The organism is Leptospira sarikeiensis (assembly GCF_004769615.1).
Lineage (GTDB): Bacteria > Spirochaetota > Leptospiria > Leptospirales > Leptospiraceae > Leptospira_B > Leptospira_B sarikeiensis.
On record NZ_RQGF01000009.1, the window covers coordinates 1 to 57,671 of the forward strand.

52 protein-coding genes (1 of these 52 running past the window's edge) are annotated in these 57,671 nt (G+C 41.3%); 19 read left to right on the forward strand and 33 right to left on the reverse strand.

Annotation, left to right across the window (positions count from 1 at the left end; genetic code table 11):
• Positions 1-77: 77 nt before the first annotated feature.
• A complete protein-coding gene (locus EHQ64_RS03105) occupies positions 78-941 on the reverse strand; it encodes a flagellar hook-basal body protein (protein WP_135648050.1) in 864 nt (287 codons plus the stop codon).
• Between the two features lie 714 nt (positions 942-1,655).
• On the opposite strand from EHQ64_RS03105, the gene EHQ64_RS03110 reads away from it, so the two are divergent.
• The 6 genes from EHQ64_RS03110 to EHQ64_RS03135 all read left to right on the forward strand — a co-directional run bounded on the left by EHQ64_RS03110 (position 1,656) and on the right by EHQ64_RS03135 (position 7,333).
• Complete coding sequence (locus tag EHQ64_RS03110; RefSeq protein ID WP_135648051.1) at positions 1,656-2,906, forward strand: ATP-grasp domain-containing protein; 1,251 nt, start codon at positions 1,656-1,658, stop codon at positions 2,904-2,906.
• Entirely contained in the window at positions 2,893-3,528 is a 636-nt protein-coding gene (locus EHQ64_RS03115; RefSeq protein WP_135648052.1) for a class I SAM-dependent methyltransferase, read from the forward strand. Before EHQ64_RS03110 ends, EHQ64_RS03115 begins: the two co-directional genes overlap by 14 nt.
• On the forward strand, positions 3,504-4,391 hold the full coding sequence (locus EHQ64_RS03120) for a class I SAM-dependent methyltransferase (protein WP_210410806.1): 888 nt from the start codon (positions 3,504-3,506) through the stop codon (positions 4,389-4,391). Before EHQ64_RS03115 ends, EHQ64_RS03120 begins: the two co-directional genes overlap by 25 nt.
• Entirely contained in the window at positions 4,388-6,640 is a 2,253-nt protein-coding gene (locus EHQ64_RS03125) for a YhjD/YihY/BrkB family envelope integrity protein (RefSeq protein WP_135648054.1), read from the forward strand. Before EHQ64_RS03120 ends, EHQ64_RS03125 begins: the two co-directional genes overlap by 4 nt.
• Before the next feature lie 9 nt (positions 6,641-6,649).
• Positions 6,650-6,859, forward strand: a complete 210-nt coding sequence (locus EHQ64_RS03130; protein WP_246048563.1) for a superinfection immunity protein — start codon at positions 6,650-6,652, stop codon at positions 6,857-6,859.
• A 72-nt stretch (positions 6,860-6,931) separates the two neighbouring features.
• Positions 6,932-7,333 carry a VOC family protein gene (locus EHQ64_RS03135; protein WP_135648055.1) on the forward strand — a complete coding sequence of 134 codons (402 nt, stop codon included), beginning with the start codon at positions 6,932-6,934 and terminating at the stop codon, positions 7,331-7,333.
• A 17-nt stretch (positions 7,334-7,350) separates the two neighbouring features.
• Here EHQ64_RS03135 and EHQ64_RS03140 read toward each other — a convergent pair whose 3' ends face one another.
• The 8 genes from EHQ64_RS03140 to EHQ64_RS03175 all read right to left on the reverse strand — a co-directional run bounded on the left by EHQ64_RS03140 (position 7,351) and on the right by EHQ64_RS03175 (position 15,407).
• Positions 7,351-8,307 (reverse strand): sensor histidine kinase, encoded by a 957-nt coding sequence (locus EHQ64_RS03140; protein WP_135648056.1) that lies wholly within the window; start codon positions 8,305-8,307, stop codon positions 7,351-7,353.
• 1 nt (position 8,308) lies between these two features.
• The gene (locus tag EHQ64_RS03145; RefSeq protein ID WP_135648057.1) at positions 8,309-8,578 is read right to left on the reverse strand and encodes a hypothetical protein; all 270 of its coding nucleotides are present in this window, start codon (positions 8,576-8,578) and stop codon (positions 8,309-8,311) included.
• Between the two features lie 138 nt (positions 8,579-8,716).
• Positions 8,717-9,121, reverse strand: coding sequence for a DUF2721 domain-containing protein (locus tag EHQ64_RS03150; protein ID WP_135648058.1), 405 nt, complete (start codon positions 9,119-9,121; stop codon positions 8,717-8,719).
• 52 nt (positions 9,122-9,173) lie between these two features.
• Positions 9,174-10,916: a sulfatase family protein gene (locus tag EHQ64_RS03155; protein WP_135648059.1), complete on the reverse strand. Its 1,743-nt coding sequence runs from the start codon at positions 10,914-10,916 to the stop codon at positions 9,174-9,176.
• Between the two features lie 12 nt (positions 10,917-10,928).
• A complete protein-coding gene (locus tag EHQ64_RS03160) occupies positions 10,929-11,744 on the reverse strand; it encodes an SDR family oxidoreductase (RefSeq protein WP_135648060.1) in 816 nt (271 codons plus the stop codon).
• Between the two features lies 1 nt (position 11,745).
• Positions 11,746-12,693, reverse strand: coding sequence for a fumarylacetoacetate hydrolase family protein (locus tag EHQ64_RS03165; protein ID WP_135648061.1), 948 nt, complete (start codon positions 12,691-12,693; stop codon positions 11,746-11,748).
• Between the two features lie 9 nt (positions 12,694-12,702).
• Positions 12,703-13,806 (reverse strand): VOC family protein, encoded by a 1,104-nt coding sequence (locus EHQ64_RS03170; protein WP_135648062.1) that lies wholly within the window; start codon positions 13,804-13,806, stop codon positions 12,703-12,705.
• Complete coding sequence (locus EHQ64_RS03175) at positions 13,803-15,407, reverse strand: FAD-dependent monooxygenase (RefSeq protein ID WP_135648063.1); 1,605 nt, start codon at positions 15,405-15,407, stop codon at positions 13,803-13,805. The genes EHQ64_RS03170 and EHQ64_RS03175 overlap by 4 nt, the downstream gene beginning before the upstream one ends.
• A gap of 184 nt (positions 15,408-15,591) precedes the next feature.
• Between EHQ64_RS03175 and EHQ64_RS03180 the strand changes: the two genes are divergently transcribed.
• Positions 15,592-16,173 (forward strand): TetR/AcrR family transcriptional regulator, encoded by a 582-nt coding sequence (locus tag EHQ64_RS03180; RefSeq protein WP_135648064.1) that lies wholly within the window; start codon positions 15,592-15,594, stop codon positions 16,171-16,173.
• Here the strand turns inward: EHQ64_RS03180 and EHQ64_RS03185 are convergent.
• From EHQ64_RS03185 to EHQ64_RS03210, 6 genes are all read right to left on the reverse strand, one after another.
• Positions 16,170-16,643 carry a rod-binding protein gene (locus EHQ64_RS03185; protein WP_135648065.1) on the reverse strand — a complete coding sequence of 158 codons (474 nt, stop codon included), beginning with the start codon at positions 16,641-16,643 and terminating at the stop codon, positions 16,170-16,172. The two genes, EHQ64_RS03180 and EHQ64_RS03185, sit on opposite strands and share 4 nt — an antisense overlap.
• Positions 16,640-17,704, reverse strand: a complete 1,065-nt coding sequence (locus EHQ64_RS03190; RefSeq protein WP_135648066.1) for a flagellar basal body P-ring protein FlgI — start codon at positions 17,702-17,704, stop codon at positions 16,640-16,642. Before EHQ64_RS03190 ends, EHQ64_RS03185 begins: the two co-directional genes overlap by 4 nt.
• Positions 17,701-18,366, reverse strand: a complete 666-nt coding sequence (locus tag EHQ64_RS03195; RefSeq protein ID WP_135648067.1) for a flagellar basal body L-ring protein FlgH — start codon at positions 18,364-18,366, stop codon at positions 17,701-17,703. The genes EHQ64_RS03190 and EHQ64_RS03195 overlap by 4 nt, the downstream gene beginning before the upstream one ends.
• A 1-nt stretch (position 18,367) precedes the next feature.
• Positions 18,368-19,276, reverse strand: a complete 909-nt coding sequence (gene flgA / locus EHQ64_RS03200; protein WP_135648068.1) for a flagellar basal body P-ring formation chaperone FlgA — start codon at positions 19,274-19,276, stop codon at positions 18,368-18,370.
• A 5-nt stretch (positions 19,277-19,281) separates the two neighbouring features.
• Positions 19,282-20,079: a flagellar basal-body rod protein FlgG gene (gene flgG / locus EHQ64_RS03205; protein WP_135648069.1), complete on the reverse strand. Its 798-nt coding sequence runs from the start codon at positions 20,077-20,079 to the stop codon at positions 19,282-19,284.
• 450 nt (positions 20,080-20,529) lie between these two features.
• Positions 20,530-21,681 carry a DNA methyltransferase gene (locus tag EHQ64_RS03210; RefSeq protein WP_210410807.1) on the reverse strand — a complete coding sequence of 384 codons (1,152 nt, stop codon included), beginning with the start codon at positions 21,679-21,681 and terminating at the stop codon, positions 20,530-20,532.
• 198 nt (positions 21,682-21,879) lie between these two features.
• Here EHQ64_RS03210 and EHQ64_RS03215 point away from each other — a divergent pair, with 198 nt between their 5' ends.
• From EHQ64_RS03215 to EHQ64_RS03225, 3 genes are all read left to right on the forward strand, one after another.
• Positions 21,880-22,392 carry a hypothetical protein gene (locus EHQ64_RS03215; RefSeq protein WP_135648070.1) on the forward strand — a complete coding sequence of 171 codons (513 nt, stop codon included), beginning with the start codon at positions 21,880-21,882 and terminating at the stop codon, positions 22,390-22,392.
• Positions 22,389-23,249, forward strand: coding sequence for a penicillin-binding transpeptidase domain-containing protein (locus EHQ64_RS03220; RefSeq protein WP_135648071.1), 861 nt, complete (start codon positions 22,389-22,391; stop codon positions 23,247-23,249). Before EHQ64_RS03215 ends, EHQ64_RS03220 begins: the two co-directional genes overlap by 4 nt.
• Positions 23,250-23,326: 77 nt before the next feature.
• Positions 23,327-25,486: a cation:proton antiporter domain-containing protein gene (locus EHQ64_RS03225; RefSeq protein WP_135648072.1), complete on the forward strand. Its 2,160-nt coding sequence runs from the start codon at positions 23,327-23,329 to the stop codon at positions 25,484-25,486.
• Positions 25,487-25,488: 2 nt separating this feature from the next.
• On the opposite strand, the gene EHQ64_RS03230 is transcribed toward EHQ64_RS03225, so the two are convergent.
• The 7 genes from EHQ64_RS03230 to EHQ64_RS03260 form a co-directional block, all read right to left on the reverse strand.
• Positions 25,489-26,160, reverse strand: coding sequence for a response regulator (locus tag EHQ64_RS03230; RefSeq protein WP_135648231.1), 672 nt, complete (start codon positions 26,158-26,160; stop codon positions 25,489-25,491).
• A 10-nt stretch (positions 26,161-26,170) separates the two neighbouring features.
• Positions 26,171-28,840 (reverse strand): sensor histidine kinase, encoded by a 2,670-nt coding sequence (locus tag EHQ64_RS03235; protein ID WP_135648073.1) that lies wholly within the window; start codon positions 28,838-28,840, stop codon positions 26,171-26,173.
• Positions 28,837-29,430, reverse strand: a complete 594-nt coding sequence (locus tag EHQ64_RS03240) for a potassium-transporting ATPase subunit C (RefSeq protein WP_135648074.1) — start codon at positions 29,428-29,430, stop codon at positions 28,837-28,839. Before EHQ64_RS03240 ends, EHQ64_RS03235 begins: the two co-directional genes overlap by 4 nt.
• On the reverse strand, positions 29,427-31,517 hold the full coding sequence (gene kdpB / locus EHQ64_RS03245; protein WP_135648075.1) for a potassium-transporting ATPase subunit KdpB: 2,091 nt from the start codon (positions 31,515-31,517) through the stop codon (positions 29,427-29,429). The genes EHQ64_RS03240 and kdpB overlap by 4 nt, the downstream gene beginning before the upstream one ends.
• Positions 31,518-31,530: 13 nt before the next feature.
• On the reverse strand, positions 31,531-33,210 hold the full coding sequence (gene kdpA, locus EHQ64_RS03250) for a potassium-transporting ATPase subunit KdpA (protein ID WP_135648076.1): 1,680 nt from the start codon (positions 33,208-33,210) through the stop codon (positions 31,531-31,533).
• A gap of 9 nt (positions 33,211-33,219) precedes the next feature.
• On the reverse strand, positions 33,220-33,303 hold the full coding sequence (locus EHQ64_RS20510; RefSeq protein WP_135648232.1) for a potassium-transporting ATPase subunit F: 84 nt from the start codon (positions 33,301-33,303) through the stop codon (positions 33,220-33,222).
• Between the two features lie 375 nt (positions 33,304-33,678).
• Entirely contained in the window at positions 33,679-34,392 is a 714-nt protein-coding gene (locus tag EHQ64_RS03260; RefSeq protein WP_135648077.1) for a nitroreductase, read from the reverse strand.
• 106 nt (positions 34,393-34,498) lie between these two features.
• Here EHQ64_RS03260 and EHQ64_RS03265 point away from each other — a divergent pair, with 106 nt between their 5' ends.
• Positions 34,499-35,092, forward strand: coding sequence for a TetR/AcrR family transcriptional regulator (locus EHQ64_RS03265; RefSeq protein WP_135648078.1), 594 nt, complete (start codon positions 34,499-34,501; stop codon positions 35,090-35,092).
• Between the two features lie 42 nt (positions 35,093-35,134).
• On the opposite strand, the gene EHQ64_RS03270 is transcribed toward EHQ64_RS03265, so the two are convergent.
• From EHQ64_RS03270 to EHQ64_RS03285, 4 genes are all read right to left on the reverse strand, one after another.
• Positions 35,135-35,671 carry an LIC20153 family lipoprotein gene (locus tag EHQ64_RS03270; RefSeq protein ID WP_135648079.1) on the reverse strand — a complete coding sequence of 179 codons (537 nt, stop codon included), beginning with the start codon at positions 35,669-35,671 and terminating at the stop codon, positions 35,135-35,137.
• A 158-nt stretch (positions 35,672-35,829) separates the two neighbouring features.
• Positions 35,830-36,873 (reverse strand): arsenosugar biosynthesis radical SAM (seleno)protein ArsS, encoded by a 1,044-nt coding sequence (gene arsS / locus EHQ64_RS03275; RefSeq protein WP_135648080.1) that lies wholly within the window; start codon positions 36,871-36,873, stop codon positions 35,830-35,832.
• A 13-nt stretch (positions 36,874-36,886) separates the two neighbouring features.
• The gene (locus EHQ64_RS03280; RefSeq protein WP_135648081.1) at positions 36,887-37,228 is read right to left on the reverse strand and encodes an arsenosugar biosynthesis-associated peroxidase-like protein; all 342 of its coding nucleotides are present in this window, start codon (positions 37,226-37,228) and stop codon (positions 36,887-36,889) included.
• 121 nt (positions 37,229-37,349) lie between these two features.
• Positions 37,350-37,835, reverse strand: coding sequence for a DUF4395 domain-containing protein (locus tag EHQ64_RS03285; protein WP_135648082.1), 486 nt, complete (start codon positions 37,833-37,835; stop codon positions 37,350-37,352).
• Positions 37,836-37,978: 143 nt separating this feature from the next.
• Between EHQ64_RS03285 and EHQ64_RS03290 the strand changes: the two genes are divergently transcribed.
• From EHQ64_RS03290 to EHQ64_RS03305, 4 genes are all read left to right on the forward strand, one after another.
• Positions 37,979-39,286 carry a hypothetical protein gene (locus tag EHQ64_RS03290; protein ID WP_246048566.1) on the forward strand — a complete coding sequence of 436 codons (1,308 nt, stop codon included), beginning with the start codon at positions 37,979-37,981 and terminating at the stop codon, positions 39,284-39,286.
• A 105-nt stretch (positions 39,287-39,391) separates the two neighbouring features.
• Complete coding sequence (locus EHQ64_RS03295; RefSeq protein WP_135648084.1) at positions 39,392-40,699, forward strand: adenylate/guanylate cyclase domain-containing protein; 1,308 nt, start codon at positions 39,392-39,394, stop codon at positions 40,697-40,699.
• The gene (locus EHQ64_RS03300; protein WP_135648085.1) at positions 40,696-41,424 is read left to right on the forward strand and encodes a class I SAM-dependent methyltransferase; all 729 of its coding nucleotides are present in this window, start codon (positions 40,696-40,698) and stop codon (positions 41,422-41,424) included. The genes EHQ64_RS03295 and EHQ64_RS03300 overlap by 4 nt, the downstream gene beginning before the upstream one ends.
• A 126-nt stretch (positions 41,425-41,550) precedes the next feature.
• On the forward strand, positions 41,551-44,841 hold the full coding sequence (locus EHQ64_RS03305) for an efflux RND transporter permease subunit (RefSeq protein WP_135648086.1): 3,291 nt from the start codon (positions 41,551-41,553) through the stop codon (positions 44,839-44,841).
• 6 nt (positions 44,842-44,847) lie between these two features.
• Here EHQ64_RS03305 and EHQ64_RS03310 read toward each other — a convergent pair whose 3' ends face one another.
• Together EHQ64_RS03310 and EHQ64_RS03315 are read right to left on the reverse strand one after the other, a co-directional pair.
• Complete coding sequence (locus EHQ64_RS03310; RefSeq protein WP_135648087.1) at positions 44,848-45,447, reverse strand: TetR/AcrR family transcriptional regulator; 600 nt, start codon at positions 45,445-45,447, stop codon at positions 44,848-44,850.
• A gap of 3 nt (positions 45,448-45,450) precedes the next feature.
• Positions 45,451-46,440: an aldo/keto reductase gene (locus tag EHQ64_RS03315; protein WP_135648088.1), complete on the reverse strand. Its 990-nt coding sequence runs from the start codon at positions 46,438-46,440 to the stop codon at positions 45,451-45,453.
• 152 nt (positions 46,441-46,592) lie between these two features.
• Here EHQ64_RS03315 and EHQ64_RS03320 point away from each other — a divergent pair, with 152 nt between their 5' ends.
• Entirely contained in the window at positions 46,593-48,167 is a 1,575-nt protein-coding gene (locus tag EHQ64_RS03320; protein ID WP_135648089.1) for an FAD-dependent thymidylate synthase, read from the forward strand.
• Positions 48,168-48,176: 9 nt separating this feature from the next.
• Here EHQ64_RS03320 and EHQ64_RS03325 read toward each other — a convergent pair whose 3' ends face one another.
• Positions 48,177-49,469 (reverse strand): PQQ-dependent sugar dehydrogenase, encoded by a 1,293-nt coding sequence (locus EHQ64_RS03325; protein ID WP_246048568.1) that lies wholly within the window; start codon positions 49,467-49,469, stop codon positions 48,177-48,179.
• A 103-nt stretch (positions 49,470-49,572) separates the two neighbouring features.
• Here EHQ64_RS03325 and EHQ64_RS03330 point away from each other — a divergent pair, with 103 nt between their 5' ends.
• Positions 49,573-50,751: a M20 metallopeptidase family protein gene (locus tag EHQ64_RS03330; RefSeq protein WP_135648090.1), complete on the forward strand. Its 1,179-nt coding sequence runs from the start codon at positions 49,573-49,575 to the stop codon at positions 50,749-50,751.
• Here EHQ64_RS03330 and EHQ64_RS03335 read toward each other — a convergent pair.
• The 4 genes from EHQ64_RS03335 to EHQ64_RS03350 form a co-directional block, all read right to left on the reverse strand.
• On the reverse strand, positions 50,748-51,209 hold the full coding sequence (locus EHQ64_RS03335; RefSeq protein ID WP_246048570.1) for a hypothetical protein: 462 nt from the start codon (positions 51,207-51,209) through the stop codon (positions 50,748-50,750). The two genes, EHQ64_RS03330 and EHQ64_RS03335, sit on opposite strands and share 4 nt — an antisense overlap.
• Before the next feature lie 133 nt (positions 51,210-51,342).
• Positions 51,343-52,632, reverse strand: coding sequence for an aminopeptidase P N-terminal domain-containing protein (locus EHQ64_RS03340; RefSeq protein ID WP_135648091.1), 1,290 nt, complete (start codon positions 52,630-52,632; stop codon positions 51,343-51,345).
• Position 52,633: 1 nt separating this feature from the next.
• Positions 52,634-53,656 (reverse strand): glycosyltransferase family 9 protein, encoded by a 1,023-nt coding sequence (locus tag EHQ64_RS03345; RefSeq protein WP_135648092.1) that lies wholly within the window; start codon positions 53,654-53,656, stop codon positions 52,634-52,636.
• Complete coding sequence (locus EHQ64_RS03350; protein WP_135648093.1) at positions 53,656-54,780, reverse strand: thiolase family protein; 1,125 nt, start codon at positions 54,778-54,780, stop codon at positions 53,656-53,658. Before EHQ64_RS03350 ends, EHQ64_RS03345 begins: the two co-directional genes overlap by 1 nt.
• A 130-nt stretch (positions 54,781-54,910) precedes the next feature.
• Between EHQ64_RS03350 and bfr the strand changes: the two genes are divergently transcribed.
• Positions 54,911-55,378, forward strand: a complete 468-nt coding sequence (gene bfr / locus EHQ64_RS03355; protein WP_135648094.1) for a bacterioferritin — start codon at positions 54,911-54,913, stop codon at positions 55,376-55,378.
• A gap of 1,155 nt (positions 55,379-56,533) precedes the next feature.
• Positions 56,534-57,671: the 5' portion of a THUMP domain-containing class I SAM-dependent RNA methyltransferase gene (locus EHQ64_RS20515; RefSeq protein ID WP_135648235.1), read on the forward strand. Its footprint extends 29 nt past the window's final position; 1,138 of the gene's 1,167 nt are visible here — the first part of the coding sequence; it begins with the start codon at positions 56,534-56,536; its stop codon lies beyond the right edge, outside the window.

Sequence of the window (57,671 nt, forward strand, 5' to 3'; positions counted from 1 at the left end):
TTGGACTCGATGTGTTGGCGCCAATTTCTACTCATGCGCCGCAAGCGGCGCCTGTGAGGATTGGTGCGAAGGGATTTCTACCTTAATACATCACTCAGGAGCTTCCCGAGCATCTGATCTTGGGTCTGAACAGTTTTCTGATTCGCCTCATAAGAACGGTTGACCTCGATCATTTCCACCATCTCGGTCACTACGCTTACATTAGAAGCTTCTAAATAACCTTGCAGAACGGAAGGTTCTTCTTGTAATAAAAACGGTCTTGGTTCACCGGACTCTTGAGTGTCGTTATAGAATGAATCCCCTTCTTTGTCTAAGTGACGAGGGTTTTCTACAGTGCGGATCTTAATACGATCCAGAAGAACAGGAGTTTCGTATCTATTCTTATCAGCACCAACAGAATTACGAGGATCGTTCCCGATCTCACCGTTGATCCAAACTTCACCGTTTTCTTTGATCAAAAAATTTCCTCTGGCAACTTTGATGAGACCATTCTCTCCCATCAAAGGAAAACCTTGAGGAGTCACCAAGTAACCGTCTGTGTTCAAAACGAATGCACCCGATCTGGAAAGTCTTTCTCCACGATTGGTCAATACGCTAAAAAATGCAGGATGTTCTGTGCCGGGTCTATCTTGTAACATCAGATCGAAAGGATTATCGGTCTTCTTCACCGCACCTTGTTCGAATCTCGTATAAATTTCATTCACCTCGGCACCTAATCCAAGTTTGCCGACAACCGGTGCAGTATCAAAAGAACCCATCGGAACCTTCCCGACTCCGTCTTCGTTGAATCTATGAATTAAAAGTTCCGGAAAAGTTTTAAAAAGAGTCGTGTCCCTTTTGAAAGCGGTCTTATCCACGTTCGCCAAATTATTCGAGATCACATCCATACGAGTTTGTTGGACGATCATCCCATTTGAGCCAGTGTACATTCCTCTAAGCATTCTAAACTTCCCCCGCTTCCTTATAAGGATCGGTGTTTTTAAAAAATCCCATTACAGTTTCTAAGACATAATCTAAAAAAATAAGAAGAGTTCTTCCTACATTTTGGCCGCCTCCCGCCAAAAGGCGGGACCGGGCTGCTACTGGTTCGGCTTTCGCCTCATCCCACCTTCGGTGGGACAAGCCCTTCGCATCCCTGGCGGGTTCTAATCGAAGGATCTTTACGAAAATAGAAGCTCCCACCGGAATCCAGAATCCACATTCCGAATTTTGAACCCGAGAACTATGCTTGATTATGTGAAAATTTTCTGATATAGGTGCCGAAGGCAATCCTCCCACGGGCCCACCTCCTCCACCCAAACTAGGGCGGGGGCCGTTTTGTAAAATTTGTGTTCGGTGGAGGGTCCAGTTTGTCAATGATAAGGGCTGACTCGTTTGATCTTGCGATCACCGACTCGCTTATGCGGTCGTATTCTCGCTCGCTATTGATCGCTGCGAATGGGCGGGGGCCGTTTTGTAAAATTTGTGTGGAACGCGGAATCCATATTCAGCGATGCTCGACTTGAGCAAGATTATTCTTATCTGGCTCTCTTTCAAAAGGGGCCCATAGAGAAAAAGAAAACAGCCCCGCTTGTAGGAGTTCCTACAGCCCGTATTTTGTCTCATTTCTAAAAAACCTTTGACATCTCTCCCTCTGAGAGCTATTTATCCGGGTAATGAAGAAAACAGGGTATTTTCTCTCCTTAGGAGCCGGTAAGAACCAGGTACCCTTGATCTCTGCTGCAAAGGCACTCGGATTAGAAGTAGCAGCAGTAGATAAAAACGATAAGGCCCCCGGATTTGCACTCGCAAGTCTTCGGATCATAGAGTCCACCTTCGAATACAGAAGGATCCTTAGAGCGGTTGCCGAAAATCCATTGCCTACTCCAATCATTGGGATCGGGACTAGATCTTTCGGAAAGGCAACTTATAGCACAGCCTATCTTGCAGAAAAATTAAAACTTAAATATGCAAGCACCGAATCGGTTCTGAAATTTTCTGATAAACATATATTAAAAGAAACCTTGGCCCCAAAAGGGATCCGAGTTCCAAAAGAGATCCCACATTCGGAGATCAAAGCAAAGACAAAATCTTTTCCTTATCCTTGGATCGTAAAACCGAGCCAAGGAAGCGGTAAATCCGGGATCCAACTCGTAGAATCTGATTCGGATCTAAAATCGATCTCTAATATAAGTTCTCCTAAAAAACCGAGTAAATCCAAAACTTCCGAAAATTCTCCTCACCAAGAAACCTGGATCTTAGAAGAATATATTCCGGGTCCTGAATATACTGTGCTCGGTCTCGTAGACCAAAACGATTTTCATTTAGTGAATATTTCCTTAAAGGAAACTTCTTCTTTTCCTCCTTTTTTGGAAGCGGCTCATAGACTTCCATTTCCAAAAACAGAATTGGAAGGAGAGATCAAGATGTTATGCCGTGCAATCGCAAAGGCAACAGGCCTAAAAAATTGTCCTTTCGTAGCAGAATTCCGCTTAGACCAAAATGGGGAATTAGTGCTTATAGAAGCCGCTCCGGAAGTAGGCGGAGAATATCTCGCGGATGTTTTGGTGCCTGGTTATTCCGGTTACGATTATTTTACCAATTTGGTAAAACTTTTGGTCGGAGAGCCGATCACCCCTCCTCCATCTAGTTTAGAAATTCCTAAAAAACTAAAATCTCAAGTACGTTTCGATATCCCTCCCAGAGGGATCTCTGTTTTAAAATCTTGGGAGAATTTTCCATCACAGTATGGAGAGACCCTGCTTCTTAATGAAAATTTGAAAGAACTAGGTTCCAAATTGGATACTTCTCTTGGAAATGAAACTAGGACCAGAGTGATCTGTTTAAAAACCAAAGGTTCTCATTCCGAAGAAGAATGGAATGGAACAGTCAGAAATCGTTTGAAGGCGGATTATGAAGCCCGCTGATCATCCTTCCAAAGAAGCTTGGGAAACTCATTACACTAGACCTAAAGCAAAACTTTCTTATCCGGACGAAAACTTAGTCAGAATGTTATCCAGGATCTCCCCTTCTTCTTCAAATCCAAAAGCATTAGACTTCGGGACCGGTTCCGGAAGACATTGTATCTTACTAAAAGATTTCGGTTATGAAGTATCCGCTGCGGACTACAGTGAGAATTCAATACAAAACGTAAAAGATTCTTATCCTTGGGCAAAAACATTTCTTCTAAACTCCCCTCCCTATCCTTTTTCGGATGATGATTTCGACCTCATAGTAAGTTGGGGAGTTCTACATTATAATTCTCCGGATCTCGCCAAATCGATGTTAGATGATACCTTCCGTATTTTAAAAAAAGGAGGTTATCTCGCAGCTTCTGTTAGAGCGGAAGGAGATACTCACTTAAAAGCGGAAAAAGGAAAGATCGGAACTACAGATCTAGCCGGTGGTTCTACTTGGTTTTATTCCAAAGAAAATATTCAAGATCTACTTCAAAACTTTTCTTCTTTCGAACTAGGTTATACTGAAAGAACTCCTTTGGGCAAATTGGATGAGAGGATCTGCCATTGGATCTTTCTAGCGAAAAAGTAATCCAATCGGAATGCCCTCTCGAAGGAAATTGCAAATGGGAGTCCCTATATACTTCCGATTTTGGGGATTTCAATCTTCCTATCCAAGTTTGTAAAACCTGCGGATTCCAAGCACAGTTCCCAAGACCGGAGCCTGAATCTTTATACACCGAAGAATATTATACAGGGAATCAAAACTTTACTTACAAAGACGAAAGAATTACCGAAAAATTCGATCGTTATGTTTGGTTCTCTCGTTTGAAAAATATTTCCAAATTTAGATCCGACGGAAATTTCCTGGATATAGGTTGTTCTTTTGGAGGTCTTCTTCAATGCGCGAAAGAAAAAGGTTATGTTCCGTATGGCGTGGAAATTTCTCCTTATTCGGCTAAACAAGCGGAAACGAGAGGATTCAAGGTCTGGCAGGGTCAATTTTTGGACGCGGATATTCCTGAAAATTTTTTCGACGTGATCACACTCATTGAAGTGATAGAACATTTAGAGAATCCTAAAAAAGTATTCGATAAACTTTCAAAAGTCCTTAAACCGGGCGGATTACTTCTCATTCAAACTGCAAATTTTGATGCGTGGCAGGCAATAAACTCAGGAAACAAATACCATTATTATCTTCCAGGGCATGTGTATTATTATTCTGCAAATTTACTTCGTAAAATTCTTGCCAGACGAGGCTTTGAAAGACAAATTACCTACCTCGGAGTGGACTTCCCACTTCTTGCAAAACTTTTGAAGTCCAGAGGTAGTTTTTCCTCTTGGAAAGATTATTTGAAATGGTTCCGAATAGGATTCTATCATTTCAAAAGTAAACTTTCCAAAAAAGGAAAACCTCTTACGTCTTCTATGGTACATTACGCGATTAAGAAATGAATTCTCATCCGAATACAAAGTATAGTAAAGTTTTCGATTATATTCCGGACGCAAGTTTTGGGAGAAAGATCAATTTTAGCATTCGAGTTCTTGCAGCTTCCGCATATAGATTTGTCAAAGACGAATGTCTGATCAAGGCTTCCGGGATTTCTTATACCACAATCGTGTCTTTAATCCCAATGCTCGTGGTTGCACTTTCTCTTCTCACGATCACCTCCGGATTGGACAATCGAAAAGAAGAAATATTCGATAAAATTAATGCGTTTTTCTTGAGCAATAATATCAACCTGGATATCAATCCTTACTTGGATACTTTAGGAGAATTGATAGACGCAGCAAGACAGATCGGAGCGATCGGATTCATTTTACTCGTATTCTCCGCCACCACTGTCCTAAGAGCATTGGAAAACTCCTTCAATTCTATCTGGAGGATCGAGGAAAAAAGATCTCTTCTACAAGAATTCGTTTTTTATTTTTTCGTTCTCTCCATCGGTCCCTTGCTCTTGGTGATCGGGGACAATCTTGCTAAAAAAGTAACCGATGTATTTCGCCCTCCTCATTATCTAAGTATGGATAAGGATCCGGAAAATCGTATTTGGATCTCTGGGGAAAATGGAACTCTTCTTCGGTTAGATGCGGGTTTAAAGCAGGATTATTATTTGGATGAAAAGGATATAGATCTGAAAAATATTCGATGCCTGGATTCGTTCGGTGTTCGAATGGATTTCTGTGAAAAGCCGGATATCTCCCAAGAAAACTTCGTAAGAGTTCTAGTAAAGGATTCAAAAATTTACGCGCTTTCGGCAAAAGGCCTTCTTCTTTCCAAACCTGTGGACGGTTCAGTTTGGAATGCAATCTATTTCGACAATTCAAACTTTAAAGATTTCGAATATATTAACGAAGGTAATTTTTACCTCATATTCTCCAACGGAGAACTTTTACATTTCTTTACACAAGGAAGAAGTTATAAACCTGTTTTCCCAAATGTACTCAGGATCAGAGCAAACCGAGTCTATTTCCCGGAACCCTATCTAGGTTATATCGCAGATGAGGACGGTCATGTTTGGAAAAGCGAAGACGGCGGCTATAATTGGAACTCTACTAAAATCACAGGTCACGGGCTTAAAGATATCCATAGGACCAAACCTGGAGAACTTTTCGTAACTGGAGAAAGAGGTTCCGTTTTCAAAACGGAAGATGGAGGTTACTCCTGGAAAAACCTCAGCCATAAACGTTATACCTTTAGTAAAGTATGGTCGGTAGAAAACGAAGAGTCTGCAGATATATTCTTATTGGATGCCCTTGGAAATATCCTAGTTTCCATTGATGAGGGAGAACATTGGAATACTTTCTATGTCCCAGCCAGGGGAAAAGTATTTGCATCCGTATTACTCGACAGAAGTGAAAATGGAAGATTCCGCCTTTTGAATATAGGCGAATACAGAAAGATTAGTCTTTCAGAATATAAGGATGTAAAATACGAGACTTTGATACTCCAAGGAGGAGAGTCAGTATTCTCGCCTTATAATATTTTAAAATTCTTCTTCCCTTTGATCGGGATCTGGCTTTTCTTTTTAGCTCTTTTCACACTGATCCCCAATACCAGAGTTCCAATTCGAGCATCTGCATGGGGAGCAGGTTTCACGAGCGTGATCTTTCTTGCATTTTTATACGGATTCAAGGTGTATATCACTTCCTTTTCCGAAACCACTATGATCGTTTATAAGGCATTGGCTTCGATTCCTATCTTCTTGATCGGGATCTACTCCCTATCTCTAATCGTACTCTTCGGGGCAGAAGTGACTGCATGCGTTCAATTTCCTGAGAGATACTACGCACCTTTCCAATTAATAGAAGAACATCACACTTCTTATAGTTACGAATTCAGAAAATTGATTGGGGTTCTAAAAGCGGTCTATTCAGTGCAAAAAGAAAATAAAGTAGCTCCGAGAAACAAGGACCTCGCTTTACGATCAGGACTACACGCAGAAGAAATCCCGCGGTTAACTAAAACATTATCCGAAGTTGGCCTACTTGTGGAAACAAATGAAGGTGGAGCTTGGCTTCCGGTTGTTTCTGGAGAAGATTTGAGCTTAGGAGATTTTTACCGCAGGATCCCTGAACCACTTTTAAGGGAAGACGCTTCTTTCAAAGTATATCCCGAAAAAGTGAAAGAGAAGATGGAGAAAGCAGAAAATTCCCTACAGAAAGATCTAGACTCCATCCATTTCAGAGACTTGATTGAATAGGGACAAAACATGGTATTAGCGCTTATTGCAAATCTTGGTATATTCGAATTGATCTTTATTCTTTTTCTATTAGGGATCTATTTCATTCCCTCCATAATTGCTTGGGTCAAAAAGAACAATTTCACTCTTGTAATTCTGATCAATGTATTTGCAGGCTGGACTGGGATCGGATGGATCGCCGCATTTGTTCTCTCCGTCGTAAAAATAAAATCTAAGTAAATTTCTTTCGAAAAGTACTTGAGAATCCTTTAATTAGAATGAAAATCCTTCGGAACTAAAAGTAGGGATGTTATGGTAAAACAACTTTTCGTAAACCTAGGAATAAAAGATTTAAATAAGACTGTCGACTTTTTTACAAAGTTAGGTTTTACATTTAACAAGGATTTTACGGACGAGACAGCCACTTGTATGATCATTTCAGAAAATATTTTCGCGATGCTCATCACGGAAGCAAAATTTAAAGAATTCGCTCCGAACCCACCTTCCGACCCTAAAAAGAATACGGAGGTTTTGCTCGCGTTGTCCGTAGAAAATAGAAGCCAAGTGGATGAGATGGTTCAAAAAGCCGTTTCTGCAGGTGGAAATACTTTTAACGAAGCTCAGGATCACGGTTTTATGTATGCTCATAGCTTCCAGGACTTGGATGGCCATGTTTGGGAAGTTTTTGCGATGGAAGGAACTCCTCCGAAATAATTAACCCCTGATCGTCCTTAAGGAAGAGAAAATATAAGACCTTGTTTTCCTTCTTTAGGGATGATAATTCGGATACTTGTCCCCTGTTTAGAATCGACCCTTACATTTCCTCGGATCTGTAAAACCAAACTTTCTACCAATTTCATTCCAATCCCTACATTTTCCTGCAACACTGCGGGCTCCGCTAAACCTTTTCCAGAATCAGAAACACTCAATATTATATTTTTATCATCTTGTTCCAAACGAACTGAAACTTCTCCGGCCTCACCTTCAAAAAAAGCATGTTTTAGTGCATTCGTTACAAGCTCATTCAATATCAATCCCAATGGCATTGCGCGGTCAGGGTCCAATTTAATATCCTTATCCATCTCGGCTTTTACAGAAATCTTACTCGAATCTGTTTTATAAGTAACTTCTAAATTTTGGATCACAGATTTTAAAATAGAATCCGCACATATCTGTAACAAATTACTGGAATCATAGATCATCTGATGGATCTTCGCGATTGATTGGATTCGATTCTGAGCTATACGTAAAGCTTCCGAAATATTTTCAGTCCCTCTTCCGGAACCTTGCATAGAAAGAAGCCCTGAAACGATCTGCAAATTATTGTTCACTCTATGATGGATCTCTGTGAGTAAAAATGCCTTCTCTCTTAATTCGTCTTGTATCCTTTTTTGGTCCTTCTCTCTTTTTGTCTGTTCTTTATGCATCGAATCTACGTACAAGAAGATCAATAGGAACATTACAAAAAGATCTTTTGCAAAACCTTCGTAATCGTCCAATATATCACTGATCCCGGAATGTTCCAGAAAATTGGAAACGCATACGAAAAAACAAGTAATCAAAGCCGCAGAGGCAAAAAATCCAGGACCGACTAAAACATGTTTTCTTAAAATACTTTTGATCAATAGAACTAGGGCCGCTATATACAAAAAGAAGGTGATTACGTTTAGACCTGCGATCGGATTCATCTCAAACTTCCCTACGATCCGCAAAGTATATCTTAATGCCTGACAGAAAGAATATACCGGAAACTAAAAAGCTCGCGTGTTCCAAAAAATTCAGAGCGTCCGGCCAGAAAAAACCTTCCAACACGGTGAACAAGCTACTGAACCAAACACAGACGAATCCGAAGAATAAAAATTTATACTTAGGAATGAGACCGATCCGATACAAAGCAAATATCGTAACAAGACCGATCGTATCAAAAATGAGATTTAGGATTTCGCTAATTTGGATCATGAAAACCGAAAAAGGATTGTGTATCACCAAAGCGGCGAAGTCAATTCAGTTTTCAATAAACCTCAGCTCGGAAAACATTTCCTTCTGTAACGGATAACGGATGAAAAAGCCGCAAACCCTAAGCGAACGGCTAAAATTTTAACGGGGCGAATCCCAAGGAAATACGGCATGTATTTCTAACTCTAAGGCCCTCACAGAAAGTCGGATCTCCAACAAAGAATATACTAAAGAAGTCAGCATAGCAAATAAAGAAAGCCCGAAACAGATCCAAGCTCCTATATTCCAAACCGCGATAAATAAGATCGATGCTGTACAGAATGTCATACTTAAGATCCCGAATGTTTGAGAGAATCGGATATGTGAAATTCGTGTTACAAGATTTCGGACTTGGGCCTCGATATTCGGATCCTCTGATTCCCTATATTTATCCAACAATTGTCTAGTAAGTGAACTCAATCCTAAAAACCGATTTGTAAATGCAAGCATGAGAAGTGATATCGCCGGGAAAAGTATCCCGGGAGCATTATAACTCAAAGTGTCCATAACTTCCAATCGTTAGGTGACCTCCCAATTAATCAAATAGATTCAACTATAATTAGGATCCTTGGCGGGTCCATAAGAAGTCAGGGCCCGGCATCATTTGAGCCTCATCTTCTCCTACTTCCTTTTTAAACAAGGAGTTCGCCTTCTTAGCCATTTCCCATACCAATCCTTTGTTTTCCTGCAAATTCGCAAGATTCCTTTTTTCCAACGGATCCTTCTGAGTATCATATAATTCTAAATCATGATTTTCGAATAATTCCTGCTCCGTTTTCGGAAGTGAATGATCTAGAGGGCGGAAATACCTGGCAAATTTATATCTTCCATCGAATATTCCTCTCATCGAATGCCTTTCTTTCATCCCTTTCATGACAGGTAGATTTATAAGTTTCCAGGCCCTCTGAAAACCTTTTTCTTGAAATGCTTTTGCTATCAGCTCCGCGGTTTCGGCAGAACCGAACACCCGACTATCCCATTGATATAACGCAGAATCTCGTCCAGTTGAATATATATCTTTTCTATTTGTCGGAGTCATTGCCGGACTTAGATCTACCCCTTTCAAATCAGGGAATTGTTCTAACCTCTCCTTAGAAGAAAGGCCTGCAAAACCGAGTAAGGTAGGAACAATATCAATTTGGCTGGCTAAAGCATTCGTATCATTTCCAGATTTGATATCGGGATGATAAATAGCAAAAGGAACAGAGGCACTTTCTCTATAGATAGTATTTCCTTTTCCTCTTAATCCATGAGCACCCGAAAGTTCTCCATGATCCGAGCTGAACACCACTATAGTATTATCCCATAAACCTTTATTGTCCAATACATCTAAAACAGTTCCGATATGAGAATCGACATCCCTCAAACAATTCAAATAGTAGTTTTCGTGATTTTTCCACCCTTCAATATCGTCTAACGGTATTCGACCCAAAGTCACATCCATAACATCTTTAAAGATTTTATGTGCCTTCGGTTTATCAAAATCCCCTTTTTCTCCAAAATTTTCAGGCAAAGGTAATCCCAGTTTTTCTGAATATAAAAAATGGTTCGGGGCCTTAGAAATGCTCTCTCCGATCATAGGATTATAAACATAGGTTTCTAATTGACGCTTGCTTGCCAAAAAGAACATGATATCGTGCGGATTCAGGAAATTGACAGCGGCGAACCAAGGTCTTTTCGAATATTTTCTTTTCTCAAGAAACTTTGATGCGGCAAAGGCTGTTTTATAATCTTTTTTATGACCTCCCTGAACACCTTCTATTTCAGAATCTTGATCTGTAATTTCAAAACCGTAACTACGAAACAAGGAGCTCATCTTGTCTTTTCCCATGGGCCTGTCCCAAGGAAGATGTGTTAGGTGCCATTTTCCGAAATACGCGGTTTCATAACCTAGATCCTGAAGCATAGTTCCGATCGTAGGAACATGAGAATAGAGATCGTGGGCGAATGGGATAGGAACATTTTCGTAAACCCCATTATATTGATAATGAAGTCCCGTATAAATATTTCCCCTCGCCATTGAACAAAGACCGGATACGTTTTGCATGCCGGAAAAGCGCGTAGCTTTTTCGTACAATCTTTCTCGATGAGAAAGTTTTAATCCGGAAGGAAGTAATGAGGGATGCCTCTCCTGGTCAGTCAAAATGAAAAGTATATTGGGCTGCTTCGATTTTCTTTTTGCAAATTGTCCACGGATCCTTTTGGAAAAAAGATCGTTTTTCCAGGTATATCCTAAACCGATTCCAGATAAGCCTAACAATCCGGCAGAAATCAAAAATGATTTGCGACTCATCTTCTTCATAATCGTTTCTCCTTAAGTGACTTTTGTCTTTGCTATGAAACTCGCAAAAATGTTCGGGAAATATTTGTGTAGGAAGATCCCGAATTTTTCCTTCGGGCCAGCGATGATCACTTCGTTTTTTTCGGATACGATCGCATTCAGGATTTCGGTCGCACATTCATTCGGATCAATTCCGTTCTGTATAGCTTCATCCATTTTTCCATGCTTAGATCCGTTTCCAGAGAGGGCGTTTTCCGATATTTTGGTTTTCACGAATCCCGGATAAACGAGTAATACTTTCAAATTATCATGATGATTTTCTGCTCTAAGTGATTCATAAAATCCCGTTAATGCGAATTTAGTCGCGGAATAACCGGATCTAAGAGGAACTCCGAATTTTCCTGCAACACTTGAGATAGAAACCACCCAACCTTTTTTGTTCTCTCTAAAATGAGGAAGTAAGGCTAGAGTTAATCCAATATTTCCTAAAAAGTTCACTTTCAAAATAGATTCATATGCAGACATGGAAGTTTCATGCGCTAATGAACGTTGACTAATCCCTCCATTATTGATGAGAACATCAACTTTTCCGAATTTAGTGATCACTTGCTCAGGTAAATTTTCCAAAGAATGATAGTTTTCCAAATCTAACGGAAGAACGAGAGAATTTTCTTCCGTCCATCCGGCCTCATCGCGAACTCGAGCCAATTCATCGATCCTTCTTGCAGATAAAACCAAATTAGCACCGGAACCTTTTAACTCGCCGACTAATGACTCTCCTATTCCAGAAGAAGCCCCAGTAATCCAAACAGTTTTCCCTTCAAAGAAAGATCCAAATTTTGTATCCATCTCAGGATCCCTGTTCCACTCTAAGTATTTGGTCTCCCAAATCGATCCTTCTATCTGCGCTACGAATAAAGGAACGTATAGTATCTCCAGGTTGAAGGTATTCGGATCGTTTCAATTGGCCTTTTACGAATAATTCCCATTTCTTTTTTTCAGGCAGAAGAGCGGCAATTTTCTGTAAAAGTTTTCCTGGCGCCCTCAATGCACAACCTGAAGGAGTTCCTGTAAGAAGAACATCACCAGGTTCTATATTACAAAAATGAGATAATTCTTTTATACTTTCCTCAGGATTAAAAACCAGATTAGCCGCAGTATCATGCTGTCTTACTCGATCGTTCACAAGAAGGGTTAGTTCCAGATTTTTCCATAATTGAAAATCTCCCGGCTCTAAAACGGAAAGTACCGGACCCGCAGGTAGAAATGTTCGGTAGGATTTTCCTTTGTACCATTGTAATTGTGGAAGTTGTATATCCCTTGCTGATATATCGTTGGCCATAAAGAAGGCCGCGACGTATTCCGAAACTTCTCCCGAGTTTTTGCTCCAAGGCTCTCGGATCGATTTTCCGAAAACAAGGCCCAATTCGATCTCATAGTCCAATAACTGGACTTGTTTCGGACGGATCACTTTTCCAAGTGGAGAAGTCAAAGAAGCATCCGATTTACTGAAGAATAAATTATAATTTTTTTCATCAGGGTCCAATCCGGATTCGATCAAATGTTGTCTGTAATTTGCACCTTGACAAACCACTTGGCAAGGTGTAGTGATCGGAGAAAGGATCTCCAATTCTTCCGGAGAATAAAATTTTGGACCTGCAGACGGATTGTTCTTAAAAAATTCCAGAAACTCTCTCGTATTTAATTCTCCAGCTTCTAGAGGAAAAACTTTTCCTTGTTTCCATTCTCCCCAATTGATACTGTCATTCTTTTTGAAACGTATAAAATTTTTTGCCATAAGATTTCCTTAATATTTAATCCAAGTTCTAGGAGAAATATCCGCGACCTTCTTCAATTCCATCAGAACACGTATAGAGATCTGCCTTCCGGAAAGGATCCCTTTCCATAATTCCAGCAATTTTCGAAGAGAAAGTTTTGTGTCTAAAAAATCTTTAGGCATATCTTCTCCCCATTGATATAGGCTTTTTCGATTTATCAAATGGATCCCAGTAGGGACCGAGTTATCGAATTTATCTCCGTCGGCATAGTGTTCCACTAACATACCGGAAGGGTCTCTATGATAATCGAAAATTTGACTCCCGAGTAAATGCCTTCCGATCCCCCAACTAGAGCGATGCCCTTTTTCTAAAAGCCATTCTCTTCCCTTTGCAACTTCGTCCAGATCATCCAATTCGAAGGCGCAATGTTCCAAACTATCAGTGACCCCGGAAGCGATTACTATGGAATGATGATCCGATAGAGTCTCTCCTCGATCGAATCTTAAAAATACGATTACAGGCTCCTTGGATCCCGGAAGGATCTGAATATCGGAAGGGATCATTCCGAAAGTATCACAGTACCAAGAAGCATTCTTTAGAAATTCCTGTTTAAAGAAAACTGCATGTCCTAGTCGAATAATTTTTGCAGGCCTAGATTCATAAGACCTTGGAAGATTGGCTCTTGAGGACTCTCCAGGATAATTCCAAAGTTCTTTAGATGGATCGACTTGATTTTTGTTCTTTTCTTCCGAAACATACATTATATCTACTGGAAGCCCGGAAGGATCTATTAGAGTCACGCATGGAATGGAATTGATACGCCCTTCTCTCAGAAATTCTGCATTAGGAAGCGCCTTCAACCTTTCGAAATCATCTAAAGAATTTACATAAATTCCTAAACCGATTAAAAAGTCCCTGTCGGCCTTTTCCAAGGACCAACAGGGTAGATCGGAGCTATTTCCACGAAACAAGATCCGGTCTTCTTTTTTCTCCATTAGATCTAATCCGAAATCTTGATAGTATTCGGTGGCAGATCCCAAATTTTTCCTACCTAATCTTATATAAGCGATGTCTGCAGCCTTGCTTAGAGGATGATCGGATCGAACAGGACAAGCTGACTGAATTTGTTTCATGGCGATTTTCCTTGGTGAATATCCAGATATTTTAAGATCATATCGTTAGCTTCTTCCATGCAGAATGCGGCAGCAATGATCCGATCCGGGCGAACGATGACGAAACGATCCACTCCGCCGAAATAACGTGAAAAAGAAGAAGTGATATCTTCCGCGTCAGAGGGATAATATTCCGCCAATTGTTGCTGGCTTGTCAGAAAACAATACTTTCCACCTATCGATTCCCATCTTTCTTTTGATCCCGAATTCATTACGGATAATGGATGTTTACCGTAACCTATAAGGATTGTATCATTTCCCAAAAGAAGATCCGAAAACACGATTTGCCCTTCCGGCAATTTTACAGGAAATTGAGGAAACGAAGATCCTGGCAAAACATCAGATTTTCGTAATTTTCCTTTTTTTAGAAATAGACCTTTTTTGAATGAATTATCTGGTTTGATCCTCAGATCGGAGAGATAAGGACGCAAAGGAGAATAGTATAAAATTTTAAAGATAAGATCCCGGACGAGCGCGGTCGCCTTGTTCCGGGTCATAATGATGGACCCCAAAAACACAGCCAATCGTATCATCTTTTTTGCATGTGATTTCCTTTCTAAATGATAGCTGGAAAGAATTTTATGAGAAGCAGTACCCTTTAGAACAGCAGAGATCTTCCATCCTAAATTAAATGCGTCCCTCATTCCACTTACAAGTCCTTGGCCTGCAAAAGGAGGAGTGAGATGAGCTGCGTCCCCTAAAAGATAAACTCTTCCCTTTCCCATACAGTCCGCAGTCTTGGCTTGGAATCTGTATACAGCAGTTCTTTCCACATTCATCGAGGAAACATCACCCCAAGGTTTCATGAGTTCCGCTACCTTTCCTGGCTTCTCCATTTCTTCCTTGGTTTCGCCTTTCTTTAGTAGGAACTCCCACCGTTGTGAACCGTTCGGTCCAGGAACATGAGCGACCGGCCTTTTAGGATCACATAAAAATTCAACAGTGTCCCAGACCTTCCCAAGGTTTGCTACATCCAAGATCAACCAGTCTTCTTTGTACGAAGATCCTTGTAGTTTCCAGCCTTGTTTAGTTCTCACGGAACTATGAGCTCCGTCACAACCTAGTAAAAATCCGGTATTGATCCTATATTCTACATCTTTACATTTTACCCTGACCGCGATTTCGGGATCATATTCCTTATGATCCAAATAGATACATTCTGACCAAAGACTTACCTGATCAAATCTCTCTAACCCCTTTCTTAGTATTCTTTCCAAAGAAGGTTGATAAATAGAAACAAGCCTAGGATGTCCATCGAGAGAACCGGACGAATTGATCTTCGCGAGGGGCCCTCCCAGGGGAGAAATCATTTCTACTCCAGAGATCGCAGGCATAGTACGAGCTGCTTCTTCTTCTAAACCAATAGCCTGTAAAATTCTTAATGCATCCTGATCCAAAGAAATTGCTCTCGGGATCTCTAAAATCCCGGGGTTTTGATCGATCACAAGAGTCGGAATTTCGTACATACCAAGCAGATTCGCCGTAAGAATTCCTACGGGCCCCGCCCCCACAATCACCACATTCGGCCTTTCCGTTTGAGAAAAATATGAGATATCTCTCATTTTTTAGTAATTCCTCATAAATGAGGACTAGATCAAATTCAAAAAGAAAGGTCAATTACATTTTTGAGAGATCTCTCAAAAATGTAATTGCGGAAAGATAGATAGACTCGTATATATTCAAGGAATGCCCTCAGTCCCCAAAAAGAAACTACTCCCAAAACGGGAAAGAACCCGCGCACAGATCATGAAAGCGGCGCTACGTCTATTCGCTCAAAAGGACGCGGCAGAAACTTCTATTGCGGAAGTAAGTGCAGAAGCGGAAGTCGCAAACGGAACCTTCTATAATTATTTCAAAACGAAGGAAGAATTACTAGAAGCCTCCTCTCTTGCGTTGATCGAAGGTCTCGCTGAAGAAGTGGAAACAGGTATGAAAGACCTAAAGGATCCTGCAGAAAGAATGGCACTCGCAGGGATCCTATTCTTCAAAAAAGCCAGAAAAGATTTCGATTGGGCTTGGGCTTTGATCCGAATCGCGGCAGTCGCTCCCAGAATGAGCGATTTATTATTAAGTTATCCGAGAAACGATCTAAAGAACGGGATTAAATCCGGAAAATTCCAAATCGAATCGGAGGAATCCGCTCTGGGTTTGTTTGTAGGAGCATTACATTATGGGATTCGTAATATTCTGGAAGACCGTGCAAAAGATATTACCCATGACCGGGAAATGATGACTCTTGTATTAAAAAGTTTCGGAGTAAGTCCTCAGGCTGCAAAAAACATTTCCGCAAAAGGATTTGTTAGAGCCTGGGAGAAGAACGAAAATTAAACTTTGGAGTTTAATTTGGAAATAGGTGGCAGATTCGAAGATAAAGATTGATAGATCTGTTCTGCAAGTCCCAAAGAAGAATTCGCGGAAAGGTTCTTAGAATACTCATCATACAACATATCTTCGAAAATTTCTTCAGCATAACCTCCGTCTATTAAGCCGGATTTATGAACTGTGGATTTCATTTCTTTCAACATCATCTTAACGAAGATAGATTCGAATTCAACCGATGCATCGTATAATTTTTTACGATACGGATCAGTGTTAATTTCTTCTTTGATATTATGAGGCATCTTCACTTCGGAAGAAGAAACTTTACCCGATAAAGTTTCGTTAAATTCTTCTCTTAGAGCTTCCGGAAAACTTTGGCCTGGCTTTACATTTTTTTCTTCTCTTAAAAGCCTTTGCACTTCCGGTCTTTCGGTTAAGTTCAACCTGTTCTGGTAGTCTTGGATCTTGTCTATCATTATTGGATCTCCAACTCTGCGTGTAATGCACCTGCAGCCTTTAACGCTTCCAAAATCGCAATGATATCTCTTGTAGAAGCTCCTACTTTATTTAGAGCTTCTACAACATCGGAGACTTGGGTTGCTTCTTCTATCACGAAGGATTCTTTTGTAGGAGGTTTCTCCCAAGTAAGACGTGTATTTCTTCTGTTCTTATCAGTAACGGAGAGACTTAAGCCCGATCTCGCAACTGCAACCTCGTCTATCGCGATATTTCCGCCCATCACGATGACCCCGGATCTTTCGTTGATCACAACTTTTGCCTTAGAACTGGACTCTACTGTAATGTTCTCCAGATCAGAAAGAAGATTTAAAAGTCCCGGAGACTTTGCAGAAAATCCAGCACCAACTTCTATCACAATCTCGGAAGGAGTTAATGCTTGGATGGAATCCGCTTTTAATCCGAATTTTTCCGGAACGGTTTCCTTGATACGATTCACTACATTATTCATCAGAGAGAAGTCTTGGCTATTCAAACGGATAACTACTCTTTGGCTGGAAAAAAAATCTTCCTTAAGTTCGGATTCTACAAGTGCTCCCGCATGAACGATACCGACTGTTTTTTTAGAAGCTCTTCCAAGTCCTGTACTAGTCTCCTTTCCGCCAAAGGAGATCACTCCGCTCGCAACAGCATAGATCTTATCATTCGCAGTTTTTAAAGGAGATTGTAAAAGGACCCCGCCTTCTAAAGATTTTGCATCTCCGATAGAAGACACGGTTACGTCCAGCCTGTCCCCTTTTCTTGCGTAGGAAGGAATATTAGCAGTAATTAATACAGATGCGATATTCTTAGTTTGTTCCGGTTTCAGATTCGCCTCTACTCCCAGGTTTTTGAGGTAATTTTTCATACTCTCAGTAGTCATAGGAGTTTTAGAATCCCCCGTTCCAGGAAGACCGACAACGATACCGTAACCGGTAATTTGATTATCTCGGATCCCTTCTATCTTAGCCAGATCCTTTAAACGAACTTCCGCACCGAAGATCGAAGTGGAGAATATTAGAAAAAGTAAAATCGCTTTTTTCATCTGGATTCTCCCAAAAGACGATTCAGTTGTTCCAGAATATATCTTTGTTTTTCTTCTTCCGAAAGTTCCGCTTTAACGGTTACTGTTCCATCCGGATTATTGACGGTTTTCAAAACGATCGGAGGTTGTAAATTTTTAGGTTCTATTCTTCCTGTAAATTGGATCTGCAAGTCAGCGATCCTGTCGGCATCTACAGAATTATCTCTCAAAATAAATTCAGGAGCAAGTCTTCCGGTTAAAATTACCTGAGAAGGCTCTCCATTATAAGTGGAAGATCTTTGTCCTTGTAAGGTCAAAAGACCTGTGTTAGGATCCACAGCAGTCACAACCGCAGTCAGATTACCTTTCAACTTACCGATAGATTTGATCTTTCCTTTATTCTTGTGAACGATCGTACGATCCGTAGTGTAAGCGGGATTGTCCGGGATCACTTTTTTATCCGGAACAGCTTTGATCGTGATATTCTCGTCTGCGGTAGATTCGATCTCGAAATCTGCAGTGAACCCTTCTTTCAATTTTACGAATATAGCGGTCCCCACTCTCAAATTTTGGCTTCTAGAATAAGGATTTTTATCCTGCCATTGAGAAAGTTCCTGGGAGAAAACGGCGATCATACCGGATAAAATTACAAATAGAAGTATTCGACTTAGATTTCGGATCATATCAATTCTCTAAAAGTACGGTTCCTTTTTCCACAACCCTAGCGGAAATTTTTCCTTCTTTTGAATGGGAAGAAACGTCCACAATTTCACCTATATTACCGGAACTTAATGCTTTCGTCTTGGACTTTATCATCAAATTCCCTTTGGTATATACTAAGTTCACGTCACCGCCCCTTTGTACATCGAAAAGGAATCTAAACTGTTTTTTGCGAAGAAGTTCTCCTGCCTGCATATCTCTAAGAGCGGTAGAGCCAAGGTCCTTTTCGGAAAGTCCGTCGGTAAAAGATTCTTCCATATAAACAGTTCTTTCTTCCAGATCTTCAGAGACTAACTTTTGTCCCTTATGGATCTCTCTTTTAGCAAAAAGAGCGCTCATTCTTCTTTCTAATTTGAACTTGATCCTTTGAGTATGGACCTTTCTATTCTCGAAATAAAAATCTAAAGACGCAACGATCTGTCCCGGATGGATCACTTGAGGAAGACCGGCCCATTTTAGATCCACACCTTGACTTGGGATCCATCTATCCCCGTTTAAGTAGGAAATTTTAAAATCCCCTTCCTTATCTTGAGGGAGTTTAGAAACTTCTTTTTTTAAACTGTCTTCCAGATCTTCCGGATCCAATTCGGAATTTAAAGGAAGGATCAAAGTCTCTTTTCCGGAAACAGGAACCCCTGGTAGGACTTCCTTCAAACTTTCAGGGCGAACTATAACAGGATTTTGTAAATTACGAATTACGATCTTATCTTGAACCCCGTCAGGGAGTTTTGCGATCTCGGACAATAAAACTTCCTTTTTCTGGGTCAGAAGTTTTCCGCGTAAATAAACCGCTTCCATACCTTCTACTTTTTCCGAACCGGAAACAAAAAGTCCGGCAAGAAGAAAGAATAAGATAAAAAAGCGGAAATTCATACTAATTAACGTTTCAGACCGATCGCAGTAGATAACATGTTGTCTGAAGTTTGGATAGCCTTGGAATTGGATTCGTATGCCCTTTGAGCAACGATCATATTCACCATCTCTTCCACGATTTTCACGTTAGACATCTCCAAGAAGCCCTGAAGAACATTTCCGAAACCTTCCATACCTGGAGTCCCTGGAATTTCAGGGCCGGAAGCAACAGTCTCTTGGAATAAGTTTTTACCGATCGCTTGCAAACCCGCAGGGTTCACAAAACGATAAAGTTCCACCTGACCGATCGCTGTAGGACGAATATCCGCACCAATCTTAACAGTTACTTCTCCCTGCTCGGAGATCATGAGTGTATTCAAAATTGCACCTTCAGGAAGGATCAAAGGAGGCTCCAACAAATAGCCGTTAGATGTTACCACTTGTTGGTTGGAATCGATCTTATAAGAACCGTCTCTGGTAAAAGCGAAACTACCATCAGGCATTTGGATCTTGAAAAATCCCATTTCGCTTGTGATCGCAAGATCCAATTTATTTCCAGTCGCTTGGAAGGAACCGATCTCGAATAATTTCTGGGAAGCAGCCGCCCTCACCCCGTGACCCACGTTCACACCGGTAGGGATCTCGCTCACTGAAGTAGCAGGAGTTCCTGCCAAAACCATATGTTGGTATACCAAATCCTCAAAATCCGCCCTGTTCTTTTTAAAACCGGTGGTATTCACGTTTGCCAAGTTGTTGGAAATCGTATCGATATGAAATTGCTGCGCGATCATTCCTGTCGCAGCGGTCCAAAGAGAACGCATCATTTGAGTTTATACCTCTGATCTCTTTACCTATCGGACATTCTAAAAATTTCCTCAGGGTATTTCGGCTTTTTTGAGACAAAATCCCGGTTTTTCGGCAGTGCGGTTCTCGGAAAAGTTTTCTAAAATTCCTGGATCAAATCTGAAAAACCCGAGACCAGGCTGCTACGGGTTTTTGAGCGACCCATAGGGAGCGAAAAACCCGTAGGGTTGCTGAATACAATGATGCAAAATCTTTGTCGGACACCATTATTTTAATTAGCACAGAAGCGAGCTCGCCTCATCCCGCCTCCGGCGGGACAAGCCCTTCGCATCCTTACCGCGTGAAGGAACTCCTACAATCAACTGTTGATAATTATTTCGCACAGAGCATACGGAGATCACAGAGCATAATTATTGAAGAGTTTACTTCTCAGTGAACCCTGTGTGCTCTGTGTGAAACTTTCGTATTTTTTACTTAAGATTACGGAATACTACACAACGATTGGAATTGGTTCCTTTTTCGTTATTGGAGACGTTCCAACAATTTGCAAGTTTTGTGAATTTCTGGTCATTGATGTACGTGTTTTCCCAGACAAGGCCGGTAGATTCCGCGCATTTGATCACATATTCGTCCAGGTTGAATACAGTTTTCCCTTTACGAACTTCTCCGACTTCCATCACAACTGTCCCGCCAGGTTTTACGACTCTAGAAAGTTCCGACAAGGTTCCTTGGATAAATTCACACCAACCCGCTAGTGTTGCGAAGATGCTAGGTTTTTGGTCCTTCTCTAGTTCAATATCTAAGAACCAATATCTAAGCCAGTTGTCCTCTTCGTAATTTACCTTATCCAGAAAAGGAGGACTGGTCACGACAAGATCCACGGAATCATCTTCCAAACCGAATAAATCCAAGGAAGAATGATTTGTGTAACGATTTCTGGAGGAAAACTCATGATAAAAAGGAGTGAGAGATTCTTTCAGATCTCTCTTCATCTTTTGCAAGATCCTAGGTTTGATCTCTCTGTAGTCCGGAACAACTCCCCTTTTTTCATTATTCTTCCTTTGAGCGGAAGGAGGAATGGAGATCTGAGGAAAACTATAAACTGAAAAAAAGCCGTTGCTATGTCCATGAAGCCTGGACAGAGCGGTTAGTCCCAAATATCTGAGTTCAGGAGAGTCTGAACCTATCAGGATCTTTTTCAGATTCTTGATCTCTTTTAAAGTATCTTTATGATAAAAATGTAAAAGGCCTTCGTCTTCTTTTTCCTCCTTGATCTTGGAGTTTAGATCCAAAGAATCCAAAGTTTTTTCCAATCTCTCCATAGAAGGAACGGTTTGTCTAGCCCCCGCTAAATATAAGGACATTGGACTGATATCATTATGGATCGCGGCATAACCTTCTAGGTTTGCCTGAACCGCGGTTGTTCCTCTTCCTCCGAACGGATCGAAAACGATTCCTTTTCTATGATCCAAATATTTCCCGATAAAAAAAGCGGGAAGCTCCGGTTTGAAGGAGGCTCTATAGCTGACCACGTAGTGGATCGGATGCGATTGTCTTTGTTTGGAAGTCCAAAATTCTCCGGTGAGTATCTTTCTTTCTTTTTTTCGAACTGCGCCGCTCATCCGTTCCGCCTTTTCTTTTTTCTTATTTTCGGAAGAAGCGCGGATTTTCAGTTTTGCTTTTTAAAAACTTGTTCGCTACGTCTGTGACATAAGGAAGGAATCGGGGAAGTGGAATTAGAAATACTTGTCTCCTAAAGAAATCTAAAAAACCTAGCTTACAGATCTAGAAATCTCGAAACAGAAAGAGCTTAAGAAAAAATGTCTGAACCTAAAACAGTCGCTTCCCTATATTCCGAATTCCTGGAGGAAAAAAAATTGAATCGTAGATTCGAACTCTCAGGGTATTATATAGGTTACGGGGCGTATGTGATCAGCTTAGGGATCGTATTCGGATTCAAGAATGAAAATCCGCTATTCGCGGCTATGTTCTTTTTCGGTTTATTTACTAGGGCTTCCAGCCTGATGATCGGGAGAGTATTCTTAGTACCTAAAGTTTTCTTAGGTCTATTATCTTCCGAAATCTCCGAAAGGGATTCTTCTTGGGAGACGATCCAAACCCATAAAGAGGAAATTTTAGGACGTTTAGGACGCAATATTTTCGGATGGAACGACTCAAGCCAACTATACTCCATGAACGAGAAAGAGCTAGCGGAGTTCGTCCAAAAAAATACCTCCATCAATTGGAGAAAGATCGGAAGGATCTTCCTTTTCTTCTATATCCCTATTGCAATTTTCGTAAGTTATCTCACGGTCTACGCCTGGTTTACATGAAGGCAATATTCAGTTTTTCTTGTTTAGTAGTATTCATTTCTTGTTCCGTTAAAACCGGAACGGATTCTCCTAGGCTCTCCAAAGAAGAACTAAATCTTTCGGATCGGAAAGTTTGTTTACTCCTTGCCGAATTGGAAGAAGGCACCTTATTAAAGGTAGGAGAAGAAAATTGCAAACTCACCTCTCCTTCCATGTACGTATTTCAACCTGTTCTCGCTTTGGCGGCCTTAGAATTAGGGACCCTAAAAGATCCTCATGGAAAATTCCCTTGGGACAAAACGAAATTCCCCTACCTAAGATGGCAAAAGGAACAGGACCTAAAAGCTTCCTTAGAAAGTTCCACAGTCTGGTATTTCCAGAAGATCTGGACGGATACCGGGAATACTAAACTAAAACCTTGGTTACAATCTGTAGGACTTCCTACAAACATCCCTTTAGACACTACTAGGACTTTCTGGATGGATGGAGGATATGTACTAACTGCGGAAGAGTTTTATCTATTCCTATGGAAAGTATTTAATGGAGAATTGGATATCCGCAGAAAAAATCTAAACTCTATACTCAAAGGTTTGGAAAGAATTCCGGGAGAGATCAAAAATCCTACAGGGACCCATACTTTAGATATTAGTTATGGCCCCTACTCTTCTTTCTATTCAGATTCAGGGACCGGTTATGGAGGAGGAAGAACTGTTTCTTGGTATTGGTTTTTCTGGAAGATCAAAAATAAGTCGTATCTATTCCTTTCTAGAGTCGAAAGCGAGTCGGAATCTCTCTCCCAAATAGAAGCGGCAAAATTTGGAACGGATTATCTACGAGAAAAAGGGATCTGGGAAAAATATTTCTCAGGATCGAATTAAGGATTCTTCTTTTCTACATTTCTTCATTTTTATAATATGGGAATAACTACGAAACACCGAGGTCTCTAGTTCTAAGAATGAAACGAAACGCGGTTTTCTATATAACATTATTGTTACTATCCTTTGGCGCCTTCATCCTTGTAGCAAAACAGGGTAAATTTTTAGAGGCGGATAAGATCGACTCCGCAACGGTTGCTGCCCAAACTGCGGTCGAGAACCTGGATGATCCGATCGAAACTTGGAAAAAAGCCGGGTCCAAACTCTGGAAGGGCTTTCACGAACCTTTACCTCTTCTATTACTACAGATCGCAGTAGTGATCATAGCCACAAGGATCGTGGGAAAGCTTGCAGTATTCGCAAGACAACCCTTCGTGATCGGAGAGATCCTGGCAGGTATTCTATTAGGACCTTCCTTATTCGGTTTATTATTTCCGGAACAATACCAATTCTTATTTCCAAAAGCTTCTTTAAGTTCCTTACAACTATTAAGCCAAATCGGTTTAGTATTTTTTATGTTCGTAGTCGGGATGGAGTTGGATCTAAAAGTCCTTAGAAACCAAGCAGACTCTGCGATCTTGATCTCTCACGCAAGTATTCTACTTCCTTTTCTATTGGGAGCGATACTTGCTCTTTCAATCTATGAAACATTAGCTCCTCCTAATATAACTTTCCTTTCTTTCTCATTATTTATGGGGATTGGTATGAGTATCACTGCCTTTCCTGTGCTTGCAAGGATCGTTCAAGAAAGAGGATTAACAAAAACTAAATTAGGAGGACTCGCACTTACATGTGCAGCCTCGGACGATTTAACTGCTTGGTGCCTCTTGGCAGTAGTGATCGCATTAGTGCAAGCAGGAGGACTTCTTCCTGCATTACTCACCATTATACTTGCATTAGTATATGTGTTGTTCATGTGGAAGGTTGTACAACCTGCAATGCATAGAGCAGGACGGATCTTCACAAATAGGGAAGCTTTCACCAAAATGGCGGTCGCACTATTTTTGCTCTTCCCGATCGCTTCCGCATGGATCACAGAATCCATAGGGATCCATGCATTATTCGGAGCGTTTTTAGCGGGAGTGGTAATGCCGGACAAACCGAAATTACGCACTCTACTCGCTGAAAAGGTAGAAGATGTAAGTACCGCCGTATTTCTCCCATTATTCTTTGCGTTAACCGGAATACGTACACAAATCGGACTCTTAAACCAAGGAAATCTTTGGTGGGATTTTGCCCTGGTATTATTCGTCGCGATCGCAGGTAAGTTTGCAGGAAGTTCCATTGCAGCAAAAGCTTCCGGAAATAGCTGGAAGGATTCTCTTTCCTTAGGTGCTCTTATGAATACGAGAGGACTAATGGAATTGATCGTGCTAAATATAGGTTACGATATCGGAGTATTGTCTTCCCAGATCTTCTCCATGATGGTGTTAATGGCATTGGTCACTACCTACATGACTGGCCCAACCCTAAATCTAATAGAAAGGGTCTTTGCTGTCAGAAAGGATTTAAAGGAAGAAGGTATACTACTCGCATTCGCATTACATTCTAGAGGGATAGATCTATTAAGACTCGCCTCCGGATTATTCCCGAATGGAACCAAAAATAAAGCGGTTACTGCGCTTCACCTTACTCCTGATTCCTGGATCTCGGGTAAAACTGCCCAAAAATATGAAAAAACGAGCTTCGAACCTCTATTCAAACTTTCTAAAGAACTTGGGATCAAACTAAACACATTATACAAGCCGTCTGATAATGTTACCAGAGATATATTAAAGACAATACAATCAGGAAATTATAATGTATTTCTGACCGGAGGAGCAAGGTCTCTATTTAGCGACGATGTGCTTGGAGGAAAAATCCGAACTCTTCTCTCCGAATCCGAAACGAACGCGGGGATCTTAGTCGCGGAAAAATTGGGAGAACTCAAACGTTTCACCTTAGCGGTTTACTCAGACAGAGACATGAGACTTCTGAACTTCACATTGTCTTTGGCAAAAAACATCGGAGCTAAACTTTCTCTTTGGGATCCTAAAGGAAGAGTTCCTCATCTCAGCCAAAAAGATAGAAATCTTTTAAAGAAAGAAAAGATCACTATCTTAAAGGGAGAGAATCCGCAAGTATTATCCGAAGCGGATCTTATCGTTTGCGGATTAGAAACCTGGGAAGAAGAAACAGAGTTTCGAAATTGGGAACTTGCAGATGGTTCAGGATTATTCTTAGTCCGATATAAAGGATAAGATCAATCTATAGATCTTAGAAAATATCCGACTCCGGGTTCTGTGATGAGTATCTCAGGATTTGTAGGGTCGGATTCTATTTTTTTGCGGATCTGATTCACATACACTCTCAAATATCCTGCTTCCGCCATTTGATTTGGGCCCCATAACTCTTTTAAAATTTGTGTTTGAGTTACTATCTTTCCGGGATAGGTAGCAAGTAATTTTAAAAAGGAATATTCTGTAGGAGTCAATCGGACCTCTTTTCCGTCTTTAGTTACCTTTCTTGTACCAAAATCCAATTCCAAGGAACCGATCCGAACTTTTACATCCGTTTTTTCAGGTGAAGAATGTCTTAATAGAACTCGAATTCTTGCGAGTAATTCTCCTACACCAAAAGGTTTGGAAAGATAATCATCCGCACCAGAATCCAATAATAAGATCTTATCCTTCTCTGAGTCACGAACACTCAAAACTAAAACCGGAACTTTAGAACCTGACTCTCTGATCCTCTGTAGGAACTCCTCCCCTCCCTTTTCTGGTAAACCGAGATCCAGAACGATCGCGTCCGGGCGAGCCATATAAACTTTTGATAATGCATCATCCACAGAGACCGCTTCTTCTACCTTATAACCTTCTTTTTCGAAAGCAACTCTCAGAAGTCTTCGGATTTGGATCTCATCGTCCACAATCATCAACACAGGACTAGACAATCGAATCCTCCAAAGGTGGGAAAGTAAGCACTGGAATTCGGATCAAAAACCTTGCTCCACCTTCTTGTCTATTTTCCGCCCAAATTTTTCCTCCCTGAGCCTCTACAAGTCCTCTGCAAATGGAAAGTCCGAGCCCTGTCCCATGTTCCGAACTAGAACCTTTGGTAAATTTTTCGAAAATTTTCTCTTCTTGTCCTTTTAGGATCCCTATTCCGTCATCTTCTACCGTTAAGAGTAAATGATCCTTAGGAACACTGGCTCGAATGATTATATTACATTTTTTCCCCGCATGCATAAATGCATTCTGCAAAAGATGCACAAGCACTTGGATCATCAATCTTCTATCCATTCTAACTAATGGAAGATTTTCATCCATTTTAGATCCCAGAGAATGTTCTCCTTTTTCATATTCAGAAATCCGAATGGTTTCATTCACAAGATCCGCCGGATCTTCCCATTGTAGATCCAATTTCAATCTGCCAGTCTCTAACCTCGACATATCAAGTAGATCGCTTACGAGACGATCCAATTTCTTATAAGCAATCCTTACTTCCGAATATAGATCCGACTTTTCCTTTTCGGAAAGACCCGTCTCTAACAAATCCAAGGAACCGCGAATTACAGTAAGAGGAGTGCGAAAATCATGGCTTACCGAATTGAATAACGCAGAATAAAACTTTTCAGACTCTTCTGCTAATTTCGCATTTGCACGTATCCCCAAAAGTTGGATCCTTTCGATCGCGAGAGAGATTTGGTTCAAAATGGAAAAGAGAAGATTTTCTTCTTCTAATTCTAAACTTGTTCGAGTATCTAAATTTAATCCGACAACTCCGAAACAACCGCCTTGAGTCAATAAAGGTAGGTATAAACCGATAGAAAGGGGGACCGTATCCGTATCTTTCCCGGACGGTTTTCTGTTTTGGAATGTCCAGGCAGCCAAGGCAAACTCCTTAGAGTCCGGAATAAAATCACTTTTAGGATGGGGAGATCGATTCAATAAGGAGTCCGAGTCTGTTAATAATAATAGTACTTGGCAATGAAAAGTCTCTCGTATCGTTTCCACAGCGACTGAAGCGATCTCGTCCAATGAATGTATCTTGGATAAAGAAATAGAAAGCCGATATAAACCGGATAGCGCCTCTTCTCCCGTTTGTAGATCTTCTTCCTTATCTTTTAATCTTGTGGTCAAAACTCCCAAGATGATCGCGAGAATGAAGTATGTCCCGAACATCATCCAATCTTCCAACTTTTCTATATAAAAGGTGAATTTAGGAGGAATAAATAGAAAGTTCCAAAATATTGCACTCAATGCGGAAATGATGACAACAGGCCCCCTTCCTACAAAGAGGGAAACAAACATTATAAAAAATAAATATATAAGCCCTATAGACCAATAACCAGCAAACGTATTCAGTAAAAGATTGAAAGAGGTAACCGCAAGTAGAGCCAAAAAGGAAAGAAAATACTGGATCGGCTTAGAACGAGTCCTTCTTAAAAATGGAATATTGGAAATAGCGATCTTTTCTTTTGGAATGATAGTAGGCGCAAGAAGTATCTGAAAGTCTCCGGCTTCTTCGCTCAATTTATCTATAAAGGACCCACCTCTAAAAATCCTAGATAGTCTTCCCTTACCACTTCTTCCTATAACTACATGTGTAGCCTTAGTCCTATGCACCGCCTTGATAATTCCGGAAACTGGATCCTTGTCGGAAGAATTTAAGATCTCTGCTCCGAGCTCCCTTGCAAGATGTAGATTCTCTCTCAGAAGTTCTTTTTCTTCTGCAGAATAACTTTCCCCTTCGTCCACATGTACAGCTACCCAAGGACATTTTAATCCGAAGGAAATTCGTTTCGCATAACGTATCAAATCCGCGGCACGAGGAGAAGCTGAAATAGCGACCAAAATTTTATCCGAGATCTTGGGGTCTTTCGTTGGTTCTAATCTAGACAACTCACGATCCACAAGTTTGGAAGTGTAATTTAGGGATAATTCCCTAAGTGCGGTAAGATTCGGGACTCTAAAAAAAGAATGAAGCGCCTGAGGGACTTTGTCTGTCGGATAGATCTTTCCTTCTTTTAATCTTTTAACCAAATCATCCGGAACCAAATCGATCAATTCTACTTCGTCGGCTAGCTCCAAAATGGAATCAGGGATCCTTTCCATTACAGGAGCACCTGAGATCTCCTCCACAATACCTGCCCTACTTTCTAAATGTTGAACATTTAATGTGGAATAAACGTCGATCCCATGATCCAAAATTTCCAAAACATCCTGATATCTTTTCGGATGCCTGGAACCAGGAACGTTTGTATGTGCAAGCTCATCTACAAGCACAAGGTCCGGTTTTTTCTCCAGGATGGAATCCAAGTCCATCTCCTCCAGATCAACGGATTTATATTTGGATCTTTTTCTCGGAATGATAGGGAGTCCTTCCGCCTGCTTTTCAGTTTCTCGTCTATTATGAGTTTCTAAATAACCGATCCATACATCTTTTCCTTCGGACTTTTCTTTCTGAGCATCTCGAAGCATCTCGAAAGTTTTACCTACGCCTGCGGCCATACCGAAGAAAATTTTAAACTTTCCCCTTGGCTTCGTATCTTCTGCACCTATCCTGGATAATAATTCATCAGGATCGGGTCGATTTTCTTCCGGAGGTCTCACTTTATACTTTTATCGTTTTTAAGAAATTTTTCTTCCGAGTAAATGGACTTTAGTTTTAGATTCAGTTTTAAAACGTTTATTTTAGAAGAACCGAATAAACCCCACTCCGGAAATTCGACAGACTCTTTTACAAATCTGTTTAAAAGAATTAGACCCTCATCACCGATCCCAGTATCCTTAACGATCAAAGGAATTTGATACCGGATCGCTTCCGGGCTCAAATGTGGATCCAATCCACTCGCAGACGCATATAGAAGTTCCGCAGGAACAGGCTCCGTTCCGCCACGACCTATCCAATATTTTCTTCTTTCTTCAACCTTCTTCGCCAAATCGGAACTTGTTGGTCCTAAATTTGAAGCTCCCGAAGAAGATGAATTAAATTCTACGGCAGAAGGTCTGGAATGAAAATATTTTTCCGATTCGAATGATTGGGCCAGTAATTCAGAACCTATAACCCTTCCATCCAATTCCACTAAAGAGCCGGAGCTTTGTTTCGGAAAACTGAGTTTAGAGAATCCATAAACTAAGGCAGGATAAAAGATCCCACAGATTAAAGTCCAAATAGAAAGTTGCAAGAATGCTCGGATCATACAAATCCTCCCTTCACAAAACCAAGAATTATATCGATCAGCTTAATCCCTAGAAAAGGAAGAATAAGCCCTCCAAATCCGTATAGAAAGACATTTCTCGCAAGAACAGAATCAGCGCCTGCCGGTCTATAACCCACACCTTTCAATGCCAAAGGAACTAAGAACACTAAGATCAGTGCGTTAAAGATCACTGCACTCAATACTGCGGATTCAGGACTTGCAAACCCGAGAACATTCAAAACAGATAATGCACCGATACCTGCGACCGGAAATAAACCCGCAAACATCGCAGGGAGGATCACGAAATATTTGGATACATCATTCGCAATACTGAATGTAGTCAAAGACCCTCTTGTCATCAGAAGTTGTTTTCCGATCTCTACGATCTCAATGAGTTTAGTAGGATTACTATCCAGATCGATCATATTTCCGGCTTCTCTTGCAGTTTGAGTCCCGGTATTCATCGCAACTCCCACATCGGCCTGCGCAAGTGCAGGAGCATCATTGGTCCCGTCTCCTATCATCGCGACGAGTTTTCCGCCAGCCTGCTCTTCTCTTATTCTTTTTAATTTTGTCTCAGGTGTAGCTTCCGCAATAAAATCATCCACTCCTGCTTCCGCAGCAATCGCAGCCGCAGTCAATGGATTGTCCCCTGTAATCATCACAGTCCGGATCCCCATCTGCCTCAAACGTGCAAATCTTTCTTTGATCCCACCCTTGACGATATCTTTAAGATGTACTACTCCTAAGATCTCACGACCTTCGGAAACTACGAGAGGAGTTCCCCCTTCTCTTGCGATCTCTTCAACTATATCAAAGATCTCTTTAGGATATTCTCCGCCTAAACTTACTATATAATTTCGAATCGATTCAGAAGCACCCTTTCTGATACCAGCTCTTTTACTTTCTCCTTCAGTAGGATCAAAATCCACACCGCTCATTTTTGTTTTTGCAGTAAATGGGACGAAGCGACCTCCTAACTCAGATAAGTTCCTACCTCTTAAATCGAATTTTTCTTTCGCAAGAACAACGATTGATCTCCCCTCAGGAGTTTCATCCGAAAGAGAAGCAAGCTGAGCAGCATCCGCCAATTTTTGTTCTGAAATACCGGGAGCAGGAACGAATCTTGTCGCCATTCTATTCCCTAAAGTGATCGTTCCGGTTTTATCCAAAAGAAGAACATCTATATCTCCTGCGGCCTCGATCGCCCTACCTGATTTTGCGATCACGTTCCTTCTCATCAATCGATCCATCCCGCTGATCCCGATCGCAGAAAGAAGACCTCCGATCGTAGTTGGAATAAGACATACTAAAAGACCAACTAACGCAGGAAGAGATCCTGCAAGTCCCAATTCTCCGCCTCCTTCATTACGACTATAAATGACCACGGGGACCAAAGCGGTAATTGCAACCAGGAAAACCAAAGACAGGGAAGATAAAAGGATAGAAAGCGCGATCTCATTCGGAGTCTTCTGCCTGGACGCTCCTTCTACGAGAGAGATCATTTTATCTATAAAAGTTTTTCCCGGATCCGTAGTGATCTGAACTACGATCCGATCACTCAATACCTTTGTTCCTCCAGTAACTGCGGATCTATCTCCTCCGGATTCTCGGATCACAGGGGCAGATTCGCCTGTAATCGCAGACTCGTCTACGGATGCGATCCCTTCGACCACCTCTCCGTCTCCAGGGATCAGATCTCCCGCTTGGCAAACCACTCGATCTCCTGTCCTCAAATCGGAAGAAGGTATAGTAATAATAGAAGATCCGCCGATCTTATTTGCCTGGGACTCTTTTCTCGTTTTTTTCAAGGACTCCGCCTTGGCCTTTCCTCTTCCTTCCGCTAAGGCTTCCGCAAAATTTGCGAATAGAACAGTAATCCATAACCAAAAGGAAACTTGTATTGCAAAACCAAGATTTTGATTTTCCAAAAACAGATCGTAAGTAGTAAGTATCGCTCCGACATATACCAAAAACATCACAGGATTTTTCCATTGGGATCTAGGGTCCAATTTACGGAAAGAATCCAGAACAGCTTTTAGAACCAGGGTCTTATCTTGAAAAAAGGAAGTATTTTTGTTTTTCATAAATTTCTAAACCTTAGAATTTAACTCCGTGCTGCAGAAGTATATGTTCTGCACCGGGGCCTAGGATCAAAACCGGTAGAAAGGTCAGAGCTCCCACAAGGAATATCACAGAAAGAAGTAATAATACGAACAAAGGACTTTCCGTAGAAAAAGTACCTTCTCCTTTTGGAGCGATCTTTTTCCCAAGCAAAGCGCTTCCTAAGGCGATAGCAGGAAGGATCACCGCAAATCTCCCTACTAACATACATACTGAAAGTAGAATATTATAAAATGGAGTATTTACATTTAGACCCGCAAAAGCGGACCCGTTATTGCCTGAGGCAGAAGCGAAAGCATATAAGATTTCAGTCAATCCGTGAGGCCCTGAATTAGACCTGGAAGAAAGAGCAGATCCGTATGTAATTGCAAAAGCAGTGCATAATAAGATACAAAGCCCCGGGACCAAAACTCCAACTAGCGCGAGTTTAACTTCTCTGGATTCTATCTTTTTCCCGAGATACTCCGGAGTTCTTCCTACCATCAAACCTGCAATGAATACGGTAAGTATCACATAGAATAACATTCCGATCAATCCTACACCTACTCCTCCAAAAACAACTTCTCCCAGAAGAATATTCCAAACAGCCATTCCTCCTGCTAAAGGAGAAAAACTATCATGCATAGAATTTACGGAGCCGTTGGATGCTGCAGTAGTCGCCATTCCCCAGAGAATACTCCCAGCAGAACCGAATCTAGTCTCTTTTCCCTCCCAGGTACCTGCAAAAATACTCTCGGACCATAGAGAGATGGAAAGACTTAAGAAAAATAATAAAGTCATTCCAATAAAAATGGACAGTCCCGCTTTCCAAGACTTGGTCCATCTTCCATAAGCAAAAGGTAATGCTCCTGGCAATAATAAGATCAGAATGGATTGGATCCAACTGGAGAATACGGTAGGATTTTCAAATGGATGAGCAGAGTTTACACCGAAAAATCCCCCTCCATTCGTACCTAATTGTTTGATCGCGATCTGAGAAGCCGCAGGCCCCAAAGGAATTTTCACTTCGGCTCCCTCTATCCCGATAGAAGTCACGTATTTGGAAAAATCCATGACCACTCCTTGAGAAACGAATACCAAAGCTGCGATAAAAGAGATCGGCAAAAGGATATATAGAATACTTCTAGTAAGATCTACGTAAAAGTTCCCGAGTCCTTCCGATTCTCCTGACTTAGAAACAAAACCTCTGACCATTGCTACGATCACGGCGAACCCGACCCCGGCACTTACAAAGTTTTGCACTCCCAAAAGGATCATCTGGCTAAAATAAGAAAGAGAAACTTCTCCCGAATACGCCTGCCAATTCGTGTTCGTAACAAAACTGACAGCGGTATTCCAGGCAAGATCCCAAGAAAGTCCCGGTTTCTCTTCCGGATTCCCCGGAAATATATTCTGAAAATGTAAACCGATCGTGATTAGGATAAGTCCGAAAACGGTAAAGAGCAACACATCAGAAATATATTCCTTTGCTCCGGAGGTCTTTGTCCTATCGATCTTAGAGATCTTATATATCAAAGACTCGAACCAGACGATCGGTTTAAACAATTTCGGGATCTCTCCTTGCATTACCTTGGCAATATAGATCCCGAGGATCGGAGTAATCAGAAAGAAAACCGCAAAATATAAAAAGAAGAAGATAGAATCATTTCCACTCATCTAGATCACCTAAAACTTTTCCGGCTGAAGAATGGAGAAGGAGAGATAGCAGCAAAGTACAATGACTAAAACAATTAGAAAACCGTATGACAAAAATTCCTCCAGACGGGGCCAAAAACTTTTTCCGTCGATTGGAAAAACCTAACCGGTTTTTAAGAATTCGTCAATGCGAACCTACATGAGGAACTGATTCTTTCGCGTTAAAAACGCGTTAAGATTTGGGAGAAGCCACAAAGTCGAAACTTTTCCTCAAGGCCACGCCAAACCACAAAGATTTTGTTGATTAGCCTTTCTCTAAATCTTCTTTTCTTTGCGTCTTAGCGTGAACTAAAAAACCCATCAAATTACACGCAAAGCCGCGAAGTAAAGAAGAGCTTCTATGTTTTTTCACATAGAAGAGCTCGATTATACTTCAAACCCTTAGCAGCTCCGCGTCTCTGCGTGAGAATCTAGCGCCTACTGTGCATCTTAGCTATAGAATTTAACTAAATCGGAAGTTTGTTCCCTCGGAGTATGAAACGTATTCAAAGTAGAATCCGGTTTAGGATACCCTAGACTTAAACCACATACCACTTTCTCGTTTTCGGAGAGACCGAGTTCACTTCGAACCACTTCCGGAAAAGCGGAAAGAGCGGCTTGAGGAACAGAACCTAGGCCATAACTTCTGGCAAGAAGCATAACCGTATTCAAAAAACAGCCTATGTCCAGAGCGATATAAAAGTTCAGTTCGAATTCTGTAGTAATAAAAACACCTGTAGGAGCTCCAAAGAATTCGAAATTACGAAGCATAAACTTATCTCTTGCTTCTTTATCTTTTCTTTCTATCCCGGCCGCACCGTAAATTTTCATACCAAGATCGAACATCCTACGTTTAGCATCCGCAGGAAAACCTGTTGGCCAAATCGTATCCGGAACTGGAGTCTCGGATTGTTTCGCTCTCTCTTGAAGTAACTGCGCCATTCTATCTTTTTTAGCGCCGCTTACTACATGCACTTTCCAAGGCTGGCTATTTTTCCAACTAGGGGCTCGTAAAGATTTGGAGAATAATTCCTGTAGAACGGCATCCTCTATCGGTTTCGATAAATAATCACGAATACTATGGCGGGTAAAAATCGCTTCTTCCGTGCTGGAAGCGATCCCGGAAATATCAATAGACTCAGTTTCAGAAGGTAAAGAAGACATATAGGCCTCCGATTTTGACTTGCATTTTGGAAAACCCGGTAGTATCAATAGACCAGGAGATCCGAACAGACAAGTCTGTCTGTTATTGGATCTCAAGAAGAATTAAATGTCAATCAAAGAAAAAGGGGTAAAAGACAGGATTTTAGAGACTGCAGTTCGACTTTTCCAAGTCCAGGGCTATGGGAATACAGGTATCAATCAGATTATCCAGGAATCCAAGACTGCCAAGGCAAGTTTTTACGATTATTATCCCTCCAAAGACGATTTAGGAAAGGCTTATATAGAATTTTATGGAAAAGAACAATTAGTTCTATTAGATAAATTAAGATCCAGATCCAAAACTGCTAAGGAATTTATACTTGCCTGGACCCAAATTCTAAGAAGACAAACTAGAAATAGCGAATTCGCAGGTTGCCCTATGGCGAATACGGTAGCGCAGATCGCTTCCAACTCACCTCCAATTTCAGAAGAGGTCAAAAAGATCTCAGAAAGAACAATCTCATATTTAGGCGATTATATGAAAGAGATGCAAAAGAAAGGACAAGTCCCAAAGGCCGCGGACACACAAAGTCTTGCTCGTAAGGTATTTGCCTGTTATGAAGGAGTATTACAGATTTGGAAACTAACCGGAAAGGTTTCCGCGTTGGACGATTTGCCTGAGATGGTAGATTCTATTATTAAGAGTTCAGGAAGGAAATAATCTTTCCGACCAAAAAAGATCGGAAAGATTCGCGAATAAGAATTAATCTTGGTAGTTTACGGTAGTCGAAATTTCCGAAGTTCCTACGATATAAAGTAGGAAGTAATAAGAACCAGCGACAGTGTTCGTCCAAACGAAAGTGTCCGGAGCTGGATCTCCGAAGTTCGGGTTGTTAAATTTAGAAAGACCATCTACGATCGCACTTTCTGCCAGTGGGCAATCAGTTGCCTCATATACAGTAGCTTCGCCAGCAGCTTGAGGATTTTCTACTACGTTTGCACCATTTAGAGTTACAGTATCACCGACCTGAGCACCTAAAATTTCAATGATCGCAATTGGGTGATTTACGAATGGAATTCTTCCCCAAGTTACAGTGGCTGCTCCACCGTTTTTAGTAGTTCTTGTACGGTTTACACCCACAGCAGCTTTTCCAGGGAAATCGACTAAACAGTCTCCCCCACCACCAAGTGCGTTTAAAATTGCTATATTTGTAAGGCTGTCATCCTCGTCTTTTTTGCAATCAGTTAGGGAAGCTGAAAGAAAAAGCACCAGTAATAACCAAATTGATTTTTGTTTCATTTGATTTTGTCTCCACAGAACGGTTGTTCCTAATACTCGTTTCGCAAGAACGGGTCTGAGTTTCAATCTCATTATTTACAAAAAAGCAGAAACTGATATAAATTTCTGTCAATTCGGCTGATATTTTGGAAAAAAGTCAGATTTTTCTGAATTTTTTCTTAGGCGATGGAACCCCCGCAAGAAGAACCTGCTCCCGCAGTACAACCATAACAATGCTGCTCCAAAAGGATCTCTCTCGAATCTAATACTGCTTGGTTGAATTCTGAAATTCGGGTAACTTTCCCTTCTAATTTCATATCCAACATTTGGTTAAAATCACAGTCGTATAAAGAACCATCCCAACCCACACTTAAAGTATTGCGGCACATAACACCTGCAGCAGCAACAGGATTGAAGAATGTAACTAACTTTTCTAGATATTCTTCTAAATTTCCAGTATCAAGTAGGAACTCCAGAAAACGACTGATCGGCATATTTGTAAGTGCAAAGAGAGAATTAAACTGCACTCCATGAACATCTCTTAGCTCTTTTTTAAAATCGTTTTCCAATGTGGATTGCCCGCCGGGTAAAAAAGCTCCCGCAGGATTATAAACTAAATTTAATACAAGCCCTGAACCTGGAATACCGTATCCAACTGAATTCAGTTTTTTTAATGCTTCTATAGAACGATCAAAAACACCCTCTCCCCTTTGGGAATCGGTCCTTCTCTTTTGAAAATAAGGAAGGCTTGAAACTACTTCTACTTTATGTTCTGCAAAAAACTCGTGTAAGTCCCTGTATTTGTCTCCAGCAAGAAGAATAGTCAAATTACAGCGGATCATGATCTTCTTACCTAGTTTAGAAGCTTCCTCCACGAACCATCTAAAATTCGGGTTCATTTCGGGAGCTCCTCCGGTAATGTCCAAGGTAGTAATCCCGGGACTTGCTAAGGCTACCAAACAATCTTGCATGGTTTCCTTAGTCATGGACTCTTTGCGATCAGGACCTGCATCCACATGACAATGTTTGCAAGTCTGATTGCAGAGTTTCCCCACGTTCACTTGTAGTATGTCCACCCCTGTAGGGCGCAACGGGTATAGTCCCGCTTCTTTCAACTTATCCGCAAAACTTGGAAGAGATTTTTTTTCGGAAACCTCTGCAAGTATCCTAAACTGTTCTTTGGAAGAAGCGAGTTCGCTCCCCCTTGCTAAAAGGGATTTCATACTTTAAAAACTCCTAAATTCCGAGTTCTTTAACTTTATTTAATGCTTGTACGCTATGAACTAAGCTTGCTCCGCCTCTGATAGCTGCACCCACATGGATCGCTTCCCAGATTTGTTCTTCTGTTACACCTTTTTCGACAGTGTCAGTAGTATAAGCATCGATACAATATGGGCATTGTACAACATGAGCTACAGCGAGTGCTATAAGAGATTTTTCCTTAGCACTTAAAGCTCCGTCAGCAAAAACCGCTCCGTAATATTCGAAGAATTTTTTCGCTAGATCCGGTTCGAATTCTCCGATGTTCCCGAATTTTTTTAGATCTTCCGGTTTATAATAAGTTGTTTCCTGTGCCACAAAAGGCCTCCATCGTTTTTATTTTATCTTTCTAGCAAGAAAGAAGTTTAGAATTTTCGCATGCAAAAAGAAGAATATACTATTTCACTTAAATAAAAAACGAAAAGGTGCGTGCTTTATCTTATTTTTTATCCGCAAATTGCAGATTATTACATTTCTCACAAACTTCTTCCGGGATCCATCCCCATTGTATTAGAAATCCGAAAACAAAACAACCCGCACAGAATCCAATAACGGATTCTAAACTCGCAAAAAGTACTAACACAGCCAGAACGGATTGGAAAGCTAAAACTTGTCCGAAATATAAAAGTACGAACGCAGTTCCGCTGAAAATGACCCCTACGAATTGTGCGAATCTTTTAGGAGGTCCTGCCACGGTTTTAGTCCCGAGTCCGAGTAACGGAACGATCCCGTGAATTGCAAGTTTCGCGAAGGGAGAAAATTTAGGTCCGTATAAAACCCTTGCAAGAAATCCGTAAAATAGGGCTCCCACAACCCAAAGCGATTGTGTTAAAATTGCAGTTAAACTTAAAATGACTACTAGGCCCGCAACAGTTCTCGCTGCGTATTCATTGACTGTATCTGGAAAATTACCGATTCGAATCATAATTTCTTCTACGACTTCCTTTCGCCTAGTTAGACTTTACATCCTGAGAATACAAGAAATTTTTCGTTATATTGAACGATATGTTTAATTTAATAAAACAGTACTCAAATAATTGTCGGGGTTTTGTAGTCACTTCGACAATTTTGCTAGCCTGGGCGCTCCCACTCGCAGCTTTTCCTCTATTCTTCGCGAGATCGGATACATGGTTTCTATGCGGTTTCTTCTTTTTTAGCCTTTTACAGTATTTCTTATTCTTTCGATTTTTCTCTTCTCATTCGGAAAGCTTTGGGGTCTGGGCAGGGATACTTCTTAGAGTTTGGTTAGTTTTCACTCCAGTATTTTTGTCAGAAGATACGTTTCGTTTTTTATGGGATGGGCTTTTGGTCCTGGATGGAGTTTCTCCATATTCGGAACTTCCGATCCATATAGAAGCTTATCAGAATGTATACGACGGAAAAGAATTACTCACCCGAATGAATTCCGCCAATTACTATTCGGTCTACCCTCCTATACTCCAAGGATTGTTTATCATTCCCTCTTTTCTCTTGAAACAAGGTGTCTCCATCCTTGCAGCGATTGGAGTATGGAAAGGTATTTTACTTTTTTTTGAATTAGGAATTCTTTATTTATTTAGAAAGAATGAGAATCGGACCAAAACCTCTTATCTAAAATACTGGCTTCATCCTCTTGTTCTCTGGGAAGGACTCGGGAATGGGCATCCGGAGCCGATCTTATTCTTTTTTTTATTTCTCTTATTTGTATATTGGGAGAAACAAAAATTTTTTCGGTCGGCTATATTCTATCTAGCTTCTATTCTAACAAAAATCCTTCCTTTATTACTGGCCCCTTTTATTTTCTTTTGGTGGTGTAGAAGGACGAAGACAAAAAATATTCTCTTCACCCTTCTAATATTATTCTTTTTGTTGGGAAATATTGGTGTTTGGCTTTTTACTTCGGAATTTGGGCAAAATATTTTCCAAGAACATTGGAGAAAAGGGATCGGAGTATATTTCACGTTATTCGAATTTCATGGAGGACTATATTATCTAGTCAGATCTCTCATTCGATTTACCTGGTATCCTTATTCCACAGGGATCGTACTTGGAATTCTTTCTTTTATCCTAATCTCCTTCTATTCTTTCACAACAAGTGCAAGGGAAAGAAAAGACGAACTCGTATTTCTTTTCAACGTATGGATCCAATTATCCGGGATCTATTATTTATTCTCTAGCACAGTGCATCCCTGGTATTTTCTTCCTATCTTAGGAGCATCTGTTTTTACAGGATCCATTTGGCCGGGAGTCGCTTCCGGGGTCTGGATACTTTCTTATTCAACGTATTCTTCTCTCCCTTATTACGATAGGACCTGGGTCTTAATTTTAGAATATTCTTTGGTGCTCGGAGCAGTCTTCTGGGAGACATTTTTAAAGAAGAAGGTCCAAATACGGTAAGTTTCCGAAGATCCTTTGCCCCTGAATTTTCTCTTGCTTAGATTGGCTAGTCAAAGGAATATTTCGGAAATCTTTCCAGACTTCTTTTAGTAGAGGAAAAACAATATGTTGTCTAAACATTTCGAGACCTTGGCGAATACCTTGGAAAAAGAGATCTTAGCGAGTGAGGTGATCCGAAGTAAGATACTACTCGCGATCTTTTCTATTGCGACAGTATTCTGGGGGATCCTATTTCTTTTTGTAGAAAAAGAATTTAACGAAAGCACTGGAATACAGTTCCCATTCGAAATTTTGATCGGCACAATTGCATTCGGAGCGGTTTACGAATTAGGCTTTTTAAAACTACTCAAGTATTTAAGAAAAAAAGAATTCAAACTTCCTCTTTTACCCCGATTCGGGAATGCTCTCATAGAAACTTCCATCCCGGGGATCGTTCTATTCTTCCTGGTTCAAAAACATTCTCATCCGGTAGTTCCGCTAAATTCTCCGATCTCGAACTTATATTTAATTTTTATAATATTATCCGTGCTCAGGATGGAATTCGGCCTTTCCTTATTTACCGGCGCGGTCGCTGCGGCCCAATATCTGATCACCGGCCTGTTTTTCGTTCCTGAATCACCTTTAGCGGGAGAATCTGCTTATAGTTTCTTCTATTCTAAGATCCCAACTTATATCCGCGCTGGAATGTTCTTAGGATCCGGGGTCGTCGCGGGGCTTGTAGGACTTAGATTGAAAAAAGTACTTAGAAATTCCATAGAACGTTTAGAAGAAAGGAATGAAATTTTAGGAATGTTCGGCCAATACGTTTCTCCTTCCGTAGTAGACAAACTCATGAGCCAAAAAGCGGATACAGCTTCCGAAAACAAAGATGTTTGTGTGATGTTCTTGGATATCCGAAACTTCACTAAATTTTCTGAAGATAAAAGTCCCGCAGAAGTGATCTCTTATTTAAATACTCTCTTCGAGGACATGATAGAGATCGTAAATAAACATAACGGAATTATAAATAAGTTCTTAGGCGACGGGTTTATGGCCGTTTTCGGCGCACCACTTTCGGATAATGGAAAAGACGCCAAGAATGCGGTCGCTGCTTCTTTAGAGATCCAGAGAAAAGTCGTGGAGATGAACTCATCAGGAAAGATCCCGGAAACAAAAATTGGGATCGGTCTACATTTCGGAGAAGCGATGACAGGAAGTGTAGGATCTTCCCAAAGAAAGGAATACACGATTATTGGAGACACTGTGAATCTTGCCTCCAGAGTGGAACAACTGAATAAGGATTTCGGAAGCGAGATACTCGCAACGGATTCTGTCTATGAGCATGTAAAACATTTCTTAGAGGCGGAGTCACTTCCTCCAGTAAAAGTGAAAGGAAGAGAAAAAGAAGTACTTATCTATAAATTCAGCGCATGAACTCCCCAAAATCACATTACGAAAACTTCTTAGCAGAAAAATATTCTTGGATGCTCGGGGATCTTTCCCTCAAGGAAAAAGACCAGCTCGAAATTTTTAGATCATTCGGGATCTCTCCTAAAACGAATTCTATCGCTTGGGATTTAGGTGCAGGAAGCGGGATCCAATCCATTCCATTGGAAGAACTTGGATTTCAGGTGTTTGCAATCGATTTCAGCTCCGAATTGTTAAACGAAATCAAAAATAGAAAACCTTCCACTCGGATCGAAACAAAAGTATTCGATATCAGATCCGAAGAATTATACATGGGAACTTCTCCCGAATTACTCGTTTGTATGGGAGATACGATCACTCATTTAGAGTCTGGATCTGACTGGAAATCCGTAGTCAGCCTATGGTCCAATTTTCTTTCCAAGGGGAGTAGATTACTATTAGGATACAGGGATCTAAGCTACGGAAAAGAAGGAGATAGGAACATATTCGTAGTCAAATCCGAAGAGTCCAAAATTTTCTCCTGCCAGTTAGAGTTTGGAAAAGATAAGGTAAAGATTACGGACATATTTCATGAAAGATCGGAAGGAATTTGGAAGGTTTCTTCGAGTTCGTATAACAAACTGATCCTTCCGGTAGACTCGGTCCTAAGATATCTTTCCGAAAAAAACTTCGAACCAATCTCTAAAGATGAAAAGAACGGAATGATATTCCTACTTTTAGAAAAGTCTTAATTAGACCTCATGGTTTGGGATCGGTTCCGGATCCTAAAAAGTTTTCGAGAGTCCTTTTTCCTAAAAACCATTCGACAAGTCCGGACTGACTGGGATTTTGTACGTATCCTTGCCCGGAACCCCTCCATGATAGATAAACTAATACGTATCTCCATAAAAAATAGAATTTTCGTCCTGATACTTACCGCTGCGATCACGATCGTAGGTTTCTATAATGCGTATCAGCTATCTATCGATGCGATCCCGGATATTACAAACGTTCAGGTTTCCGTAGTAACTCAATCTCCTGGACTTTCTCCCGTAGAGGTGGAACAGTTCATCACCTATCCGATCGAAATGGAACTTACAGGAGTTCCTCATGTGACTGAGATCCGTTCTATTTCCAGAACGGGGGTAAGTAGTGTGACCGTCATTTTTAAAGACGGGACGGATATCTATTTCGCAAGGCAGCTCATTAATGAAAGACTAAGGGCCGCGGAAGCGGTGATCCCGAAAGGATATGGTTCTCCGGAACTTTCTCCGATCGCTACAGGGCTCGGAGATATTTACGAATTCGTTCTTACAAGCGATCGTCATAATCCTGAAGAACTCAGGACTTATATGGAGTGGGAACTCGCACGAGAGATCAAGTCCACTGAAGGGATCATCGACGTAAACATTATCGGCGGAGAAGCGAGACAATATCAGATCAAGATCGATCCACAAAGATTAGCAGTTCATAATATTACATTATCCCAACTTTGTGATAAACTCGAGACAGCCAACCAGAACACTGGGGGCGGTTATATTACTAAGAGTGCGGAACAGATTGTGATCCGTGGAGAAAGCCAATTCAAAACCGTGGACGAGATCCGTAACGTTGCAGTGCAAACTGAAAGAGACGGAGTTCCTCTTCTACTAGGACAGATCGCAACAGTGGAAACTGGACCCGCACTTCGTTTCGGGCTTATGACAAAAGACGCAAAAGGAGAAGTGGTCGGAGCGACAGCGATGATGCTCATGGGCCAAAACTCCTTAGAAGTCGTAAAAAAAGTAAAAGAAAAAATAGAAGTACTAAGAGCAAGACTTCCGGAAGGAATGAAGATCGTTACTTTCTACGATCGTTCCGAATTTATCGGAAGAACTCTTCGCACAATTTTTACCAACTTAGCAGAAGCCGCAGTTCTCGTGATCATAGTCCTGATCTTTGCACTCGGAACAGTGAAGGGTGCTCTCTTGGTAAGTTTATCGATCCCGATCCCGATGCTTGCCGCCACGATCTTTATGAGAATGTTCGGGATCGTAGGAAACTTGATGTCACTCGGAGCCCTGGACTTCGGACTCTTAGTGGATGGAACCATCGTGATGCTCGAATCGGTTCTTCACGGTTTCATTTTAAAACAGGCATTTTACGAACAACAAAACTCTCAAGAAGATAGAAAGTTAGCAGCGGAACAGATCATTACCGATTCCTGTGTACGAGTTGCAAGAGCAGCAACATTCTCCGTAGGGATCATTCTTCTCGTATATTTACCTCTCATGACCTTAGAAGGTGTGGAAGGAAGAATGTTCAAACCGATGGCGATGACAGTTGCGATCTCTCTTGCTATGGCACTTCTATTCTCTTTAACTACTTTCCCCGCTGCGGCAAGTATCCTATTCCAACAACCGATCTTTCATCATAGTAAGTTCTGGGATATTGCTGAAGAGAAGTATCTTCAATTGCTCCATTTCGGTATGGCGAATAAGAAAATATTCCTAAGAGCAGGACTCGGAGTATTTGTAGTTTCTTTAATATTAGGTTCCACATTGGGGTCGGAATTCCTACCGAGGATCGACGAAGGAGAGTTCGCGATCGATATCAAAAGACTTCCTTCCACTTCCATCAATTATTCCAGAGAAACAAATACAGAAATGGAAAAGGTGATCTCACAATTTCCGGAAGCAACAAGCGTAGTCAGCAAGATGGGCCGAGGAGAGTCCGCTGCAGAACCGATCGGAACAGAGGAAGGAGAATCCATGGTGAAACTTATTCCTCCGAAAGAATGGACAAGCGCATCTTCTAGAGACGAGCTCATGGATAAGATGAAGGACGCGATCTTAAAATCGGTTCCTTCCAGTACGATCTCTCTTTCTCAGCCGATCGAGAACAGGGTGAACGCACTTCTTTCCGGATCCAAAGCCGATGTTGTAATTAAAATTTACGGTGACGATCTCCAAACCTTAAAGGACACCGCTGCAAAATTCGCAGATCGGATCAAAAAGGTCCCCGGAGCTGCAGACTTAAGGGTGCAAAGAGTTTTAGGTCTTCCGCTCATCGAGATCAAAGCCGACAGACAAAAAATGGCAAGATACGGAGTGGCTGCAGAAGAGATACTCACCACTGTGGAATCACTTCGTATCGGAAGAAAGGCCGGAAAAGTATTCGAAGGATTCAAACGTTTCGACTTAGTTGTTCGCCTTCAGTTGGATGTTTCTGATCTGGATAAACTCGAAAATATTCCGGTCATGACTTCTACAGGAGTCACGATCCCTCTTGGACAAGTCGCATCTATCGAATTTGTAGAAGGGCCTGCCGCGATCTATAGAGAATCTTTAAAACGTAGGATCATGGTAGAAGCAAACGTAAGAGGAAGAGACTTAGTAGGTTTCGTTAATGAAGCTCAAAAAGTCACGGAAGATATCGAAAAAACTCTCCCTGAAGGTTACAGAACGGATTGGGGAGGACAGTTCGAAAACTTCCAAAGAGCGAAAAACAGGCTAATGCTTGTGGTACCGATCGCTCTTGCGATCATCTTCGTAATGCTTATCGCTGCTTTCGGAAATATATATTATGCAGCGGGAGTTTTTATCGTAGTTCCTTTAGCGGTTGCAGGAGGGATCATCGGACTCGTGCTCAGAGGACTTCCATTCAGTATTCCTGCGGGTGTAGGATTTATCGCCGTAAGCGGTATCGCAGTATTGAACGGGGTCGTTTACGCTTCTACTTTGAAGGAAGAATTGGAAAAGGGGATCACAATTTCTAAAGCGGTGATCGCAGCGGGTCTTCATTCACTTCGACCAGTAATGACTACTGAAATTATTGCAGCGGTCGGATTTATCCCGATGGCGATCTCTACGATGGCAGGAGCAGAAGTGCAAAGACCTCTTGCAACAGTGGTCATCTTTGGAGTTATCGTAGCAACAGTCCTTTCCAGGGTGCTTCTACCTATCGTGATGGAATTCCTACTGAATATCTATCAAGACCAAGAAAGAAGAAAGAATGCCCGTAAAATAAAATTAGAGGCAGAATTCCAAGCATCCAGGGTCCAAGAAAGAATTCCTGAAAGTTTGGAAGAAGTTTCCTGGGATTCGGAAGAGATAGTAGAAGAGGAAGCAGAAACCGTCCCCAAATCTAAACGTTCCAAAAACGGGGCTAAGAAAAGATCGAATCGTTGATCTTGTTTATTTTTTCTGTTTCAAGCCGGTAAGTAAGGCATTTAAAACGGCTTTTAAAAAATCCACCCGGTCTTCGGAAATCCTTTCGAAGACCATTCTGGGATGATGAAATGCAACCGTTCCTTCAAAAATGATCTTTGCGCCTTCCTTTGCAGTATTACAAAAAAATAATCCGCTATCCATTCCTTCCTGGACCATTCTTTCCAATTGGTCATACATAGTTTGAATATGATTCTGGATCACCGGTCTTGTTTTCTCGGAGGAAATATTAAAAGCAGTATAAATCCTGGGATCTGACTGCACCTTCTCTCTTTTCATTTGATGAAGTGTAACAAGCCATTCTTCTATTCTGGATTCGACCGATGTGACTTTAAGAGAAATATTTTCGAGAGCGATATCGATACGATCCAACCATCTTCTGGAAATCGAATCTAAAAGTGCTTCTTTATCTGCGAAGTGTTTATATAAGGCAGCGTGGCTAAGGTTTAAATTCCTAGCCACGTCCGTAAGTTTCAGTCTCTCGACGCCGTTCCTTCTGATTTCCAGTTCTGCGGCATCGAGTACTTTTTCTTGTAATTCTTCTGGTTTTAAACCTGTCTTAGGCATCTCTCATTTAACAACGAGCTGCATCAAATGAGAAGGATATCTATCTCCTTGGAAGGCACCTTCCGGAAAAGATTCATCAAGGATACGGAGTTCTTCAGCAGTCAGACTTATAGAAAGCGCCGTCAGATTTTCTCTAAGGCTTTCTCTTCTTGTGGAACCGATCAGAGGAACAATATCTTCTCCCCTATGAAGCACCCAAGCAATCGCAAGCTGAGCAGTCGTACATCCTTTCTTCTTTGCAAGCTCTTGAAGCAGACTCACACGCTCCAAATTCGCTTCAAGGTTTTTTCCCTGGAAACGAGGAGAATTAGTTCTAAAATCAGCAACTTTCAAAGAACTTTCTATCTTACCGGTTAGAAGTCCTCTTCCTACAATTCCGTAAGGGATGACAGCGATGCCTAGCTCTCTTGCAGTTTGTAGGAGTTCCTTCTCAATGACCCTAGTCGCCAAAGAATATTCCACTTCAAGTGCTGTCACCGGATGGACCTTATGAGCCCTTCTCAAATTTTCAGGAGAAGATTCCGAAAGTCCCAGATATCTCACATATCCTTCCTTAATAAGATCTGCGATCGCACCCACAGTTTCCTCTACAGGAATTTCAGGATCGATCCTAGAAGGTTGATAAATATCTATAACATCTAGTCCGAGTCTTGTGAGAGAGTGAGCCGCGAAATTTTTCACAGAGTTCGGTCTGAAATCGTATCCGATAAAAGCTCCGGATGGACTACGAAGTCCTCCGAACTTTACGCTGATCATCGGCTTCTCCGCCCTAGTCTTCAAAGCTTCCGAGATAAGAAGTTCGTTATGACCTGTTCCGTAAAAGTCTCCGGTATTCAGCAGATTGATCCCTGAATCCAATGCCTCATGGATCGTTGCGATGGATTCCTGCCTGTTTCTGGTCTCCTTAGTCCCGTAAAAATCCGACATTCCCATACAACCGAGGCCAACCTCGGATACCATTGGGCCATTTTTGCCTAGTTTTCTCTGTTTCATTCGAAAACCTCCGTTTAGTTACAATTTACATTTTTTATAATCTGTAACTAAATTGCAAGCTTTTTCTAAACAGTTTTTTGTGGGAGTTCCCACATTTCTTGCTTTTCGCTTTCCGACATAATACCATTCTAGCGTTCCGGAGTAGCAAATCCATGGATCACCAAAAGCCGATCGTTCAACTTTTAGATGCAACTAGAGAGCCTTTCAACCTGGCAATTGCATCCGCTCGGACTTGCTATTCATCCAAGGGGATTTTACTTCCTGAGGATATGATCCGCACTGAAAAATCCCTAGAAATCAGGGATAAGGTGGCTAAGTCTACCAAGAAGGCGGGCCATCTTACCACTAGACAACACCCTCATTTTATATTCACTTTGGACAAGGTGTCCAGACAGTTCGTTTGGTCTTTTCTACATTCTCATCCGTATTATAACTCGGAACAAGTCAGCCAAAGATATGTAGAAGTTAAAAAAGAGAATTATTATATTCCCCCTACTCTATCCGGAGAACTGAAAGACTTATATCTGGAAGCGGTTGAATATGCGTCTAACGCGTATTTTGAATATGTAGAGTTACTACATCCTTTTATCCAGGACGAATATTTCTTAGTTTATAAAGCAAGAGCGAATTACCCTGAAAAATGGCAGCAACCTATCAAGAAAAAATGCCTGGAAGTAGCGCGCTATCTTCTTCCTTTAGGGACTTATACGTATCTATATCATTCGGTAAACGGTCTTACTCTTCATAGATATCATAGACTCATGAATTCTTTCGATGTTCCGGAAGAACAGCGTCTTGTTGTGGAAGAGATGATCGAAAAAGTAAAAGAATTAGATCCTCTTTATGTGGATGAGATGGATGATCCGATCCCGCTCGAGGAAACTGCAGAGTATCAATTCTTTCGAGATTTTTATCAGGATGGATCTTTAGAATACAGACCGGAAGCTGCTAAAAACTTTGTAAGAGAATTCGACGAGGATATGGACAATCGTTATTCTCGTTTGGTTTCTTATCCTTCCAACGGCCCTGAGGTTTTAGCCGCATCTGTTCGTTCCGTATTAGGTCTTTCTAAAAGTTCCATGAACGACGAAGAAGCGATCCGTATGGTGATGGATCCTTCCAAAAACAAACATCTGACTTCTACTCTGAACGAGACTACGATGAGTCCTCTTTCTAGAGCGATGTTCAATGTTCATTACTCTTTCAAAAAGAGAATTTCTCATTCTGCGGATAGCCAAGACCAAAGGCATAGAATGGTTCCTGGTTCCCGTCCTGTTCTTATGAGCCAATATACCGGAATGCCGGATTATATCGTTCCGAAAGTTGTATTAAAATATCCTCAATTAGAAGAAACATATAGAAGAAGAATGGACGGTATCTTCAAACATTTGAACCGTTTTATAGACGCAGGTGGAAAACCGGAACATGCTTCTTACCTTCTTCCGAACGCATTCCCGATCCGCTTTTATGAAAGTGGGGATCTATTAAATCTTCATCATAAATGGAGAGCTCGTACTTGTTATAATGCTCAAGAAGAGATTTTCCAGGCTTCCGTAAATGAACTTGTGGATCTAGCTAAGGTCCAACCTGAGATCGCAAAATGGATCAAGGCTCCATGCTGGATCCGTCTCCAAGGTGATATCAAACCGTATTGCCCGGAAGGAGATCATTTCTGCGGAACTCAAGTTTGGAAGAGAGAATTGAGCGATTACGATCGCACTTTATAGAAGCCAGTTCTATCTGATATCTATCCTGAAAATTTTTCCGGAATAATCGATTACATATACTTCTCCATTCGCATCTTCTCCGAAAGAAGATATGTTGGAGTTTAAACCCATTTCGGAAGTATGATCGATCAGATCTTCTACCTTTGTTCCATTCCAAACAAAGGACCAAATCTTTTTGGATATAAAATCCCCAAAAAAGTATCTTCCGTTTAATTCAGGAAAGTTTGACCCTCTATAAACATACCCTCCTGTGACGGAACTTCCTACAAAATGATCGTATTCTAATTTCGGAAAAGTAATCCCTGAAGTATTACATCCAAAGGAAGGATTAAAGCAATGTTTTCCTTCGGTTATTCTCCAGCCGTAGTTCTTAATCCCGGTGTTTGCAGCCTCAATATTCACTTCTTCGAATTTATTTTGTCCTACATCCGCAATATAAAGATCTCCCGTAGTACGATCCATACTAAATCTCCAAGGATTCCTAAGACCCCAGTCCCATATATGAGGATTTTCTAATCCTGTCGCAGGTCTATTTCCGGGAGCAGGAGTCGGATAAGAATCCACATCAATTCTCAGGATTTTCCCGAGAGAGGACTCTAGATCTTGGCCGTTATTATTCGGATCACCCCCACTTCCTCCATCTCCAGTCGCGATTAAAAGAAATCCACCCGAGTCGAAAGTCATCATTCCTCCATTATGATTCGGAAATGGTTGGTCTATCGTAAATAGGATCGAAGCGGATCCAGGATTTGCAAGATCAGGGTCTCCTGAAGATCTGGAATATTCTGCAACTACTGTGTCTCCGTCCGACTTACGGGTATAATTCACCCAAAATCTTCCATTTGAATTATAATTTGGATGAAGTGCTAGACCTAAGAGACCTCTTTCTCCGGAGAATGAGATTAGATCTTCTCCGCTTGCTCCTAGATCCAAAAATGGAGATGTGAGAAGACTTCCGTTTTTGAATAAACGGATCTTACCTCCCTGCTCTAGTATAAAAATACGACTCGTATCACCTGCAGGAGATACTAAGAATAAGGGAGAATTTAAACCGGTAACAACCTCGGTTAATTTTAAACAAGGAGGGAGCCTATCTTTCGCGCAAGGAATGGAATTAGAAGGTAAAAACGGAAAAATATCCCCGTCCGGCTTAGAGCAGCTTGATATCCAGAAGAATATCAGAAGTATGATTTGATATGTACGAACTTTTAAGAATACGTTCATCCGGATTAAATTCTCTTCCTTTCTATTGAAAAAACAACTCCAAAGCAACTGCTTCTCTCCTTTGGAAATTTTTTTCATTCCCCGAAAGTAAGCGCCTATTCCGAACATTTTTCCCTATGAAAAAAGAGAAAAAAGAAAGGACTAAAAATCGATTTCAGGGTAAATCATCCTAGAGAAGATCATGAAAACAGTCTCCAAAACAAGGACAGAAGAACTCGTCCAATACCGCAGATTCATTCATAAACATCCGGAACTCAAATATGAGGAAGTCGGAACGGCGGATTTTGTATCAAAACATCTGAAATCATTAGGATATACATTCCAATCAGGGATCGCAAAGACTGGGATCGCTTGTCTGATAGATTCCGGAAAACCTGGAAAAACTCTATTAGTAAGAGCGGATATGGACGCTCTTCCCATCATCGAAGAGAACAAAGTGGACTATACCTCGGTTCATGCAGGAGTTATGCATGCCTGCGGCCATGATGCTCATACCTCGGTTTTGATGGGGCTTGCTTCCGAACTAAAAGAAGATCTAAGTTCCATTATTCCGAAAGGAAGGGTCCTGTTGGTATTCCAACCGGCAGAAGAAGGCGGTCAGGGTGCAGACAGAATGATAGAAGAAGGTATATTAGAAAAATACAATGTAGATGCGGCACTCGGGCTTCATGTTTGGAATCATATCCCCGTAGGCAAAATAGGAGTCGTAGACGGCCCTATGATGGCGGCAGTGGACGAGTTCCAGATCACTGTCCAAGGGATCAGCGGTCACGGAGCAATGCCCCAACATACGGTTGACCCGATCTTAGTAGGATCTCATATAGTGACAGCTCTCCAAAGTATCGTCTCCAGAAATACGGATCCTCTGGATTCTTGCGTGGTAACCGTGGGAGCCTTTCATGCGGGTCACGCATTCAATGTGATCTCAGAAACCGCAGAACTAAAAGGGACAATTCGAACTTTTACAAAAGAAATGTTCGATAAGGCACCGGAACTTTTCAAAAGAGTCGTGGAAAATACTGCAGAAGCATTCGGCGCAAAAGCGATCATTCAGTATGAAAGAACGAACGCACCTACGATCAATCATCCTGAAATGGCAAATATAGTCCGAAATGCTTCCGAAAATATTTTAGGCCAAAATTCCATTACAGAAGAACATGCAAAAACAATGGGAGGAGAAGACTTCTCCGCATTTTTGATGAGGGTTCCTGGATGTTATTTCTTTGTAGGATCTATGAATGAGGAAAAAGGTTTTGTTCATCCTCATCATAGTTCCAAATTCGATCTGGACGAAAGTTCTCTTCCGATCGGATTGTCCGTGATGAAAGAAGCAATCCGACTTTATTTAGAAAAAAATTAGGCTCCCCAAGGTAATCCCTCTTCTTTCCATTGAGGGATTTTCCTGAGAATAGGTTCCGGATCTTGGATACTGATGTTTTTAAAACCGGAACTTAAGATCCATTCCATTCTCAAGACTGAGGATAAAAAGCTACTTGTGGAAACATTCCTTTCTTTAGCATATTCGATCGCTTGCCAATAGTCGGAACCGTAAACCCGGATCCTTTTTCTGGAATCTATCCCTTTTACTTTTTCAAAATCCAATTTTGGGAGCCGTCTTCTTTCTTTTCTGCTCTTATGAGAAGAAAGAACGGAATGTAGGATATGTTTAGGCTCTCCGAATTGTAAGACTGCGTCCCTCCAGATCGATTCCATTTCCAAAGGGATCCTCCAATCGATTTGCACTAAACCTCGGTTTAATATTATCTTCTTTTTAAAAACTTCTTCCATATTTACTCCTAAATATGGGAACGAATCCATAAAATAAACAGAAACCCCTCAAGGAAAAATCAGAAGTATATTAAATTTTTTGAATTTATTTCGCCTTAAGGAAAGATTAAATCCTAAGGCGTAAAGTTTCGGGACGTAAATCTGAAGATCAAAATGGGAACGTTTAGTTTCTTAAAGCCTCGATCTCGTCCACTTCTTTTGCGATCATAGAAGTGAGGACCACAGGAGAATCTCCGTTAACCAAAACATCATCTTCGATACGAACTCCGATCCCTCTAAATGCAGCGGGGATCGTCTCGTCTGTAGGATCAAAATATAAACCCGGTTCTACAGTTACCACAAGACCGTTCTGCATCGGTTTACTTTTTCCGTTCTCGAAATATCTTCCTACATCATGGACATCCATTCCTAAATAATGTCCTGTTCGATGCATGTAAAATCTACGATATTCTCCCTTTTCGATGATCTCGGAAAGATTTCCCTTTAATAAACCAAGATCGATCAAACCTGAAGTTAAGTTCTGTACCGTTTTTTCATGAACCGAATTGAATTCTACACCTTGTTTCGTATCCAAGATCGCTTTTTTCTGGACATCCAATACTAATTGATAGATCTCTTTTTGTTCAGGAGTAAATTTTTTTCCGGAAGGAAAAACTCTAGTCACATCCGCAGTATAATAATCTTTTTCCGCACCGCTATCCACTAAGATCAATTCATTATCGCCTATCTTAGCACGGTTTGTCGTATAATGAAGAATGGTTGCGTTCTTTCCCGCTGCTACTATATGCCCATAACCTCCGCCCCAGGCTCCATGTTTTAAATATTCGGATTCTAGGATAGACTCCAATTCAAACTCATACATTCCCGGGCGAGTTTCTCTAAATAATCTCTCATGACCTAGAGCGGTAATGCGGGAAGATTCTTTTAATTTTTCGATCTCCTCCGGAGACTTGAACATTCTCATCTCATGAAGAAAATTCGGGATCTCCCATCTTTGAGGACCGAACTTACCTTCTCTTAATCTTCTATTGAGTGAGCTAATGAGTTCGAGTAACTCAGAATCTCTCTTGGAGTCCTTTCCGAAAAAATGATATAAGGTAAACTGATTGGTAAGTAAATCACCGATCTTCGAATTCCATTCTGAAAGATCGTAACTTTCGTCCAATTCTAAGCCTTTTTTGATCTCCGTTTTTCCGAGTCGGATACCTGTCCAAATTTCTTTTTCTTTGTCTTTAGGAAGAGCAAAATGAGAGGAGAAGTCCCTGCGTAAAACAAGAACCCCATCTTCTTCTTCTATACCTGTAAGATAATAATAATCGGAGTCCTGTCTAAACTTGTATTCTACATCCCTGTTTCGGATCTTTTGAGGAGCAGCAAATAAAAGAAGAACCTCCGACTCTTTTAAAAGGTTCTGAACACTCCGGATTCGTTTACGAAAAATGCTTTGGTCCATATTATCCTCTTATTAGACGGATCCCTTCTTCTACCATTCTGCCCGTATCTTGTTCCAACATACAACGAAAATGTTTTTTAGGACAAACCCTTCCCCCGTGGATCCCACAAGGACGACAGTCTAACCCATTTACTTCAGAAATAAATGTTTTAGAAGCTAATGGAGTATAACCGAAGGCAGGGATCGTAGCGCCAAAAGCCGCCAATGTAGGAACATCAAATGCAGAGGCAAAATGAATAGGAGAAGAATCGTTGGTCACGAGAAGAGCCGCCCCACTCATCAAATAACTCATTTCAGGAAGAGAAGTTTTGCCTGAGAGATTGATCCCGAAACCCTCTCCTACTTCTTCACAAAGTTGTAGATCCCCTTTCCCACCTGTAAGAACGATCTTTAATCCTGTCTTTTCAAATAATTGTTTGGATACTGTTCTGAACTTTTCTGCAGGAAGACGTTTTGTTTCCCATACGGAAGAAGGAGATACTAATATATAATTTCCTTTTTCTAAACCATACTTTTTCATTTCGGCGCGGATACCAGTTACAGATCCTTCTTTCCAAAACAGTTCCGGTTGTTTGGAAATGTTTTTTCTTTCCTCTTCCGAATACAAAAGAGAAAGAAGTTTGTCCACTTCGTGAGGTCCTCTCAAAAGCCTGGACTTTCTTTCGTTCAATAAAAAGGAGAAGCCTGCCGTCTTGTATCCGATCCTCTTAGGGGCTCCGCTTAAAAAAGCCATAATGGAAGAACGAAATGAAAAATGAGGACTAATACAAAGAGTAAAATTACGTTTTCTTAATTCTTTACAAAAATTCCAAAATCCGAATATCGAAGATTTGATCTGTTTTTTATCCAAAGGAATGATCTCATCGATCCAAGGGTTGCCTTCCAACACGGAATCCGTCCCTTTGTTTACGATGACTGTCATCTTGGAGCCTGGATACTTCTTCTTTATCTCTCTAAACAAAGGAGTCGTAAGGATTAAATCTCCCAGAAACGCAGTTTGTATGACTAGGATATTTTCAGTCATCAATCCTTCGCCTCTAAGATCGTTGCAAAATTATTCACACCCAATCCGCCTATAGATAGACCAAGTCCAACATGTAAATCATTCGAATTCATAAATTCAGAAAGTTCCGCTATTTGTGCTAGACCGGAAACTCCCACCGGATGACCTCTGGTTTTCAAACCTCCGGAAGGATTGATAGGAAGTTTTCCTCTTTTATCAGTAATCCCTTCCGCGACTTTTGCGAGTGCCTTTCCTTCCGGGAATAAGCCAGAATCTTCCGCGGCTATAATTTCAAAAATGGTAAATGCATCATGTAATTCAGCGACTTGTATATCAGAAGGTTTTTTGCCCGACTCAGAATAGGCTTGAGAGAATGCGGATTTGGAAGCGGGAAAGCTAAGTCCGCCCGGGACACCGTTTACTTGTCCAAGACCGTGTCCTGTTCCTGTGATGGATATTTTTTTATGGTCCTTCTTCAGCCTGGAAACATCTGTTTCCAAAAGGATCGCGCAGGCCCCGTCGGAAAGAGGAGAAATATCATATAAACATAATGGACTGGAGAATAATGGAGATGAAAAATATTCCTCTTCACTTAAGTTTTTTCGAATATGAGCGATCTCATTCTCGAGTCCGTTATCATGCAATTTTTTAGAAAGCCTGAATAATTCCTTTCTGGTATATCCAAAATCTTTTAAATACCTGGTAGCAGTCAAGGCCCCACCCTGGGCCATGGACATAGCAAGAGATCTTTGCTGAGAAGAAAGAACGGACCCCAAAAGTAGATTATTCTCTTCTCTAGGAAGCCTACTCATCACCTCGGCTCCGATCACGATCCCTCTTTTAAATTTTCCTGATAGAAGAAGATAACGAGCTATATGTAAGGCGGAAGCTCCGCTAGAAGATGCAGTCTCTGAACGGATCGCGAATAAGGACGGAAGTCCCAGGTCTTCTTTGATCTTTGCCGGTAAAAAAATTTCCCCAGTATATCTTTCAGGAGCCATAGAGGCGAAAATTAAGAATTCTGGAATGAAATCCGGGTTTTTCTTAAGTAAATGAATCGCAGTCTCATAGGAGAGCGATTGATAGTCGGAATCAGTCTTACCAAATTTACTTAAATGAGAGTCGAGCACATAGGCCGAGGTCATATTCCTACTAATTTTCCCGCTTAGGATTTCGGGCAAAGTCAAAAATCGAAACGATCCGAAGCGTTTTTTCGAATCTCGCTTTTCAAAATAGGCACTCTCGTTTATAGTGATCTCAGGTAGGAGAAACGACGTGAAAGGAAACCAAGAAGTCCTCGATATCTTAGCGGAAGTACTCTCCGCCGAACTCACAGCGATCAACCAGTATTTCATCCACGCTAAGTTGAACAAGAACTGGGGTTACGACAAACTTGCTTCTTACATGAAGAAAGAATCCATAGAAGAGATGAATCACGCAGATCAAGTGATCGAGCGTATCTTATTCTTAGATGGGATCCCTGACCTTCAAAGATATATGAAGATCAATGTAGGCAAGGATATTGAAAGCATCCTGAAGAACGATTTAGACGTAGAATATAACGCCGTAGAACGACTGAATCGTGGGATAGAAATTTCCACCAAGAACAAAGACAACGGCACCCGTGAATTGCTCGAGAAGATCCTCGTGTCCGAGGAGGAGCATATCGACTGGCTCGAGGCCCAGCTAGAGATCATCAAAACCATTGGGGTCCAAAATTATTTGGCCCAACAAATCGCTTAAGCATTGAATTCCAAAAAACCTTCTTCTAAAAGGTCCCCTTCCTCCGGCTTCGGAAAGAAGGGGCCAAAACAATCCGGCTCCTCTTTTTCCAAACCAAGACGCCCAAAAGATTCCGAATCCGAAAAGGACGGAAACCGTAAACCATATCGCTCCAAAGAAGGAGACGACTCCAAAAGACCGAGCCGTTCCAGAGACGAAAGTTCATCCGGACGTTATTCGTCGGAGCAAAAACGTTCTAGCAAACCTTCTTATAAACAGAGAGAAGATAGAGACTCTTCTTCCGATTTCAAAAAAGAAAGAGGACCAAAACCTTTCCGAGGTGGTGAAAGGGACTCAGGCAGATCTGGAAATCGCAAATTTTCAGACGAAGGCAAACGACCTTTCCGTGAAAAAGATTCCGGAAGAGGCCGAGGCGATTCAGAAAGACGCCCTTATAAAGATAGAGAAGACAAACCTTTTTCTAAAAGCGGGGATCGACCAGAAAGAAAACCTTACGCTCGAGATTCAGATCGAGGAGATCGTAAACCATTCTCCCGTGATTCAGATCGTGGAGAAAGAAAGCCTTATTCAAGAGACAACGATCGCGGAGATAGAAAACCTTTCTCTCGTGATTCAGATCGAGGAAACAGAAGACCTTCTTCAAGAACCTCGGATCGTGAAGATAGAAAACCATTCGCTCGTGATTCAGACCGAGGAGATCGTAAACCATTCTCCCGTGATTCAGACCGAGGAGAAAGAAAGCCTTATTCAAGAGACAACGATCGCGGCGACAGAAAACCTTTCTCTCGAGACTCAGATCGTGGAGATAGAAAACCATTCTCCAGAAATTCCGACCGTGAAGACAAAAAGCCGTTCGGTAGAAGTTCCGATCGCGGAGAAAGAAAACCTTTTTCCAGAGACAATGATCGAGGAGATAGAAAGCCATTCTCTCGTGATTCGGATCGAGGAGATCGCAAACCTTATACTCGCGATTCAGATCGAGGAGAAAGAAAACCGTTCTCTCGAGCAAGCGATCGCGGAGAAAGAAAACTTTTCAACGATAGAGGAAGAGAAAGAGGCGGAGAAGATAGAGGATCTTTTTCTCCACGAGGCAAATCAGGCTTTAGATCCGAAAGAAGCTCCGATTCGTACGAAGAAGATTCCTACAGAGAAGGGATCCGCGCAGGCTGGCAATCTTCTAAATTATCCTTATCCGAATTTGATCGCCCGGAAGCACTCACCTATCATGCGTCATGCGGAGATGGGCTTGTCTTCCTCTTAAAAGAAGAAGTAAAAGAAGCGGGTCTTGAAGTTCTATCCGACAATCGAGGCGGAGTGTTCTTCAGAGGGCCTTCTAAAAAAGTCAGGGATTTTTGTTTGAGCTCCGGGATCGCTTCCGGGATCAGCTTCGAACTTTCTTCCTGGCAGGACATTCAGGGACCGGACGATCTATATGAAGTCGCTGCGATGTTCCCTTTTGAAAAATTACTTTCTCCTAAAACGAAATTCAGAATAGATGCTGCGACAAAAGACAACCTTTCCGATTCACGTTATGCTACTTATCGACTCAAGGACGCAATCTTTGATAGATTCAGGGCTCAAGGATTAGAGCTTCCGGAGGCTGACAGAGAAGAGCCTGAGGTTTTATTTTATCTTCGTTCCAGAATGAACCAAGTAAAATTATTCTTAGCACTTCATGCCCAACCGTTGCAAAGAAGAGGTCATGGAAGAGAAGGCGGAGAAGCTCCACTCAGAGAAACCTTGGCCCAAGCATTACTTCGTTTTTCAGGTTGGAAACCTGGAGAGACATTATACGATCCTTTCTGTGGTTCAGGAACCCTTCTTATCGAAGCGGCTCTTAGAATGAGAAACGGTGGATGGGTGAATTATAAAAGTTTATCCAGATCTTCTATCTTTACGAGACTCTTCGGACCATGCAAGGCTAAGGAAGAATCCGAATCGAAGGAGATCCTACTTTTCGGTTCCGATATTTCTGAGGAAGCGATCGAACTCGCGAAGAAAAACGCCAAAGAAGCGGGAGTCGCAGACCTGATCCGTTGGAAAGTCGGCTCCGCAGAAGAACTCGGAACAGATCTAGGCTTTACACAAGGTAAAATCGTGACCAATCCTCCTTATGGGGTCCGTTTAGGAGATAGGGAATCCGTTTCCGAATTGTACTCCACTTGGGGAGAAGCCTTAAAGAAGAATTTCTCGGGTTCCTACGTATCTCTCGTGGCGGGAGATCCTTCCCTTTTAGGCTTTCTAAAGCTTAAAGCGGATCGTGAACAATCCGTTACGATCGCAAAGTTGAAAG

Coding starts and splice junctions, on each gene's coding strand:
- EHQ64_RS03105 (WP_135648050.1), bottom strand. CDS start 941: ATGCTTAGAGGAATGTACACTGGCTCAAATGGGATGATCGTCCAACAA.
- EHQ64_RS03110 (WP_135648051.1), top strand. CDS start 1,656: ATGAAGAAAACAGGGTATTTTCTCTCCTTAGGAGCCGGTAAGAACCAG.
- EHQ64_RS03115 (WP_135648052.1), top strand. CDS start 2,893: ATGAAGCCCGCTGATCATCCTTCCAAAGAAGCTTGGGAAACTCATTAC.
- EHQ64_RS03125 (WP_135648054.1), top strand. CDS start 4,388: ATGAATTCTCATCCGAATACAAAGTATAGTAAAGTTTTCGATTATATT.
- EHQ64_RS03130 (WP_246048563.1), top strand. CDS start 6,650: ATGGTATTAGCGCTTATTGCAAATCTTGGTATATTCGAATTGATCTTT.
- EHQ64_RS03135 (WP_135648055.1), top strand. CDS start 6,932: ATGGTAAAACAACTTTTCGTAAACCTAGGAATAAAAGATTTAAATAAG.
- EHQ64_RS03140 (WP_135648056.1), bottom strand. CDS start 8,307: ATGAATCCGATCGCAGGTCTAAACGTAATCACCTTCTTTTTGTATATA.
- EHQ64_RS03145 (WP_135648057.1), bottom strand. CDS start 8,578: ATGATCCAAATTAGCGAAATCCTAAATCTCATTTTTGATACGATCGGT.
- EHQ64_RS03150 (WP_135648058.1), bottom strand. CDS start 9,121: ATGGACACTTTGAGTTATAATGCTCCCGGGATACTTTTCCCGGCGATA.
- EHQ64_RS03155 (WP_135648059.1), bottom strand. CDS start 10,916: ATGAAGAAGATGAGTCGCAAATCATTTTTGATTTCTGCCGGATTGTTA.
- EHQ64_RS03160 (WP_135648060.1), bottom strand. CDS start 11,744: ATGGATACAAAATTTGGATCTTTCTTTGAAGGGAAAACTGTTTGGATT.
- EHQ64_RS03165 (WP_135648061.1), bottom strand. CDS start 12,693: ATGGCAAAAAATTTTATACGTTTCAAAAAGAATGACAGTATCAATTGG.
- EHQ64_RS03170 (WP_135648062.1), bottom strand. CDS start 13,806: ATGAAACAAATTCAGTCAGCTTGTCCTGTTCGATCCGATCATCCTCTA.
- EHQ64_RS03175 (WP_135648063.1), bottom strand. CDS start 15,407: ATGAGAGATATCTCATATTTTTCTCAAACGGAAAGGCCGAATGTGGTG.
- EHQ64_RS03180 (WP_135648064.1), top strand. CDS start 15,592: ATGAAAGCGGCGCTACGTCTATTCGCTCAAAAGGACGCGGCAGAAACT.
- EHQ64_RS03190 (WP_135648066.1), bottom strand. CDS start 17,704: ATGAAAAAAGCGATTTTACTTTTTCTAATATTCTCCACTTCGATCTTC.
- EHQ64_RS03195 (WP_135648067.1), bottom strand. CDS start 18,366: ATGATCCGAAATCTAAGTCGAATACTTCTATTTGTAATTTTATCCGGT.
- flgA (WP_135648068.1), bottom strand. CDS start 19,276: ATGAATTTCCGCTTTTTTATCTTATTCTTTCTTCTTGCCGGACTTTTT.
- flgG (WP_135648069.1), bottom strand. CDS start 20,079: ATGATGCGTTCTCTTTGGACCGCTGCGACAGGAATGATCGCGCAGCAA.
- EHQ64_RS03210 (WP_210410807.1), bottom strand. CDS start 21,681: ATGAGCGGCGCAGTTCGAAAAAAAGAAAGAAAGATACTCACCGGAGAA.
- EHQ64_RS03215 (WP_135648070.1), top strand. CDS start 21,880: ATGTCTGAACCTAAAACAGTCGCTTCCCTATATTCCGAATTCCTGGAG.
- EHQ64_RS03220 (WP_135648071.1), top strand. CDS start 22,389: ATGAAGGCAATATTCAGTTTTTCTTGTTTAGTAGTATTCATTTCTTGT.
- EHQ64_RS03225 (WP_135648072.1), top strand. CDS start 23,327: ATGAAACGAAACGCGGTTTTCTATATAACATTATTGTTACTATCCTTT.
- EHQ64_RS03230 (WP_135648231.1), bottom strand. CDS start 26,160: ATGATTGTGGACGATGAGATCCAAATCCGAAGACTTCTGAGAGTTGCT.
- EHQ64_RS03240 (WP_135648074.1), bottom strand. CDS start 29,430: ATGATCCGAGCATTCTTGCAACTTTCTATTTGGACTTTAATCTGTGGG.
- kdpB (WP_135648075.1), bottom strand. CDS start 31,517: ATGAAAAACAAAAATACTTCCTTTTTTCAAGATAAGACCCTGGTTCTA.
- kdpA (WP_135648076.1), bottom strand. CDS start 33,210: ATGAGTGGAAATGATTCTATCTTCTTCTTTTTATATTTTGCGGTTTTC.
- EHQ64_RS03260 (WP_135648077.1), bottom strand. CDS start 34,392: ATGTCTTCTTTACCTTCTGAAACTGAGTCTATTGATATTTCCGGGATC.
- EHQ64_RS03265 (WP_135648078.1), top strand. CDS start 34,499: ATGTCAATCAAAGAAAAAGGGGTAAAAGACAGGATTTTAGAGACTGCA.
- EHQ64_RS03270 (WP_135648079.1), bottom strand. CDS start 35,671: ATGAAACAAAAATCAATTTGGTTATTACTGGTGCTTTTTCTTTCAGCT.
- arsS (WP_135648080.1), bottom strand. CDS start 36,873: ATGAAATCCCTTTTAGCAAGGGGGAGCGAACTCGCTTCTTCCAAAGAA.
- EHQ64_RS03285 (WP_135648082.1), bottom strand. CDS start 37,835: ATGATTCGAATCGGTAATTTTCCAGATACAGTCAATGAATACGCAGCG.
- EHQ64_RS03295 (WP_135648084.1), top strand. CDS start 39,392: ATGTTGTCTAAACATTTCGAGACCTTGGCGAATACCTTGGAAAAAGAG.
- EHQ64_RS03300 (WP_135648085.1), top strand. CDS start 40,696: ATGAACTCCCCAAAATCACATTACGAAAACTTCTTAGCAGAAAAATAT.
- EHQ64_RS03305 (WP_135648086.1), top strand. CDS start 41,551: ATGATAGATAAACTAATACGTATCTCCATAAAAAATAGAATTTTCGTC.
- EHQ64_RS03310 (WP_135648087.1), bottom strand. CDS start 45,447: ATGCCTAAGACAGGTTTAAAACCAGAAGAATTACAAGAAAAAGTACTC.
- EHQ64_RS03315 (WP_135648088.1), bottom strand. CDS start 46,440: ATGAAACAGAGAAAACTAGGCAAAAATGGCCCAATGGTATCCGAGGTT.
- EHQ64_RS03320 (WP_135648089.1), top strand. CDS start 46,593: ATGGATCACCAAAAGCCGATCGTTCAACTTTTAGATGCAACTAGAGAG.
- EHQ64_RS03325 (WP_246048568.1), bottom strand. CDS start 49,469: ATGAAAAAAATTTCCAAAGGAGAGAAGCAGTTGCTTTGGAGTTGTTTT.
- EHQ64_RS03330 (WP_135648090.1), top strand. CDS start 49,573: ATGAAAACAGTCTCCAAAACAAGGACAGAAGAACTCGTCCAATACCGC.
- EHQ64_RS03335 (WP_246048570.1), bottom strand. CDS start 51,209: ATGGATTCGTTCCCATATTTAGGAGTAAATATGGAAGAAGTTTTTAAA.
- EHQ64_RS03340 (WP_135648091.1), bottom strand. CDS start 52,632: ATGGACCAAAGCATTTTTCGTAAACGAATCCGGAGTGTTCAGAACCTT.
- EHQ64_RS03345 (WP_135648092.1), bottom strand. CDS start 53,656: ATGACTGAAAATATCCTAGTCATACAAACTGCGTTTCTGGGAGATTTA.
- EHQ64_RS03350 (WP_135648093.1), bottom strand. CDS start 54,780: ATGACCTCGGCCTATGTGCTCGACTCTCATTTAAGTAAATTTGGTAAG.